We start from the raw sequence: 55,710 nt of genomic DNA on the forward strand, positions 1-55,710 counted from the left end.
CCCCCGCCGGCGGGGGTGCACCCCACCCGGCTGACCGGGGCGGACTCCGCCCTGCCCGACTCACGGTCGGCGTGATCTCGGCGGGTCGCGTCGGTACCGCTCTCGGGGTGGCGCTCGAACGTGCCGAGCATGTCGTCGTCGCGTGCAGCGCCGTGTCGAAGGAGTCACGCGGGCGCGTCGCACGCTGGCTGCCGGACACCGCTGTGCTGCCTGTCGACCAGGTCGCCGGTCGGGCTGAGCTGCTGGTGCTGGCTGTTCCCGACGCCGAGTTGCCCGCTTTGGTGGCCGGGCTGGCCGCCACCGGCGCAGTCCGTCCGAACACGATCGTGGCGCACACCTCCGGGGCCAACGGCATCGCGGTCCTGGCGCCGCTGTCCGAGCAGGGGTGCATCACGCTGGCCATCCACCCCGCGATGACGTTCGCCGGCACCGACGAAGACGTCGACCGGCTACGGGGGACCTGCTTCGGGGTCACCGCGGCCGACGAGATCGGCTATGCCATCGCCCAGTCGCTGGTGCTGGAGGTCGGTGGGGAGCCGTTCCGGGTCCGGGAGGACGCCCGCACCCTGTACCACGCCGCGCTGGCCCACTCGAGCAACCACGTGGTGACGGTGCTGCTGGACGCGGTGGAGGCGTTACGCGCCGCGCTGTCGGGGCAGGAGCTGCTCGGGCAGGACGCCGTCGGCGACGCTCCCGGCGGACTCACCGAGCGGATCATCGCCCCGCTGGCCCGCGCCTCTCTGGAGAACGCGCTGCAGCGGGGGCAGGCCGCGCTCACCGGGCCCGTCGCGCGGGGTGACGCCGGCGCGGTCGCCGGCCATCTGCGGGCGTTGGCCGAGGTGGATCCCGATCTGGCCGAGGCCTATCGCACGAACTCGTTGCGGACGGCTCAGCGCGCACACGCCCCGGAGGACGTCTTCGAGGCCCTGGCGGAAGCAGGACAGCGATGAACATCGGTAGGACCCCGAAATTCGCTGCGGGGGAGCTCAACGTCTACGCACGTCCCCGCGATGTCGCAGGCGTCACGAAGGCTCTGCGCGCCACCGGGCGCCGTATCGTGCTGGTGCCCACGATGGGTGCCCTGCACGACGGGCATCTGACGCTGATCCGCGCCGCCCGCCGGGTGCCGGGTGCCGTCGTCGTGGTGTCGATCTTCGTCAACCCGTTGCAGTTCGGGGCGGGCGAGGACCTCGATGCTTACCCGCGCACGCTCGACGACGACCTCGACGCGCTGCGGGCCGAGGGCGTGGAGATCGCGTTCACCCCGACTGCCGACGACATGTATCCGCACGGCACCCGCACCACCGTGGTGCCCGGACCGTTGGGTGCCGAGTTGGAGGGCGCTTCGCGGCCAACGCATTTCGCCGGGGTATTGACCGTCGTGCTGAAGCTGTTCAACACGGTGCGACCCGACCGCGCCTACTTCGGCGAGAAGGACTACCAGCAGCTGACGCTGATCAGGCAGATGGTCGCCGACCTCGACCTGGGTGTCGAGGTTCAGGGCGTGCCGATCGTGCGTGAGTCCGACGGGCTGGCGATGTCCTCGCGCAACCGCTACCTCGACCCGGTGCAGCGCGAGCAGGCGGGCGCGCTGTCGGCGGCTCTGCTGGCCGGCATGTATTCGGCGGCGCAGGGGGTCTCCGCTGCGCTCGACGCGGCGCGCGGGGTCCTCGACGAGGTGCCCGCGCTGGAGGTGGACTACCTCGAGCTCCGCGATCCGGCGCTGGGTGCCGCACCCGCCGAGGGGCCGGCGCGGCTGCTGGTGGCGGCCCGGCTCGGACACACCCGCCTGATCGACAACATCGCCGTCGATGTCGGGGCCAGCGCCGGCATCGACGGTCATCCGCGGACCGCATCCGGTGACAGTCACGAACTGCCTTGGAGGAATTGATGTTACGGACCATGCTGAAATCCAAGATCCACCGCGCCACGGTGACCCAGGCCGACTTGCACTACGTCGGCTCGGTCACCGTCGACGCCGATCTGATGGAGGCGGCGGATCTGCTCGAGGGGGAGCAGGTGACGATCGTCGACATCGACAACGGTGCCCGCCTGATCACCTACGTGATCACCGGCGAACGGGGCAGCGGAGTGATCGGCATCAACGGCGCTGCCGCCCATCTGGTGCATCCGGGAGACCTGGTGATCCTGATCGCGTACGGCACCATGGAGGACGCCGAGGCGCGCACGTACCAGCCGAAGGTGGTGTTCGTCGACGCGGACAACCGGCAGATCGACCTGGGCTCCGATCCGGCGCACGTCCCCGCGGACGCCTCCGAGCTGATTTCGCCGAGGTGACGTAGGTGCTCCTCATGATCGATGTCCGCAACACCCACACCGTGGTCGGGTTGATCTCCGGGTCGGGTGAGCACGCCAAAGTCGTGCAGCACTGGCGCATCCGCACCGAAGCGGAGGTGACCGCCGACGAGCTGGCGCTCACCCTCGACGGGCTCATCGGAGACGATGCCGAGCGGTTGACGGGTGCGGCCGGGCTGTCCACCGTCCCGTCGGTGCTGCACGAGGTGCGTGTGATGCTCGACCAGTACTGGCCGTCGGTCCCGCACGTGCTGATCGAACCCGGTGTGCGCACGGGGATTCCGCTACTGGTCGACAATCCCAAAGAGGTCGGTGCCGACCGCATCGTCAATTGCCTTGCGGCCTATCAGAAGTTCGGCACCGCCTCGATCGTGGTGGACTTCGGCTCGTCGATCTGCGTGGACGTGGTCTCGGCCAAGGGTGAGTTCCTCGGCGGTGCCATCGCTCCGGGTATCCAGGTGTCCTCCGATGCCGCAGCGGCGCGTTCGGCGGCCCTGCGCCGCGTCGAGCTCACCCGGCCCCGTTCGGTGATCGGCAAGAACACCGTCGAGTGCATGCAGGCCGGTGCCGTGTTCGGCTTCGCCGCCCTGGTGGACGGATTGGTGAATCGAGTGCGTGAGGATGTCGACGGCTTCGGCGGCGACGACGTCGCGGTGGTGGCCACCGGGCACGGCGCCCCGTTGGTGCTGGCCGATCTGAACACCGTGCAGCACTACGACCAGCACCTGACTCTGGACGGTCTTCGGCTGGTGTTCGAACGCAACCGCGACAGCCAGCGGGGCAAATTGCGGCAGGCACGCTGACCGCACGCCTTCAACGGCCTGTCAGAAAAACGTGTGGACCAGGTCGGTCACCCGGTCGTCGTCGTCGAGGACCGGGATCACCCGCCACTTGTCGAACACCGTGCACGGGTGCGAGATGCCGAAGCGCAGCCAGGCACCCACCTCAGGAGCATCCTCGGGCCGGACCGTGAGATAGGCGTGTTGGTCGTTGAGGCGGTCGACGGTGGCGCCGGCGAGGTCCAGCGGCACCGGGAGACCTGAATCGAACGCGACGTCGCGGCGTCCCATCGTCAGCACCGCCGACTCGGGCTCCGGTCGCGACATCACCTGCGCATGCATCTCCAGGGCCGGCCGCAGCCCGGCGCCGCCGTCTCGGGTCAGGGGTGACGTGCGCGCGTACAGGCCGTGGTCGTGGGTGAGATAACACCCGCTGCGCAGCACGGTGCGCAGTGCCGAGCCCGCCGGCCAGTCGGTCAGTGCGGCGGCGACGGCGTCGAAGTACGTACTCCCGCCGGCGCTGACCAGGGTGGTGTCGGTCTCGAAGAGCGGCGTCAGACGCAGCGCCGCCGCGCGCAGCGCCCCGAGATGGTCCTGCACCGCGGCCAGAGCCCGGTCCGTCAACTCGTGTCCGAGCGCCGCCTCGTACCCGGCGACACCCACCAGCCGGAGCCTGGGCGACGCGACGACCGCGCGGGCCACCTCGTCGACGCTGCGCGGGTCCCGGCAACCGGTGCGTCCCCCGGGCAGGCCCAGCTCGACGCAGACGTCCAGGGGGCGGGTCGCCCCGCGCAGCGCCGCGGTCATCAGCTCCACCCCGCGCACGGAGTCCACCCAGCAGGTGAACTCCAGGTGGGGGTCGGCATCCAGTTGGGCGGCGGTCCACCGCAGCGCGGCGGCGTCGACGAGCTCGTTGGCCAGTATCAACCGCTGCACGCCGAAGGCCCGGTAGACCGCGGCCTGACCGGCGGTGGCCACCGTCACCGCGTATGCCCCCGCGTCCAGTTGTCGCGCCGCCAGTTGGGGAGACATGTGGGTCTTGCCGTGGGGAGCCAGCTCGACACCGTGCTGGCGGCACCACGTCGCCATCGTGGACAGGTTGTGGGTCAACGCCGCGTCGCGCAGCACGCAGACGGGCCCGAACGGGTCCGCCTCGAACAACACCGGAGCCGACGTGATGACCTCCGCGCCGGTGCGGCCCCACCACGCCGGGGGGATTCCCTTGTGTGACCAGTCCAGTGTGCGCTCGGACACGCTGCGCACCGCAGCATGGTCGATCGGCGGGTGGGCGGGCACAGTCATCTGTTCATTTAAGCTGGCACGTCGTGACTGACGTTTCTCGCGACCCCGACGCCGACGCAATCCCCGAGCAGTTCCGGATTCGTCAGGACAAGCGCGAACGGCTGCTCGCCGAGGGGCACGATCCCTATCCCGCCGAGGTGGCCCGTACCCACACCCTGGCCGAGCTGCGCGCGGCCTATCCGGACCTGCCCACCGACTCCACTACGGGCGAACAGGTCGGCGTCGCCGGCCGGGTGATCTTCGCCCGCAACTCCGGGAAGCTGTGCTTCGCGACCTTGCAAGAGGGTGACGGAACGCAGCTGCAGGCCATGATCAGCCTCGACCAGGTCGGGCAGGAGGCGCTCGATGCCTGGAAGACCGAGGTCGACCTGGGTGACATCGTGTTCGTCCACGGCGAGGTGATCAGCTCCCGCCGCGGGGAACTGTCTGTGCTGGCCGATTCCTGGCAAATGGCATCCAAGGCCCTTCGGCCCCTACCGGTCGCGCACAAGGAGATGAGCGAGGAGGCCCGCGTCCGCCAGCGCTACGTCGACCTGATCGTGCGCCCGGAGGCCCGCACGATCGCCCGGCAGCGTGTTGCGGTGGTGCGGGCAGTGCGCTCGGCGCTGGAGCGCAGGGGTTTCCTGGAGGTGGAGACGCCGATGCTGCAGACGCTGGCCGGCGGCGCGGCCGCGCGGCCCTTCGTCACGCACTCCAATTCCCTCGACGCCGATCTGTACCTGCGCATCGCCCCGGAACTCTTTCTGAAGCGGTGTGTCGTCGGTGGGTTCGACCGGGTTTTCGAGTTGAACCGGGTGTTCCGCAATGAAGGTGCAGATTCGACACATTCACCGGAATTCGCGATGTTGGAGACATATCAGGCCTACGGCACCTACGACGATTCCGCCGTCATCACTCGTGAACTAATTCAAGAGGTCGCCGACGAGGCGATCGGAACCCGGCAGGTCTCTTTGCCCGACGGCAGCGTCTACGATCTCGACGGGGAATGGGATTGCATTCAAATGTATCCGTCTTTGTCCGAGGCGCTCGGCGAGGAGATCACGCCGGAGACATCCGCGGAGCGTCTATGGCAGATTGCTGTTGCGCTAGAAGTCGAGATTCCTCGCGATCGTGGCTTTGGTCACGGAAAATTGGTGGAGGAACTCTGGGAATTCAAGGTCGGTGAGACGTTGTGGGCGCCGACTTTTGTCCGGGACTTCCCGGTGGAAACCACGCCGTTGACAAGGGAGCATCGCAGCATCCCGGGCGTGACGGAGAAATGGGATCTCTACGTCCGTCACATCGAGCTCGCCACGGGCTATTCCGAGTTGATCGATCCGGTTGTCCAGCGGGAACGGTTCGAGGCGCAGGCCCGCGCCGCGGCAGCCGGCGACGACGAGGCAATGGCGTTGGACGAGGATTTCCTGGCTGCGCTCGAGTATGCGATGCCCCCGACAACCGGAACGGGAATGGGTATCGATCGGTTGTTGATGGCGCTGACAGGACTGTCGATTAGGGAGACCGTTTTGTTCCCGATTGTTCGCCGTCACGGCAACTGAACCGGCTCGATTCATGCGTTGTTGAATGAATTGTTCTTTTGTGGCACATTGGTGCCCGAGGGGCGGGTCTTATTCATAGCACGCAGAAGGAAGCACCAGTAATGGCCAAAAAAGTCACTGTCACGTTGGTCGATGATTTCGACGGCGAGGGTGCCGCAGACGAGACGGTGGAATTCGGACTCGACGGCGTCAGCTATGAGATCGACCTCTCCGCCAAGAACGCCGCGAAGCTGCGCAATGAGCTCAAGCCGTGGCTGGAGGCCGGCCGCCGCGTCGGCGGTCGCCGCCGCGGGCGTGCCGTCGGCACCGGCCGTGGCCGCGCCGCGATCGACCGCGAACAGAGTGCGGCGATTCGCGAGTGGGCCCGCCGCAACGGCCACAACGTCTCCACCCGTGGGCGGATCCCCGCCGACGTGATCGACGCTTTCCACGCGGCAACGTAGGCCAAGGTTGCCGGGCACTGCTGGGTGCCCACTCCGTTCGCTGCGGGCGAACCCGCCGTCGCCGGGCGTCGGAAACGAATCGCTGTCCTGCCGCGTTGGTCCTACCAGCGCCGGATAGTCAACAGATGCCGAGCCGGGTCGGGTCCAGTCAGGGGCCGACAGGCGGGGCAGTCCGCGTCGCCGCCCATTAGAGTGGACGGCAGGTGCACAGTGCTCCTCGAGTTCGCCGGATGAGCTCGGCGGGATTGCGGCGCACCTACCTATGCGATGGAGAGCAGGTAACCACGGATGTTCGAAAGATTCACCGACCGTGCGCGTCGGGTTGTCGTCCTGGCTCAGGAAGAAGCCCGGATGCTCAACCACAACTACATCGGCACCGAGCACATCCTGCTGGGACTCATCCACGAGGGTGAGGGCGTGGCCGCCAAGTCACTCGAATCGCTGGGCATCTCGCTGGAGGGTGTGCGCAGCCAGGTCGAGGAGATCATCGGTCAGGGCCAGCAGGCGCCGTCCGGTCACATTCCGTTCACCCCGCGCGCCAAGAAGGTGCTGGAGCTGAGCCTGCGCGAGGCGCTGCAGCTCGGCCATAACTACATCGGCACCGAGCACATCCTGCTGGGCCTGATCCGCGAGGGCGAAGGCGTGGCCGCGCAGGTGCTGGTCAAGCTCGGCGCCGAGCTGACCCGGGTCCGTCAGCAGGTCATCCAGCTGCTGTCCGGCTACCAGGGCAAGGAGACCGCCGAGGCCGGCACGGGCGGCCGTGGCGGCGAGACCGGCAACCCGTCCACCTCACTGGTGCTCGACCAGTTCGGCCGCAACCTGACCGCCGCCGCCATGGAGGGCAAGCTCGACCCGGTCATCGGCCGGGAGAAGGAAATCGAGCGGGTCATGCAGGTGCTGAGCCGGCGCACCAAGAACAACCCGGTGTTGATCGGCGAGCCCGGTGTCGGCAAGACCGCCGTCGTCGAGGGCCTGGCGCAGGCCATCGTGCACGGCGAGGTCCCGGAGACGCTGAAGGACAAGCAGCTCTACACCCTCGACCTGGGTTCGCTGGTGGCTGGCAGCCGCTACCGCGGTGACTTCGAGGAACGCCTGAAGAAGGTGCTCAAGGAGATCAACACCCGCGGCGACATCATCTTGTTCATCGACGAGCTGCACACGCTGGTCGGTGCGGGCGCCGCCGAAGGTGCCATCGACGCGGCGAGCATCCTCAAGCCCAAGCTGGCCCGCGGCGAGCTGCAGACGATCGGTGCCACCACGCTCGACGAGTACCGCAAGTACATCGAGAAGGATGCCGCCCTGGAGCGCCGCTTCCAGCCGGTGCAGGTCGGCGAGCCGACGGTTGAGCACACCATCGAGATCCTCAAGGGGCTGCGCGACCGCTACGAGGCGCACCACCGCGTCTCGATCACCGACGGTGCCATGGTGGCGGCCGCGACGTTGGCCGACCGCTACATCAACGACCGCTTCCTGCCGGACAAGGCGATCGACCTGATCGACGAGGCCGGCGCGCGGATGCGCATCCGCCGGATGACGGCGCCGCCAGACCTGCGCGAGTTCGACGAGAAGATCGCCGACGCGCGCCGGGAGAAGGAGTCCGCGATCGACGCGCAGGACTTCGAGAAGGCGGCGAGCCTGCGCGACCGCGAGAAGCAGTTGGTCGCGCAGCGTGCCGAGCGGGAGAAGCAGTGGCGCTCCGGTGATCTCGACGTCGTCGCCGAGGTCGACGACGAGCAGATCGCTGAGGTGCTGGGCAACTGGACCGGTATCCCGGTGTTCAAGCTCACCGAGGAGGAGACCACCCGTCTGCTCCGCATGGAGGACGAGCTGCACAAGCGGATCATCGGCCAGGAGGACGCCGTCCGGGCGGTTTCGAAGGCCATCCGGCGCACCCGCGCCGGCCTGAAGGATCCGAAGCGTCCCTCGGGCTCGTTCATCTTCGCCGGTCCGTCCGGTGTCGGTAAGACCGAGCTGTCCAAGGCGCTGGCGAACTTCCTGTTCGGCGACGACGACGCGCTCATCCAGATCGACATGGGCGAGTTCCACGATCGCTTCACCGCGTCGCGGCTGTTCGGTGCGCCTCCCGGGTACGTCGGCTACGAAGAGGGCGGGCAGCTCACCGAGAAGGTGCGCCGCAAGCCGTTCTCCGTGGTGCTCTTCGACGAGATCGAGAAGGCCCACCAGGAGATCTACAACAGCCTCCTGCAGGTGCTCGAGGACGGTCGCCTGACCGACGGTCAGGGCCGCACGGTGGACTTCAAGAACACCGTGTTGATCTTCACCTCGAACCTGGGCACGTCCGACATCTCCAAGGCGGTCGGGCTGGGCTTCTCGCAGGGTGGCGGTGAGAACAACTACGAGCGGATGAAGCAGAAGGTCAACGACGAGCTCAAGAAGCACTTCCGTCCGGAGTTCCTCAACCGTATCGACGACATCATCGTCTTCCACCAGCTGACTCAGGACGAGATCATCAAGATGGTCGACCTGATGATCGGCCGGGTCGCCAACCAGCTCAAGGGCAAGGACATGGCGATCGAGCTGACCGACAAGGCCAAGGCCTTGCTGGCCAAGCGGGGCTTCGACCCGGTGCTGGGTGCACGTCCGCTGCGGCGCACCATCCAGCGTGAGATCGAGGACCAGTTGTCGGAGAAGATCCTGTTCGAGGAGGTCGGTCCGGGTCAGCTCGTCACGGTCGATGTCGAAGGCTGGGACGGCGAAGGTGCCGGCGAGGACGCCAAGTTCACGTTCGCCGGTAGCCGCAAGCCGGTCGGTGACTCCGAGCCGGACCTGGCTCAGGCCGGGGCGGCGGGCGCGCCGAGCGCAGCCGAGTAATTCGCACTGACCAGGGAGGCGGTCACCCCTGGCGGGGTGACCGCCTTCGTGCTTGCCGGGGTCGCCGTTCCTCGGATCTGTTCAGATGTCGCTGGGCCGCAGCACGGTTCGGTTCAGGCGCCGTGACACCGCGGCACCCCACGGCGTGGCCAGCCGAGCGTCGGCGAGTAGAGCGTCGTCGCACAGCAGCTCGTGGGTCGGGCCGCGGCGCACGGTGTGCTCGCTGAGGATGAGGGTGTCCTGCGACCATGTCCAGGCGACGTCGACGTCATGGGTGGCCAGCACCACGGCGGTCCCCGCGCGTGACAGTGCGGTGAGCGTGTCCAGCAGGTCGTGCACCGCTTTCGGGTCCAGGCCGGCGGTGGCCTCGTCCAGGAGCAGGACGCGGGGCCGCATGGCGACCGCGCCGGCGATGGCCACGCGCTTGCGCTGCCCGAAGGACAGGTGGTTGGGGGTCCGGTCGGCGAGATCGCCGATGTCCAGCGCATCCATCGCCTCGTCGACGCGGGCCATCACCTCAGCGCGCGCCAGGCCAAGGTTCACCGGGCCGAATGACACGTCGGCACGCACGGTGGCGGCCACGATCTGATCGTCCGGCTCCTGCAGCACCATCTGGACCCGGGTGCGCAGCCGGGTGCGGTCGGCCCGCGAGGTGCGCAGCGGGGCACCTTCGAGCCGCACCGTCCCGCCCGACGGCGTCGTGAGTCCCACGAGGATCCGGAGCAGCGTGGTCTTGCCCGAGCCGTTGGCGCCCAGCAGCGCGACCCGCTGACCGGGCTGCAGCGACAGGCTCACGCCGTCGAGGACCCTCGGGCCGCGGGGGTAGGCGAACGCGACGTCCCGCAATCCGAGAACCTCGTCACCCGCCATTCCATGCCCTCCAGGTCAGTGTCGAGGTGCCTGCGATCACGATCAGCACGGTGATGCTGGCCGCGATCCGTGCCGGGCGGACCGGCCGGTCCGCGGTGAGCACCGCGGTCATCCCCGGTTCGGCACGCAGTGACATCGCCTCGGACATAGCCCGGCCTCGTTCGGTCGCCCGGACGAAGATGAGGGCCGACTGGGCGCCGATCACCGTGATGGCATCCCGCGGTCTCTGTAGTCCCAGTCGCAGCGCCACCGATTCCCGGGCCGCACGCGCCGAGCTGATCAGGATACCGACGAGCCGGTACGTCAGATCGGCGACGTGGCACAGCGGGGCCGGCACGCCGGCTCTGCGCGCCAGGTCGAGCAGATCGGCCATCAGGGTGGTCACCGCCAGCCCGATGGTCGCCGACGAGGCCGCGATCGCGCGCAGTGACGTGTCGACCGCGAGGTCGAGTCCTCCGGGCTCGAGATGCGGCCCCCCGCGCAGGCCCACCGCGATCGGCACCGACCCGAGCGCGATGAACACGGCCGGGCCGATCAGCGCGAGGACGAACAGGCGGGGACGAACCCGGGCGAGCACCAGCGTTGCCACGGCGACCGCCAGAAGTACCAGCGGGGCGGCCGTGCGCGGTGGCAGCACCATCGCGCAAACCAGCAACCCGCCGTACAGCACGAGCTTCTCCGCGGCCGGGTGGCTCGACCACCGGTTATGGGCCGCACTGAGGTCCAGGGGATTCATCGCGGCGACTCAGGCGCCGCCGGGCGCTCCTCGGTCAGCCGGGGGCAGCGCCTCCGTGCGCCCCCGGTGCCGGCCCGCGTACCACCCGACCGCACCTCCGAGAACGATGCCTCCGAGCCCGGCCTGCAGCGCGAACAACCCCGACTCGACCTCGCCGGGAAGCTCACCGACCAGGGCGTCGTACCACGGCTCGTAGCTCTCGTCGATACCGGCGATGACCTCTTCGGCCTGGCCGTCGGCGCCGCCGAACTCGGCTTCGGCGTCCTGCGAGTAGCCGTAGAGCAGGGAGCCGACGGCGATTGCGGCCGCGACGGCGAGTAGCACGATGGCCAGCACCCAGACCGAGCGGGAACTGGATTTGACGGTGGGTGAGCTCATCGCTGGACCTCCTCGCGCTCGCTGCTGCGGGGCTCCTCGCCGGCACCGGCCGGGACTTCCTTGTTCTTGAGGAACCCGAGGTTGAGCAGCTCGGACGAGGCGACCTGCATGAGCACGCGGACCACGACGACGGTGATGAGACCCTCGACGATCGCCAGCGGGACCTGGGTGATCGCGAAGACTCCCATGAACTCCACGAAGCTCTCCCCGAAGCCGCCCTCGGCGGACGGGAATGCCAGCGCCAGCTGGAAACTGGTGACGATGTAGGTGAAGAGGTCCGCGACGAAGGCCAGTGCGAATACCGCCGGCAGCAGTCCGACCCCGGCCTTGCGCAGTGCGAAGAACACCGCGAAGCCCGCCCAGGGGCCGGCGATCGCCATGGAGAACGCGTTGGCGCCCAGGGTGGTGATGCCACCGTGCGCGAGCAGCAGAGCCTGGAACAACAGCACGATGGTGCCCAGGAACGCCATCACCGGCGGCCGGAATATGGCAGTGCCGAGCCCGGTACCGGTGGGGTGTGAACTCGAACCCGTCACCGACGGGAGCTTGATGGCCGACATGACGAACGAGAACGCCCCGACCGCGGCCAGCAGCGGACCCGCCGACGGTTGTCGCTTGACGGTGGCGACGACCTGCATGGCGCCGTGGACGACGAAGGGAGCCGCCGCGATGGTCCAGGCCACCGCGTGGGCCGGGGGGAGAAACCCCTCTGCGATATGCATTTTTGTGGGATGTGCCTTTCCGCCCAGCACCTCGTGGGCATCGATATCGGTGCTGTGGTCGGTCTCCTGGCTCACGGGTCCGTCGGATCTCCCGGGGGAGAGCCGAAACGCCGGAGTCCGCCTTCCCACCCGCGCGACGCGCGAGCAGTGGCATGCATGACGCCGACTTCCCGTTCACAGTGGCGAGGGCCGCCCCGGTCTTGCACCGGGTTCCCGTACACCGCAGCAGACGGAGCATAACCTCCACGCGGTCGGCGTGGTCGCTCCGGCGGGTTAGGTTTCGATCAGGCCGAACATCTGCTCGGCGATCGACAGCAGCCACGCGGCCGCGGTCTGGCTGCGGTATTCGGGCCAGTTCGACTGCAGGCTGACCACCCAGCCCTGACCGGTGTGATCGACGGCGTACCAGCTGAACGTCAGGTCACCGGGTAGGTTGCCGGCCTTCGCGCCGATGTAGGGCCATTTCGTGCGATCGAGGTCGATGCCTGGCACGAACGACAGGATGTCCTTGACGGGGGCCGCAGCTCCCACAGCGGCGCTCTGCAGCGCGGCGTGCAACCGGCAGATGTCGGCGGCGCTGGCGTACCACTCGGCGCCGATGGCCGAGGCGGGGGTGTGGGTGCGTTCGGGGTCGGGCTGGTACGGGCGCGTGTTGGTCTGCTGCAGCAGCTGCGCGCGTCCCTGCGGTGACGCCTTCTTCCACTCGTCGCGCAGGTCGGGCTCGCCCCAGCCGACCGAGAACATCTCGTGCATGGTCGGGAACGGCGTCATGCTGGTGGGGTCGTGGTGCCCGGCGGCGACCAGTGCGCGCTCGATGGCGCCCGGCCCGAGCCGGCCGATCAACAGATCGGTGGCCATGTTGTCGCTCGCCGAGATCATCTGCTGCGCCGCCTCGCGCACGCTCACTTCAGTTCCCGGCGGCGCCTTGTCGAAGCCCGAGGAGCCGACCGCCTTCGCTTCTTTGGTGATGGTCAGCTGATCCGACCAGGCCAGCGTGCCGGCTTTCACCGCGTCGGCGACCGCGAGCAGCACGTACAGCTTGAAGATCGATGCCAGCGGCAGCGACATGTCGGTGTTGGTGCCCGCCACCTTGGCGCAGCGCCCGTCGTCGACCCGGGCGACCTGATACGAGTACCGCGCTCCAGAGCTGCTCAGCTCGGCGTCGACGTCGGCCCAGTCGTCGATCTGCGGCCGGACCAGGGTGACGTTGAAGCGGTCGACCATCCCGGCGTCATCGGTGCGCAGGGTGATCGTCTGACCGACCCCGTAGGACGTGACGACGTCGAGGGTCGCGTTGCCGGCGCCGATGTCGACGTCGGTGACGGTGAACGGTCGGTCCCACCACATCCTGTCGAGCGTGACGCCGACGTGTTCGACGATGTCCGGAGCGGCCAGCGTGCGGATGCCGACCTCGCCGATCGGCCAGTCGCTGTTGAGCATGTCCATGGTCTGCTTGGCACGCAGACCCTGCGGAGTGTTGATCTGGATGGGTGCGCCGTAGCTGCCGTCGGCAGGAGCCGGTCGGGGGCCGGCGCACGCGCAGGCCAGGGCGGCGACGAGGGCGAGCGCGACCGTCAGCCTCGCCCGGCGCCGGACCCCGGCCGCGTCACGCCGAGGTGTCAGTCCCTGCAACGTCGAGCACAACCTCGAACTCCAGCAGCGATGCACCTTTGGCGACGGGATTGGCCCGCTCGCCGGCGTGCGCTTCGATGGCCGGCCCGGTCGCCCAGGCCTGGAAAGCTTCCTCGGACTCCCACTGGGTGACGACGAAGTAGCGGTCTTCGCCCTTGATGGGGCGCAGCAGCTGGAAACCCAGGAAGCCGGGCTGATTGTCGACGGCGTGGGCGCGGTGGGCGAACCGCTTCTCCAGCTCCGGGCCGGCGTCGGGCGGGACCTCGATTGCGTTGATCTTCACCACGGGGGTCTGGCTTGCCATGGCCATCAGGCTACCGCGTGGGGTCGGCATGATGAGCCCATGGATTCCCCACCGGATGCCTCTGCGGGCACGCTGCTGACGTCACGGGCCGGGCAGGGCCGGCCGCTGGTCCTGGTGCACGGACTGATGGGGCGGGGCAGCACCTGGTCGCGTCAGGTTCCGTGGCTGGCCCGCCACGGCGAGGTGTTCACCTACGACGCGCTCTGGCACCGCGGCCGCGGCATCGACGACCCGCACCCCATCTCGACGGAGCGTTTCGTCGCCGATCTGTCGGACGCCGTCGACGCGCTGGGACGTCCGGCGATCCTGATCGGGCATTCGATGGGTGCGCTGCATTCATGGTGTCTGGCAGCGCAGCGCCCGGAGTTGGTGGATGCCGTGGTGGTCGAGGACATGGCGCCCGACTTCCGGGGCCGCACCACCGGGCCGTGGGAACCGTGGCTGCACGCGCTGCCCGTGGAGTTCACCGCCGCTGAGCAGGTGTTCCACGAGTTCGGGCCGGTGGCCGGGCAGTACTTCCTGGAAGCGTTCGACCGCACCCCGACCGGCTGGCGGCTGCACGGGGAGACGCGGCGCTGGATCGAGATCGCCGCCGAGTGGGGAACGCGGGACTACTGGGATCAGTGGCGTGCGGTGGCGGTGCCGACGCTGCTGCTGGAGGCCGGCAACTCCGTCGCCCCGGCCGGGCAGATGCGCAGGATGGCCGATACGGGGCCTCGGACCACGTATGTGCACCTGCCCGGCGCGGGTCATCTCGTCCACGACGAGGCGCCGGGGAAATATCGGGATGCGGTCGAGACGTTTCTAACGTCGTTCACCCAGGACGCGTGAGCTCGGCCAGTGCGGGTGCTGCTCGAAGCGGGTGCGGATGGCGTCGGCGTCGTGCCGGATTCGGTAGGTGTCCGGATCGTCGTCGCCGAACAATCGGCCGCCCATCGGTGCCGCCATCCGGAACTGGTCGAGGTGCAGCCGGCGTGAGCCCGACCGGCGCGCCACCCGGACGAGCAGCGCGGCCGCGGTGAACGCGACGGTGAGGATCAGGAAGGTCACAGCGGTGTTCATGGCAGTAATCCTGCGCTTGTATAAAATGGCGCCACCAGCGGCAGAACAGACACCCTTCGCTAAGATGCTGCCATGGCGATAAGGAGCGTGTCGGCCCTCGTGCTGGAGGGGCTGGCGGTCTTCGAGTTCGGCGTCATCTGCGAGGTGTTCGGCATCGATCGCTCGGCCGACGGCGTCCCCAATTTCGACTTCAAGGTGTGCGGACCCGAACCGGGCAAGCCGCTGCGGACCTCGGTCGGCGCGTCCCTCATTCCCGACCACGGTCTCGACGACCTGGTCGGCGCCGATCTCGTCGCCATCCCGGCGATCGGATCGGCCGAATACCTGCCCGAGGCGTTGGACGCCGTGCGGCGGGCGGCCGCCTCCGGGTCGACGATCCTGACGGTGTGTTCGGGTGCGTTCGTCGCCGGCGCGGCCGGGCTGCTCGACGGACGTCCGTGCACCACCCACTGGATGCACGCCGACCAGCTCCAGGCCATGTATCCGACCGCCAAGGTGGACCGCAACGTGCTCTTCGTCGACGACGGTGACCTGATCACCAGCGCCGGCACCGCCGCCGGCATCGACGCCTGCCTGCATCTGGTGCGCCGCGAGATGGGCAGTGAGATCACCAACACGATCGCGCGGCGCATGGTGGTGCCACCGCAGCGCGACGGCGGCCAGCGGCAGTACATCGACCAGCCCATTCCGGTCCGCTGCTCCGAACGGTTCGCGCCCCACCTGGACTGGATCTTGGCGAACCTGGACAAGCCGCACACCGTGACGTCGCTGGCCCGCCGGGCTCACATGTCGGGGCGGACGTTCGCGCGTCGGTTCGTCGAAGAGACCGGCCGCACCCCGATGCAGTGGGTGACCGATCAGCGGGTGCTGTTCGCCCGGCGGTTACTCGAAGAGACGACGCTGGACATCGACCGGATCGCCGACCAGTCCGGATTCGGCAACGCGACACTGCTGCGCCATCATTTCCGCCGGGTGATCGGCGTGACGCCGTCGGACTACCGCCGCCGATTCGCGTGTGGCGCCGGCCGCGGTGTCGAAGACATCGGTGTCGAAGAAAGCGCCGTCACTGCCTGATAGCCGGCTCGCCGGCGTGCCTGATTGCCGGCTCGCCGGCGTGCCTGACGGCCGGCTCCCCGGGCGTGCCTGATGGACCGCCCGCCCGGCCCGGTCACCGGCCGCCACCGATTGCACAGTGGCGGCCGGGAGACTCGATGGATCACAACGGGATGAAGCCGTTCACCCCGCCGCCGGGAGTGAGAACCGAATACCCCTGCGGCAGAACATTGTTCAGGTAAGGCGCGAGCGGCGCCAACGACGTCGTGGTGAACGCGCCGATCGTCGCATAGATCATTCCGTTGGGCGCGATATTGAGAATCCCCTCGGTCCCTTCGGTGGTGTCGGCGAGCACGCGCTGCGCGATTCCGGTGACGGGATCGAAGGCCACCAGGGACGCCTTCACCGGGACGAAGACCGTCTGGTTCTGGCCGATGGGCGCCAGCGAAACGTTGTAGCCCACGATGACGTCCTGGACGACGAAGCCCTTGACGACCGTGGGGTTTCCGGCACCGATGGCCACCGGCGCCCCCCACATGGGGCTCACCGGCAGGGTGGCCAGGAGCGTCCCGACGTCGGCGTTCCAGCGCAGGTTGCCGTCGCCGTCGAACGAGGTCATGACGTTGTTGCGGGTCAGGACGTAGACGTTGCCGCGGGCATCGGCCGCGACCGAGGCCGCCTCGGCGTTGGACTGCGTCTTCCAGACGACTTCACCGTTGCTTGTCTTGAACGCGTACAGGAAGCCGTCGTTGTCGCTGGCGTAGATCAGCCTGCCGTCGTTGGAGATGGTCGGGCTCGACCCGCTGCCCGGCCCCATCTGAGTCGCCCATGCCAACATGATCTTGCCCTCGCCGTACGGAGTGGGCGGAACATACTCGAACGCGTAGAGCGCGCCCAGGCCCTCGACTGCGTCGGTGGCTGCGACGATCACCCGGCCGTTGCGTGCCTGCACCGCAGGGGTATTCGCACTGCGGACAATTCCGCCGTAAGCGACCTGCCAGATCGGGTCGATGATCGCCGGATCCATGAAGCCGCCCGCCCACAGCGTCGGCGGCGGGTTGGTCGAGGTGCGCTCGGCCAGGGGGCCGGGGATCTGGTAGATCGGGGCGGTGTAGGCGCCGGTCTCACCGTCGACGACGACCACCTGTCCGAACAGCGTCACTCCCAGGATCGAACCATCGTTGGTCAGCGTGGCCGTGATGAACGAGTTGATGTTTCGTGAGCCCGGTGTGAAGGGATTCTCTGCGGGCGGCGACGGCAACACGGTCACCCAACGCACGTCTCCGTCCTGGGTATAGGACCACAGTTGGTCGCCGTCGCTGACGAAGATGTTGCCGTTGCGATCGATGATCGGACTCGACAACACCGCGGCAGAGTCGACGCTCTCCATGCCGCTCCATGCCGCCGACTCCCAGACGATATTGCCCTCGGGGTCGATGACGTGAAGGTTCGCCGCGCCCGCCGCCAGGCCGGTGGTCACGACGATGTTGCCGTTGGGCAGGATCGTCGGTGCTGCGAGGATGCCGGCACCCAGCAGCGCCTCCCATCGGCTGTAGTCCTCGGCCGGAGTCACGCCGAGTTGTTCCTTGCGGTTGGCTGGATCACCGTGCAGAGTCACCCAGCCCGTGTCGGCATAAGGCAGCGCCGGCAGTAAGCCGATGTCGGTCAGGACGCCGCGCGTCACCGACGAGACCGCGAAGACGGTTGACCGGATCGGGTCGAAGAGGGTCTGCAGCGGAGTTTCGACGATCATTCGCAGCACGTTTTTGACCGCTGAATAGGTATGGGGCGCAAGGCTGAACAGAAAGTCGTCGATCGCGGTGAGCACGGGGAAGTTCCACGCGGGTGCGACATCGGTCTCGACGGTCGATGACAATGCGGGCTCCCCCGCGGAAACGTCCGTTGCGTCAGCAGGTTCTGAAACTGACTCCTGCTGTCCGAGTTCGCGCCGGGAGTAGGCGGCCATCGCCCAGGAGGCCGGAGACTGTAGCGGCGGGGTCGACGGTGCGTCCGTGGGCGACCCCGGGGTCACCTCGACCTCCACCTCGACCGCCGGGTCGGCCCCGGGCGCTGCCGAACCGTCCTCGACGTTCTCCTCGGCCGGGGAGGCATCATCTGCGACCGGAAGGTCGATCGTCTCCTCGCCGACCGCGTCGTCGACGTCCTCCTCGATGACCTCGTCGACAGTTTCGGCTTCGTCCTGCGCGGCTTCGCTCTCGAGTTCGGCTTCGAGTTCGGCGTCGGCTTCGAGTTCGGCGTCTGCCTCGGCCTCGTCTGCCTCGGTGTCTGCGTCCGAGTCGCCCGCCTGGGTGCTGTCCTGGGAGGAGTCGCCGTCACTGTCGGCTGAGGAGTTATCCGACGGGTCGGTGGATGTAGACGAGTCTGCTGAACTCGAGGCGCTCGGGGCAGAGGTCTCGGAGTCGGCATACGCGACACCCGGCACGGCCAGGGCGGCGCCGACGCCGAGGAACAAGGCGAGTGCGCCGATCCGGCCGACGAACGCCGACGGTCGGGCGCGGCCTGCCGATCCGGGTTCGCCTTCGCGGTCGGCTGTGACCAGTCTTGCTGCCATCGATGCTCCTCATCTGCACTTACGCACTGTCATTACAGTCTGTAAAGACAAGCGGAATGTAGCAAGGGTCACACTTCTGCACAAGAGAAATCGACATCACATTGACGTTCGCGTAAGGCGGCGGCCGCCGCCCGCGGTCAACTGCCGTCAGGCCGCGAGGTCAACCCGTAAAGCAGCACGTCGCAGAGCTTCTCGGCATACGTGTCGAGGTCGTCGACATCTCGAATGCACAGCGCATGGATCGCTGCGCCGGCAATGATGTCCAGCACGACATCGGCGTCGACGTCGCGAAAGATCTCAGGATTGCGGGACAAGAGTTCTGACAACCCGGCCGCGACAGTGGAGGAGTGCCGTTCCTGCAGCTTGCCGCGCAGTTCCTCGTCGGTCCGCATGTCGGACATCAAGCCGGGCAGTGCCTCCCGCGCCGGCGCGAGCGCCATGTGCCCGAGCACGCCCCGTAAGGCGCCGGCGATGACCTTGATCGGATTGCGGGATGTCGTCTGCACCTGCTCGGCGTCGTCTGGGTATACGGCGTCGTAGACAAGGTGCGCCTTGGACGGCCACCGACGATAGATCGTCGGACGGGCGACCCCTGCGGCCTCGGCAATGCCGTCGATCGACGTGCCTCGATAGCCGCGCTCGCTGAGCAGCCGTCGAGTCGCCTCGAACACCGCCGTGTCGATCTTCGGATCGCGATAGGGCCCCAGTCGGTGTTTGGCGTCAGAGCGCGCCATCAAACCTCCCCGGGTATCGATTGCACTACCAGTGTGTCACGGCAAGGGGTCGCCCTCGCCACACAGCGCGAAGCGCCCGTCGGCAGTCTGCTCGACCAGTCCGTCTACCAGCAGCGAGTCCAGCGCACGGTCCCGCTGGGCCGGGTCGGTGGTCCAGGCGACGTCCAGATCCGCGCGACTGACCGGGGAGCTGCTGGCGCGCAGAACGTCGAGCAACCGGCCCCGGACCTGACGGTCGGTACCGGCGTACTTCTGCACGCGGCGCGGCGCCGCGGTGCCCGCCGGGAAGCCCAGCGCACGCCACGCGCAGTGACTCAACGGACACACGCCGCAGCGCGGTGCCCTGGCGGTGCACACCGTGGCACCCAACTCCATGACGGCGACCGAGAAGACCGGCGCGCGTTCATCATCGGGCAGCAGTGCGCCGACATCCTCGAGGTCGCGCCGCGACGGTGAGCCGGCATCGGGCAGGCCGTGCACGGCCCGGGCCACGACCCGGCGCACGTTGGTGTCGACGACGGGCACCCGCTGGCGGTAGGCGAAACAGGCCACCGCCCGCGCCGTGTACGTCCCGATCCCCGGCAGCGTCAGCAACGTCTCGACGTCGTCGGGAACCACGTCGTCATAGCGGGTGGCGATCACTTCGGCGCACTCGTGCAGACGTTTGGCCCGGCGCGGATAGCCGAGCTTGCCCCACGCCCGCACCACCGCGGCGGCCCCGGCGTCCGCAGTCGCCGAGGGGGTCGGCCAGCGGGCCACCCAGTCGCGCCAGATGGGGTCCACCCGCGCCACCGGGGTCTGCTGCAACATGAACTCGCTGACCAGGATCTGCCAGGCCGAAACGCCCGGTCGACGCCACGGCAGATCCCGCTGGGCGACGGAATACCACCCGAGCAACTCCTCCGGATCGATCATCGATACCCGCTGAGGCAGAATGTCGGCCATGCCCAACACGAATCCGTTGACCGCCTGGAAAGCACTCAAGGAGGGTAACGAGCGCTTCGTCGCAGGCAAGCCGATGCACCCCAGCCAGAGCATCGAGCATCGGGCCAGCTTGGCAGCGGCCCAGAAGCCGACCGCCGTCGTGTTCGGCTGCGCCGACAGCCGGGTGGCCGCCGAGATCATCTTCGACCAGGGACTGGGCGACATGTTCGTGGTCCGCACCGCCGGTCACGTGATCGACAGCGCCGTCCTCGGCTCGATCGAGTACGCCGTCCTGGTCCTGAACGTGCCGCTGATCGTGGTACTCGGCCACGACAGCTGCGGCGCCGTGGGAGCCACGCTGGCCGCACTGGACGAAGGGGCGGTTCCGCCGGGATATGTCCGTGACGTCGTCGAACGGGTGACGCCGTCCATCCTGCTCGGCCGTCGCGACGGTCTGGAGCGCGTCGACGAGTTCGAGGCCCGCCACGTCACCGAGACCGGCAAGCAACTGCTGAGCCGCTCGACCGCGATCGCCGAGGCGGTGCGGGAAGGACGGTTGGCCATCGCCGGTCTGACCTATCAGCTGGCCGACGGCAAGGTCGTGCTGCGCGACCATATAGGCGATATCGGCGAGAGCTGAGCTAGGTCCTCTGCTCTTCGCGCGAGCGCTCATCGCCGACACGCCGGGCAACGTCGAACAAAGGCACGTGACGTGCCCTTACCGTGATCTCGTGCTGGATCTAGAACCGCATGGCCCGCTGCCGCAGCAGATCTATTGGCGACGCCGCATGCTGGCGCTCGGTGTCGCGGTGGTGGTCATCGGCATCATCGCCGTGATCGTCATGGTCGTCGTGATGAACAGCACCAGCTCCGAGCAGCCCGCCGCCAACGAAACGGCGGACCAGAACGCCCAGGCCGCCCCGCCGACGCCGCTGCCCGGTGAGAACCCTGAGGTCAAGACCCCGATCCAGCCGCCGGCGCAGCAGGCGCCACCGCCGACCGCCACGCCGACGGCCGCGGTCGTCCCGCCCCCGATCCTGCAGGAGGGCGACGACTGCCCCGACTCCACGCTCGCGGTGAAGGGCATCACCAACGAACCGCAGTACGTCGTCGGTGACCAACCCAAGTTCACGATGGTCGTCACCAACATCGGCCTGGTCGCCTGCCAGCGTGACGTCGGCGCCGCGGTGCTGGCCGCCTACGTGTACACCCTGGAGAACCAGCGGTTGTGGTCCAACCTCGACTGCGCGCCGTCGAACGAGACGCTGATCAAGACGTTCCAGCCGGGCGAGCAGGTGACCACCGAGGTGACCTGGACCGGGATGGGTTCGGCGCCCAACTGCCCGTTGCCCCGTCAGCCGATCGGCCCGGGGATGTACAACCTGGTGGTGCAGCTGGGCAATCTGCGCTCGGCGCCCGTGCCGTTCATCCTCGCCGATCCGGCTGCCGCGCCGCCGCCTGCCGACGCGAACGGTGCACCGCACCTGCCGCAGCCCGGCCCGGTCGGCTGAGCGTCGCCGAGCCGGCCACGCTGACCAGCCGTCAGGCCAGCCGGTCCGCGATGGTCGACTCGGCCAGCTGCGACAGTCCTTCGCGGATGTGGCGGGCCCACATCGACCCGATGCCCTCGACCGACTGAAGGTCGCTGGCGGTGGCGGCCAGCAGGCCCTGCAGCGAACCGAACGAGCGGACCAGCAGATCGACGTGGGCGAACTGCAGACGCGAGATTCCCGACATGGCGCGGTAACCACGTGAACTCATCGCCGAATCCTGCGCTTCGGCCGTCGATGGGTATCCGAAAACCCTTGCCAGGGTGGTGAAGTCGAGCAACTCGTTGTCCGACAGCGAGTCGAGCTCTTCGAGGGTGGCGCTGACCTGGGCGGCCGAGGGCGGCTCAGGATTGGCGTGATAGTCGCGCACGATCAGCTCGCGATCGGTCTCGTTGTCGCCGACCAGCTCGTCGAGCTGCAGTTTGAGCTGGCGCCCGTCGGTGCCGAGTTCGACGACGTGGGCATCGATCTCCAGGCTGATCCGGCGCACCATCTCCAGTCGCTGCACCACGGTCATCACGTCGCGCAGCGTCACGAAGTCCTCGATCTCGGCGGTCGAGAGTTGCCTGCTGACTTCGTCGAGCCGGGTCTTGTACCGCTCGAGGGTGGCGATGGTCTGGTTGGCCCGGGACAGGATGGTGGCCGACTCGGGCACCACATGCCGGCCGCCGGCGACGTAGACGGTGACGATGCTCATCGAGTGGCTCACCGAGATCACCGGATACCCGGTCTGGATGGCGGTGCGCTCGGCGGAGCGGTGCCGGGTGCCGGATTCCTCGGTCGGGATGGACGGATCCGGCACGAGTTGGACGTTGGCCCGCAGGATTCTGCTGCCATCGCTGGACAGCACGACAGCGCCGTCCATCTTCGACAGCTCCCGCAACCGGGTGGGGGCGTAGCGCACGTCCAGCTGGAATCCGCCGTCGCAGATGGCTTCGACGCTGTCGTCGTAGCCGATCACGATCAGGGCCCCGGTCTGCCCCCGTAGGATGCGTTCCAGGCCGTCGCGCAGCGGCGTACCGGGCGCCAGCCGTGCGATGGTCTCCCGCAGCGTCGGTCTGGCCAGCGGCACGACCGTGCGGCCCGTCCGTCCCGACCCCGAAGTCGCGGGCTTCACGGCCATCTCATCTCCACGGGTCAAAGCGCTAGGTGGGGCCATTCTGGCTGATCCGTGTCAAGACCTGCAACGCCGAGACGATGTCGTCGGCGGGCAGGGTGCGCAATCCGGCCGGCGCCGAGGCCGTCCCGGCCGGCACGACCGCGCACGTGAAGCCCAACCGCGCAGCCTCGGCCAGCCGCCGGTCCATGCCGGTGACCCGCCGCAGATCCCCGGCCAGTCCCACCTCTCCGATGGCCACCGCGGTGGCGGGCATCGGCAGGTCCACCGCCGCCGAGGCGATCGCCAGCGCCACCGCCAGATCCGAGGACGAGTCCGTCAACCGCATGCCGCCCACCGTCGACAGGTAGATGTCGTTGGCGCCCACAGGCAGCCGGGCACGCTTCTCGAGCACGGCGGTGATCATCGCGGCGCGGGCGGAGTCGATGCCGCTGACGGCGCGGCGCGGACTGCCGCTGGCCGGGGCGCCGATCAGTGCCTGCACCTCGCCGATCATCGGACGCTTGCCGTCGAGGGTCACGGTGACGGCCGTACCGGGAACCGCCTTGGGGCGCTGGTCCAGGAACAACCCGGACGGGTCGGCGACACACTCGATCCCGTTGTCGTGCATGAGGAAACAGCCGACTTCGTCGGCGGCGCCGAACCGGTTCTTGATGCCGCGCACCATCCGCAGCGCGGACGCCCGGTCACCCTCGAAGTGCAAGACGACATCGACGAGGTGCTCCAGCGAGCGCGGTCCTGCGATCGCGCCGTCCTTGGTGACGTGGCCGACCAGCAGCATCGCGACCCCGGTGGTTTTCGCCGTCATGGTCAGGGCCGTCGTCACAGCGCGGACCTGGGTGACCCCACCGGTGACGCCGTCGGCTTCGGTACTCGACAAGGTCTGCACCGAATCCACCACGACCAGGCTGGGCCGCACGGCGTCGATGTGTCCCAGCGCCGTCGCCAGATCGGATTCCGCCGCGAGGTAGACCGCGTCGTGCGTGCAGCCGGTGCGTTCGGCGCGTAGGCGGATCTGACCGGCCGACTCCTCCCCGGACAGGTACAGCGCCCGTCGCCCGGACTCCGCCCAGCGGTGGGCCACCTCGAGCAGCAGCGTGGATTTCCCGACCCCGGGATCACCGGCCAGCAGCGTCACCGATCCCGGGACCAACCCGCCACCGAGCACCCGGTCCAACTCGGTGACGCCGGTGTGGAAGTGCCGGGTGGTGCCCGGGTCGATGGAGCTGATCGGCACCGCGGGCGTGGCGGGCGCTACCGCCAGCCGCGATCCGGACGCCCCGACCGCGGCCAGGGTGACCTCCTCGACGGTGCCCCAGGTACCGCACTCGGGGCAGCGGCCCACCCACTTGGGCGTGACGTGGTGACATTCCGAGCAGCGGTGTTGCGCGCGCGTCTTCGATGTTGCCCTGGCCACGCCGTGACCGTAACGGTGGTGACCGACAGAACCTGCCCCATCGGCGCCGTGTCGCGACCCGGTGTCACACCGTGGGGTCGCCGCCGTCGAGTCGGTCAGTGACCGCCCGAATGCCCCGCGGACTCGCCGCCGGCCCCGGCGTCGTCGCGCCGTGGCTCCTCGCCCGCGGAGATCGGCACGGCGACGGTGGTCTGGCCGCCTTCTTTGAAGGTGAAGGTGAAGTCGTAGGTCAAGCCGTTGGTGATGGGCTGGCTCAGGTCGACGGTCGCTTCGGCGTCCACGGCGGGTTCGACGCTCTCCAGGGCTGCCAGCTCGCCGGTGTCCGGCGCGCCCACAATCAGCGCCCCGTTGACGGGAATGGCGGTGTCCCCGGTCAGCGACACCTCACCGATGTCGGAGGTGATCGACTCCAGTTCGTCGGCGACGTCCGGCGAGCCGTTCGCGGCGACGAAGATCAGCTCGACCTCGGTGCCGGGCTCGACATAGTCGGTGGTCTGCGGCGCGCGCAGGTGGATGTTACGCAGGTCGATCGTGCCGGCGCCGGCACTGGTGCCGTTCACGGCCGGTTCCTGCGTCGCGGTCTGGGCCACCTGGCCGGCACTGCATCCGACGAGCGCCACGGACGCGGCCAATCCACAGGATGCCAGCGCTGCGGTCATGATCGGGGTGCGCCGGTTCAAGGGTTTCACGGGGGCCTCCTGCTCGGCCGACGAGGCGGCGTGACCGGCCGCTGCGTCGGCGGTCACTGTGGATTCGACTATGCAGAGTAGTAGGTCGCCCATCTGTGCGGTAGCCGAGGTCCGAAGCGTCTGACGCCCTGCTGATCCCGAACGCCGACCGACCCGCATCCGGAGTCTCCCAGCGCTGCCAAATGGCCCCTCCCGGGCGTGCACCGGGACGTGGGAAAGCGCTCTGCACACCGCCTGGTGCAGGCGTCCACCTTGCACGGATCGGCCGCGCTGTCAACCCCCAGTGTTGGTCGACTGTGCCCCTGACCTGCATTGTTGATCCGCGCCCAATTCCGTCACGTGTTAACATCGAGGGGTGAAAGGGGCTCGAATCTGATGATTTTCAAGGTCGGAGACACCGTTGTCTATCCACACCACGGTGCTGCGTTGATCGAGGCGATCGAAACCCGGACCATCAAAGGCGAGCAGAAAGAATATCTCGTCCTGAAGGTCGCGCAGGGAGACCTGACCGTTCGGGTACCCGCAGACAACGCGGAGTACGTCGGTGTTCGCGATGTCGTCGGGCAGGAGGGCTTGGACAAGGTGTTCCAGGTCCTGCGCGCACCGCACACCGAGGAGCCCACGAACTGGTCGCGTCGGTACAAGGCCAATCTGGAGAAGCTTGCATCCGGTGACGTGAACAAGGTCGCCGAGGTCGTGCGCGACCTGTGGCGGCGAGACCAGGAACGTGGTCTGTCGGCGGGGGAGAAGCGCATGTTGGCCAAGGCCCGCCAGATCCTGGTCGGCGAATTGGCTCTTGCCGAGAACACCGACGACGCCAAGGCGTCGACCATTCTCGACGAGGTTCTGGCTGCCGCGTCCTAGTCGCTCGGCTCTGAAGCCTCGATGACGTTACGCGTCGGGCTCGGTACCGACGTCCATCCCATCGAACCCGGGCGTCCATGCTGGCTGCTGTGTCTGCTTTTCGACGACGCTGACGGCTGTTCCGGTCATTCCGACGGCGACGTCGCCGCACACGCATTGTGTGACGCGTTGCTGTCGGCGGCCGGCATGGGCGACATCGGTGAGGTGTTCGGCACCGGCCAACCCCAGTGGCAGGGCGTCAGCGGCGCCGAGATGCTACGACACGTGCACGCGCTGCTGATCGAAGCAGGATTGAGCGTCGGCAACGCGGCTGTTCAGGTCATCGGAAACCGGCCGAAGGTCGGTCCGCGCCGGGCCGAGGCTCAGCAGATGCTCTCCGAGCTACTCGGGGCGCCGGTGTCGGTGTCGGCCACCACCACCGACGGCCTTGGGCTGACGGGCCGGGGCGAGGGTCTGGCGGCGATCGCCACCGCGCTCGTTACCGACGAGCGCTTGCGCGAGGAGCAGACCGATACCGACGAGCGCTTGCGCGAGGAGCAGACCGATACCGACGAGCGCTTGCGCGAGGAGCAGACCACTACCGGCGATGAGGGTCGGAGCGGAACCGGCCGGTAAGCTGGCCCGTCGTGACCGAACGCCCCGCAGCCGTGATGCGGCTGTATGACACCTTGTCTGGCGGTGTGCGCGATTTCGCGCCACTGCGGCCCGGCCACGTCTCGATCTATCTGTGCGGCGCCACGGTGCAGGGTCTGCCCCATATCGGGCACGTGCGCAGCGGTGTCGCCTTCGACGTCCTGCGCCGCTGGCTGACCGCCAAGGGCTTCGACGTGGCCTTCATTCGCAACGTCACCGACATCGACGACAAGATCCTCACCAAGGCCGCCGACGCCGGCCGCCCGTGGTGGGAGTGGGCCGCCACCTACGAGCGGGCGTTCTCGGCGGCGTACGACGCGCTGGGCGTGCTGCCGCCGTCGGCCGAGCCGCGCGCCACCGGGCACATCACGCAGATGGTGGAGTTGATCGAGCGGCTCATCGAGCGCGGGCACGCCTATGCCGGGGACGGTGACGTGTACTTCGACGTCGCGTCGCTGCCCGACTACGGCAAGCTCTCGGGCCACAAGGTCGAGGACGTCCATCAGGGCGAGGGTGTGGCCACCGGAAAGCGGGACCAGCGCGATTTCACGCTGTGGAAGGGCGCCAAGCCCGGTGAGCCGTCATGGCCGACGCCGTGGGGCCGGGGTAGGCCCGGGTGGCACACCGAGTGCGTCGCGATGTGCGAGGCGTATCTGGGTGAACAGTTCGACATCCATGCCGGCGGCATGGATCTGGTGTTCCCTCATCACGAGAACGAGATCGCTCAGGCCGAGGCAGCCGGTGACGGCTTCGCCCGATTCTGGCTGCACAACGGCTGGGTGACCATGGGCGGTGAGAAGATGAGCAAGTCGCTGGGCAACGTGCTGGCCATACCCGCGGTGCTGCAGCGGGTGCGCCCCGCCGAGCTGCGGTACTACCTGGGTAGCGCGCATTACCGCTCGATGCTGGAGTTCTCCGAGACCGCGCTCACCGATGCGGCCCGGGCTTACACCGGCATCGAGGATTTCCTGCACCGGGTCCGCACCCGGGTGGGTGCCGTGGTGCCCGGTGAGTGGACGGTGAAGTTCGCCGCGGCCCTCGACGATGACCTGGCGGTGCCTGCGGCGCTGGCCGAGGTGCACGCGGTGCGGGCCGACGGGAACCGGGCGCTGGAGAGCGGCGACCACGACACCGCGCTGAACCGGGCGATGTCGATCCGCGCCATGATGGGCATCCTCGGTGCCGACCCGCTCGACGAGCGGTGGGAGTCGCGGGATGAGACCTCCGCTGCGCTGGCGGCCGTCGACGTACTCGTGCACGCTGAGGTGAAGCGCCGCGAGGACGCCCGGGCGCGGCGCGACTGGGCCGAGGCCGACGCGATCCGCGACCGCCTCAAGCAGGCCGGAATCGAGGTCACCGACACCGCTGACGGGCCTCAGTGGTCACTCATCGACGGAACGGACAAGTAATGGCCGGCAACTCGCGGCGGCGGGGCGCAGTACGCAAGCCCGGCACCAAGAAGGGGCCGACGGTCGGCTCCGGCGGGGTCCGGCGGCGTGGGCTGGAAGGAAAGGGTGCCACCCCGCCCGCCCACCAGCGGCCCAACCATCCCGCAGCCAAACGTGCCGCCAAGACCGCCCGCCAGCAGCAGGGCAAGCCCCGGAACGCTTCGAAAGACTCGGGTGTGGAGATCGTGCTCGGGCGCAACCCCGTGGTCGAATGCCTGCGCGCCGGGGTGCCGGCCACGGCGCTGTACGTGGCGCTGGGCACGGACTCGGATGAACGTCTGACCGAGTCGGTGCAGACCGCCGCCGACACGGGCATCGCCATCCTCGAGGTGCCGCGCCACGACCTGGACCGCATCGCGGCCAACGGCATGCATCAGGGCATCGCGTTGCAGATTCCGCCCTATGACTACGCGCATCCCGACGATCTGCTGGCCGCGGCGAAGTCCGATGCGATGCCGCCGCTGCTGGTGGCGCTCGACAACATCTCCGACCCCCGGAATCTCGGTGCGATCGTGCGCTCGGTCGCCGCGTTCGGCGGCCACGGGGTGTTGATTCCGCAGCGGCGCTCCGCCTCGGTGACGGCAGTGGCGTGGCGCACCAGCGCGGGTGCGGCTGCGCGCGTGCCGGTGGCGCGTGCGCCGAACCTGACCCGCGCCCTCAAGAGCTGGGCGGACGCCGGGTTGCAGATCGTCGGCCTCGACGCCGGGGGGGACACCACGATCGACGAACTCGAGGCCGATGGCCCGACGGTGCTGGTGGTGGGGTCGGAGGGCAAGGGACTGTCCCGGCTGGTGCGGGAGAACTGCGATGCGGTGGTGTCGATCCCGATGGCGGGACCCACCGAGTCGCTCAACGCCGCGGTCGCGGCGGGTGTGGTGCTCGCCGACATCGCCCGGCAACGCCGGAGCTGACAGCGCAGGCTCAGCCCACCCTTGCCAGCGTGGTGGACTTGGGCTCGATCCCGATGCCGGGTGTGATCCGGCGCAGCCGCCGGATGGCCCACGGCGCCGCGAACGACACCGCCCAGCGTACGTTGCCGACGACTGTCGCGCTGCCGGACGGAGCGGCCAGAAACGACGTCGCAGGGCAGGTCAGCGGGTCGGCGTCCGGCAGGCAGTCGAAGACCCGCTCGGCCATGAACTCGTGGCCGAGTGCCGACAGGTGCACCCGGTCGTGGTCCCAGAGCCGGGGGTCGCGGAATTCGTCGAAGCGCCAGAAGTCGATGAGCCCCACGCCGAGGTCGTCGGCGATGCGGCGCAGCAGTTCGTTGTAGATCGCCGCCCGCCCGCGCAACCCGCGGAACATGGGCTTGGCCCCCAGGTCCGGCGCGGTGAAGGCGAGGACCGTGGCGCCGGTCTGCTGCAGGGACTTCAGGCCGTCGGCGTAGCGGGCCATCATGGCGTCCATGTCGACGCGCAGGGCCATCAGGTCGTTCATTCCGGCGTAGATGGTCACCAGGTCTGGTTCGGCGAGCATGGCGGCCTGCACCTGGGCGGTCAGGATGTCGTCCATGGTCCGGCCTCGCACGGCGAGGTTGGCGTAGCGGAATTCGGAATCGGCTCTCGCCAGTCGCGCGGCCAGCCGGTCGGCCCAGCCGCACACGCCGTTCGGGCTACCGGGGTGAGGATCGCCGATGCCTTCGGTGAAGGAATCACCCAGCGCGACGTATCTGCGGTAGGCCGCCACGTTCTTCATTGTCCCGGCTCAGGCGCGGTTGCGCCTGCCGCACCGCTGCTCTGGCAGGTGAAACGTTGAGGGTCAGATGTTGAACAGTTGTAGACCGGCCCACAGCGCTGCCACGCCGGCGACCAGTGTCAGCGGGACCGTGCACAGTCCAACGAGGCTGAATGCGACGGCGCCGGTGGGGACGTCCGATGTGCGCACCACGTTGCGCCACAGCAGGTTCGCCAGTGACCCGACATAGGTGAGGTTGGGTCCGACGTTGACGCCGATCAGCATGGCCAGTACGGCGGCCGGCCCCACCGCCGCCACCAGCGGCAGCAAGACCAACACCGCCGGCAGATTGTTCACGACGTTGGACAGGATCGCGGCCACCGCGGCGATCCAGAGCAGCGCGGGCAGCCCCGTCCCGTCGGGCAGGATCTGCTGCATCGCCGATTCCAGGCCGTTGCGCATCACGGCGTCGACGACCACGCCCAGGCACAGCACGAACACGAGAAAGGGCCCGTCGGCGGCGACGGTGATCCTGGTGACCGTTGTCCGCCCGGTGGCAAGACCGCGGATGCCGAGTACCAGTGCCCCGGCCAGCGCAGCCCACGCCGGGGACAACCCGGCCAGTGAGGTCAGCGCGAACCCGGCCAATGTCAGGGCCAGCACGACGAGGGTGAAGCGAGGCCAGGGGGCCGGAGTTGCGTCGGTCCGCGGGCGCGGCGCCACGGCCAGATCTTTGGCGAAAACCCCTCGCAATATCAGGAATTCAATCGCGACCACCGCCAGCCAGGGAAGTGCCATGACGGCGGTGAAGTGCAGGAACGACAGCCCGGCGGCACTGAATGCGAGAAGGTTGGTCAGGTTCGACACCGGAAGCAGCAGCGAGGCGCTGTTGGCCAGATGGGCGGTGGCGTAGGTGTGGGGCCGGGCGGGCACGCCGAGGGTGCGGGCGGTGGCCAGCACGACGGGGGTCAGCAGCACCACCGTGGCGTCCAGGCTGAGGATCGCCGTGACGGCCGCGGCGATGGCGAACACCGAAGCCAGCAAGCGTTTCTGGTTCCCCCGGGTGCTGCGCGCCATCGCCGATCCAGCCGCGCGGAACAGCCCGTCGTCGTCGCACAGGCGGGCCAGCACGAGCACCGCCGCGAGGAAGCCGACCACGGGAAGCAGGTCGGTCACCTCGGTGCGCGCACTCTCCCACGTGGTCGCCCCGACCGCGAGCAGCAGTGCAGCCGCCGGTAGCGCCACCACGATCTCGGGCCACCCGCGGGGGCGCCGCAACGCGAAGCCGAGTACGGCCGCGAGGGCGGCCACGGAGAGGATCAGCGCCATGGGTCGGCGCGGTGCCACAGCGTCGGCAGGTGCAGCGTCACCCCGTCGCGCTCGGCGAGCCCAGTCAGCACGGCCATCGTGGCGTCGAGATCGTCTGCGGCGAAAGGCAGTGCGCGCAAGGGCTTGTCGAGCGGGCGGAAGAAGTCATCCCAGTGGATCAGCACCACCCGGCGGGCGCCGACCGTGCGGACAGTCTGCGTCCAGTATTCGACGAGGTAATCAGCCGGTTGCAGGCCGAGCTGCCCGACGCCGAGATAGGCCACGTCCGCGCGGTACCCGGACAGCGCCCCCGGCAGGTATCCGGCGCTGCCGACGATCAGCAGTCGTCGGCCGGTCGGGCGGTGCGCGACGATGGTCGACCAGGCTTCGCCGCATCGGTAGGCCGACGCCCGCGCGGAGGGGGCGACGGGGGCGGAGATGGGACCCGGGAATCGATCCGGTGGGCAATGGTGCCCTTCGATCAGCGTGATGTCGTAGTGGCCCGCGGTGACGGGCTCACCGGGGGTGACGATGTCGGCCCGATGCAGACCGTGGCCGGCGGCGATCTGTGCGGCTGACGATCCGCCGATGATGCGGGCGCCGGTGAGATCGGCCACCGCCGCCGAGTCCATCGCGTGGTCGTAGTGGGTGTGCACCGGCGTCACGGCGGCCAGGCGCTGTACACCCAGCCGGTTCAGAGCCGATTCGATGCGCCGGCTGCTGGACCGCAACGGGCGGGTGGTGGCCACCGTGAGAAGGCCGGGCCGGCTGAAGAACCCGTCGGTGAGCACCGCGGAGACACCGTCGTCGATGAGCAGGGTCGTGACCCCGGCCCAGGTCACCGACAACTCGGCGTCCCCCGACGCCGCGGGGACGTCGCAGAAGCCGCGGTAAGCCGCCAGGTCGGGCCGGCCCAACTTCAGACGCATCACGCCACCTTAGGCGGGGTTGCGGTGGGGCGGCCGGAGCCGGTATTAATGGAAATGATTTTCAAATAGTTTGTGACCGTGGAGGCAGCTCATGAAGGCGGGAATTCACCCCGACTACCACCCCGTCGTGTTTCAGGACGCCAACACCGGCACGAAGTTCCTGACCAGGTCGACCTTGACCAGCGACAAGACCATCGAATGGGAGACCGCGGAGGGCGTGCGGGAGTATCCCCTGGTCGTCGTGGAGGTCTCGGCGGACTCGCACCCGTTCTGGACGGGAAGCCGTCGGATCGTCGACGCCGCAGGTCAGGTCGAGAAGTTCAACCGCCGCTACGGAAGTCGGCGCCCGGGCGCGCACGGGCAGTGACCGACCGGTGGGGCTGGCGACAGCACGCACGCTGCCGTGGTCTGCCCACCGACCTGTTCTACGCCTCCGAGCAGTGCCAGGGCAGTCTCCGGCGCGCACGTGAGGATGAGGTCAAGCGAATCTGCCACCGCTGCGCGGTACGCCCGCAGTGTTTGACCCACGCACTGGAACATCCTGAACGGCACGGTATCTGGGGTGCGACCACCCCGCGTGAACGCGCCGGGATGGGCCCGGTCGGCGATCGTCGTCCTGATGCTGCGGTCAGTGGCCTTCGTCGTCCTGATGCCGCTGGGTGACGTCGTCGGCGGCGTCGAAGTCGTCGCACGGATCCTCGTGCCAGTCGCCGAACGGATCGTCGTAGGTGGCCCAATCCCGTTCTCGCGCCATCTCGTCGTCGGTCAGCAGGGCCCCGGTGAGCGCGTTGGTGATCACGCCCGGGTCCGCGCCGCAGACGAGCGCGGTCAGGGAAATGTGGCGGTCACCGAACCGCTCGTCCCACCGCAGACCGGCCAGGGCCACCCGCTCGGGGTCGGCGTATCCGTCGGAATGCTCCGCTGAGCTCGCGAGCCATTCACCGGCATGGCCCACTTTCAGTCCCCCGCCGGCGGATTCGATCCACACCACGGCGTCGGGCTGGGTGGCCAGCCAGGCTCGCCCGCGTACCCGCACCACGCCGTCGAGCAGATCGTCGATCGCGATATGGAGCCGCATCGGGTGGAACGGTCGGTCAGCGCTGAACTCCACCAGCTCGACGTCGCCGTCGGCGCCCAGCGGCGGTTGCCCGGCGAGCAGCGCCTCGTGGGGGTTGTGCTCGCGGCCGCGCCGGGCGGTCCATTGCAGCGACGCCAGCGCCGGTTCCAGGAGTGCTGGACCCACGACGTGCTGCGATCGCGGTGCCAGCCGGCGCAGAACCGCCGACGTCCGGTCGTGTGTCGCGGACAGCACGAGTACATCGGCGAACTCGGCCTGGCCGACGACGACCTGGGCCACGGTCCGGTCGTCGTCGAGCACTTCGTCGTCCAGCGCCTGGGTCAGCCACGCGGCGGTGTGCATGGTGCTCACCACCGCTTCGATCCGGACGTCGCGGGCCGCCGGGCCGTCGGTGTATCCCGGTCCGACCCGGACGATGACGTTGTTGATGGCCCAGCAGACCGGCTCGGGCTCCAGCCAGGGCGCCAGGTGGATGACGATGCGCCTCACGTCGTCGCGCCGGTGCAGGCGGCGCAGCAGGATCAACAGGTCTTCTCGGATCGTGCAGTCGACGCAGCAGTTGGCCAGTTCCAGCGGCCATTCCGAGGTGTGCGGTCGCAGGTCGTCGCCGATGCGCACGCTGCGCACCACCACCTGGCCGTCGAAGCGGTGCCGGACCACGATCGTGCCCGGCGTCTGCGCCAGCGTCTCGCAGACGTCGTCGGTCATCTCCTGGCCGGCCACCACGATCACCGGTGTTCGCTTCATCGTCACCTCAACACCACCGCTTAACGAAAACCCTTTCCATCTAGATTGGGTGCGACGATACCTCGCCGGTCGGGCGGTGTCGAAAACGGCGTCCGAGGGGTCAGTAGCTGTACGGGTTCTCGGGCGGTTCGATCTCCTGCACGGCGGACACCTGCATCGTCGGGGTCGAGCGCATCGACGAGTCGCTCTGCCCGGGCGGCATCGTTCCTTCCACGCGCACCCAGGTCCCGTCGTCCAGCGCGGCCGCACGTGCGGCGGCCGGTCCGACGAGATCGAGTCGTGCCAGCTGGGCATCGGCAGCGCAGCACAGGATCACCACGCGGCCGAGCTGGACCTTGTCACCGTCCTTCATGGTGAAGCCCGTGACGGTGATGAGTCGCCCATCCAGGGTGTTCGCCGAGTCCTGGGCCACTCGGACCAGCACCTCGGGCAGGGCGAGCTCCGGTGCCCGTTGCGCGGGCAGCGCCGGGAACGGCCGCCGCAACACCTCGGTCGAGACCTCTCGCACGGCGGGCCGCGCGGTTTGTCGGCCGAGGGCCGGAGGCACGACGAAACCCAGCAACGCGACCGGCACGATCAGCAGCCACAGCACACCTGAGCGATGCCGGTGACCGTGCTCGGTCTCCTGTGGGCCGCTGCGGATGTCGCGGACGATCGACACCAGCGCCAGAACGATCAGAAGGACCGCCGAGGCCATCAGCCACGGCAGCAGCGAGGGTTTCACGTAACGGGTGAAGGTGCCGGTCGCCGAGATGATCAGCGTGCTGACCCCGACCAGCAGCAGCAGCGCGTTCTCGGTTTCGCGGCTCATCGGTTGCCCACCACCAGCAGGCCCACTCCCGTCGCCACCGCGACGGCGACGACGAACGTGACCGGCGCGAAGCGCACCGCGAAGGCACGACCGAACATGCCGACCTGCATGGCGAACAGCTTGATGTCGATCGCGGGGCCGACGACCAGGAACACCAGCCGCGGCACCAGCGGAAGCATCGACAGGCTGGCGGCGACGAACGCGTCGGCTTCCGAACACAGCGCGAGGATCACCGCCAGCAACGCCATCACCGCGATACCGAGAACTAGTTGTCCGGCCAGGTGGTCATACACCCATTCAGGCACCACGATGTGCAGCGCCGCCGCGGCCGCGGCGCCGATCACCAGGTAGGACGAGGCCTGCAGGAAGTCGTGTCGCGCCGCTTCGGTGAACACGGTCCAGCGAGATCCGTCGTGGCCGTGCAGGTGCGGCATGCGGCGGGTGATCCACCGCGGCTGGCCGAAGCGAGCCCAGAGCGCACCCATGATGAGCGCGGTCAACAGCGATGCGGCGCAGCGCGCGGCGACCATCCGGGGCTCTCCGGGGAACGCGACGGCCGTCGACACCAGCACCACGGGGTTGATGGCCGGCGCGGCGAGCATGAACGTCAGCGCGGCGGCCCCGACAGCACCTTCTCCGAACAGGCGGCGGGCGATGGGCACCGAACCGCACTCGCAGCCTGGCAGCGCCGCGCCGCCGACCCCGGCGGCCAGGATCGCCGCAGCGGGCCGCCGCGGTAACCAGCGGGCCAGCCGATCGGGGGTGACGAACGCGGCGACGGCACCGCTGACCAGGATGCCGAGCGCCAGGAACGGAATAGCCTGGACGAAGATCCCACAGAACACCGTTGCGGCCGTGGCGATGTCGGGTGTTCCGGCCACGACGCTGCGCAGGAACGAACCGGCGAGCGCCAGCCCCACGACCACGGCGACGAGCACGTGCATCGATCCCAGACGCGTCCGGCGAGGTTGCGCTTCAACCGCCACGGCGGCCATTGTGCCAGCAGGAACGAGCTGCGACGGTCACGTGGACACGGAGGCCGACAGCTCAGCGGCGGGCTGAGGCCGGCGTTCGCATGCCGTACAGGCCGACTACGGCGGCGATCAGACACGCGGCGGCGACGCTGCCGGCGGACCAGGGGAACACGGCAGAGAGCTCCCACCGGGTGGCGGCCCAGCCGGCGACGAGAGTGGGCACCGCCATGGCGGTGTAAGCCACCAGATAGAACGCCGACATCGTCTCGCCGCGACGGTGCGCGGGGACGACTTCGGACAGGTGCCGCAGCGATCCACCGAAGCCCAGACCGAAGGTCACCCCGAGCAATACGGCGGCGACGAACACCAGTGGCCACCGATGTGTCATCAACACCGGGATGGTGAGTATCAACGACAGCGCCATACCGACGTCACCGATGATCGCGGAGTACCTGGCAGGTAGCCGCGTCGCGGCGAGCTGGGCCATGGCGGCCGCGAAGGCGGTCGTTCCGACGACAGCGCCACCGAACACCAGGTTGTCGATGTGGGTCTGGCGCGCCGCCAGCGACGGGTACAGCGAAAGCAACACGCCCAGCACCGACCAGGAGGCCATCACGCCCAGCGCGGAGAACCAGAAGTCGCCGCGGATCTCGACGGGGACAGCGGGTTTGGCGATGCGGACCGGACCGGGATTGCGGGCGGTGTGGGGTTCGCGCAATGCCAGCAGCCCGATGCCGACGAGAAGACAGATCACCGCCACGACCGCGTACGGGGTCCGCAGTGGGTGAGGGGCGTATTGGGCCAGCAATGCCGAACCGATGATCGCGATAGTCATGCCGACGTTGAAGCTCACTCCGCTGAGTTGCCCGGACCGCACCCCGCGGTCGGGCCGCAGGTCCAGCAGCGCGGCCGCGCCGGCGACGACGATCGAGCCGACGGCCGCGCCGTGGATGGTGCGAGCCAACAGCAGAAGCGCCATGTTGTCGGCCACCAGGAAGATCCCGAGCCCGACCAGCAGAGCGAACAGCGCGGCCAGGAGTACCGGCTTGCGTCCGACCACGTCGGACACGCGGCCCGAGACGAGCACCGCGGCGAGCGCGGCGAGCGCGTAGACGGCGAAGACGACTGTCGTCGCCAACGGCGAGAGGTGCCAGGTGCTCTCGTAGATGCCGTACAGCGGCGCGGGGAGGCCGGATACGCCCAGCGCCACGCCGCTGACGACGAGCAGCAGTGGATAGGCCCATCGCTGCTGCTGGCCCGGACGATCCAACGCCACCATCGCGGATGCACTTCCCGTCGAGTAGGTTTGACAGATATCGAACCCCGCCGAGCGTACGCTGGGTTTGACCGATATCAAACCTCGTGTGGTGAAGGGCACTGTGGATGACAGACGACACAGGGGTCGCCGCCCAGGTCGGGACGGTGCAGCAGGTGCTGGCCGCGATCCACGATCCAGTGCGCCTGGAGATGGTCCGCCGTCTCTACAACGCGGGAAAACCACTGCAGTGCGGCGCACTCTACGACGGGATCAACAAATCCACGGCCACCCACCACTTCAAGATCTTGCGCGAAGCGGGGGTGACCGAACGGTTGGCCATCGACGGTCTGATTCATCAGCGACTGCGTCGTGCGGAGGTCGATGCGGCCATCCCAGGACTTCTCAACAGCATCGTGCAGGGCGTGAACGCCGAGTCGGCTAACTGAACGGCGCGAGTGTCACGCCCTCGTCGACGAGGCGGCGGCGCACCGCGGTCGCGATCTGTACGGCGCCGGGTGAATCGCCGTGTACGCACACCGATTCCACGGTGATGGGGATCGTCGATCCGTCGACCGCGTCGACGCGGCCGTGAGTCACCATCGAGATCACCCGCTCGGCGATCTCGTCGACATCCTCGAGCACGGCGTGGCGTTCGCGGCGTGACACGAGCTTGCCGTCCGGCCGGTAGGAGCGGTCGGCGAACGCCTCGGGGACGGCGCGCAGTCCGAATTCCTCCGCGGCGGCGAAGAACATCGATCCGGCGATGCCCAGTACGGGCAGCGACGGGTCGACCGCATGCACGGCCGCTGCGACGGCATGCGCCTGGCTACGGTTGGTGACTATCGAGTTGTACAGCGCACCATGTGGTTTGACATAGGAGACGGACGTGCCGGCCGCCGTGGCCAACGCCGCGATTGCGCCGATCTGGTAGATGACGTCAGCGGTCAGGTCGGCGGGTTCGACGTCGATGAATCGCCGTCCGAAACCGGCGAGGTCGCGGTAACTGACCTGGGCGCCGACGCGTACCCCCCGGTCCGCGGCCGCCCGGCACACCGTCAACAGGTTCGCCGGATCGCCGGCGTGGAAGCCGCACGCGACATTGGCCGAGGTGACGATGTCGAGCATGGCGTCGTCATCGCCGAGTGTCCAGACGCCGAAGCCCTCGCCGAGGTCGGCGTTGAGGTCCACCGAGCCTGCTGCCATCGCCCCAGCCTAGTGCGGTGCGTGCCCGGCGATGTCGATGCGGTGGTCGGCCGCCGCGGTGAGTGCGGTGTCGTGGGTGGCCGCGATGACGGTTGTGCCCATGTCGGCGAGGCGGCGTAGGTGGGCGATCACCAGCGCTCCCGAGGCGGCATCGAGGCCGGTGGTGGGTTCGTCGAGCAGCAGGAGAGGAGCTTCCTGTGCCAATGCTTGAGCAAGCAGGACGCGCTGGCGCTGGCCGCCGGAGAGCTCGCCCAGGGTGCGGTCCCGGAGGTCCGCGAGGCCGAGCTCGGTCATCCAGTGCTCGACGACCGCGTGGTCGGCCGCGCTGGGACGGCGTAGCAGTCCCAGCCGGCGCCAGCGGCCCATCATGACGGCTTCGGCAGCGGTGATCGGGAAGTTGTCGCCGGCCTGGCTGCGCTGCACGGCGTAGGCGATGTCGCGAACCCCGACATGGAGGTGGCCGCGGTTGGGACGAAGCACTCCCGCGATCAGATCCAGCAGGGTGGACTTGCCGCACCCGTTGGCGCCGACGACCGCGGTGAACGAGGTCGGTTCGATCTGCAGGTCGAGCCCGTCGAACACCGGGACGCGGCCATAGCTGAACGCCACGGCGGTCAGCTGGATCCGGGCGGTGCGGATGTCCGTCTTATTGAAAATGACTTTCATTACTGCTAGAAGTGTACGCCATGCAGTTGTTGACGGAGCCGTTCGAAGCGGACGTCGTCGTTCGGGCTCTCGTCGCCGGAGTGATCGCGGCGTGCCTGTGCGCCGTGGTGGGGTGCTGGGTCTTACTGCGCCACAGCGTTTTTCTCGGTGACGCGATGACACATGGCATGCTGCCCGGTGTCGCGGTCGCCGCGTTGCTGGGTGGCAGCTTGATGGCAGGTGGGCTGCTGGCCGCGTTGGCCATGTCGCTCGGTGTCGCCGCCATCGGTCGGTCGTCGAAACTCGCGTCGGACGCCAGTATCGGTCTCCTGCTGGTAGGCACGCTCGCGCTGGGCGTCATCATCGTCTCGCGATCGCAGAGTTTCGCCGTCGATCTCACCGGCTTTCTGTTCGGTGACGTGTTCGCAGTCGGCACGGTCGACCTCGTCGTCCTGGCGGTGGCGCTGGCGTCGACGTTCATCGCCGTCGTGATCGGGCACCGTGCGTTCGTGGCTGTCACATTCGATCCGCGCAAGGCGGCCACGCTCGGTTTGCGGCCGCAGCTGGCGATCCCGGCCCTGACGGTGTTGATGGCCGTCGCCATGGTGGCGTCCTTCCACGTGGTCGGCACCTTGTTGGTATTGGGTCTGCTGGTGGCGCCGCCGGCGACTGCGTTGGCGTGGGCGCGATCCATTCCGGCGGTCATGGTGCTCGCCGCGCTGATCGGCTCTGCCGCGGTGTATGTCGGACTGACCATCTCGTGGTACGCCGAGACGGCCGGTGGTGCCACGATCGCCGGGGTCGCTGTGCTGATGTTCTTCGCCTCGACGCTCCTGTCGCAGTTGCGGTCACACTGGCGGCGCGCGTCGGTAGCGGTGGCCGGGGCTTGTCTGGTCGCCGGCTGCTCGGGCAGCAGTCCAGCGCCGCAGGAACCGCCGGAAACGCCCGCCGGTGAGCACGACGAGGTCGTCGTGGAGGGTGCGCGGGAACTTGACGGCCCGCTGACGAAACTCGTCATCGTTGACCCGGCAAGTGGAGACACGGCGGTATACGACGCCGTCGACGAAACAGAGTCCATGATCGGCTCCTATGGCGCGGTCGCCGCGATCGCGGGTGACGGTCGTTACGCCTACCTGCAGACAGGACGGGGCGCGACCATCGTGGATGCCGGCGCATGGACCTTCGATCACGGTGATCACTACCACTACTTCGCGGCTGATCCGGTGATGGTCGGCTCAGTCGACATTCCGGTCTCTTCAGCGGCCGCGAGCAATTCGCTCGCCACTGTCGCGTCCGACGCAGGCGATGTCGCGGTTCTGGACTACGAGAAGCTCGGAGAACACGCCGTCGAGCCGGCAGGACTTTCCCTCGGTCGGGAGGTTACTGCGGCACTACCCTTCGGAAACCGCGTCGTCACCGTCTCGAGTACGGGTCGTATGCACGTTGTCGATGACGACGGCGCGACCGACCTGGCCGGCGAGTGCCCCAACCCCAGCTGGTCGAGGGCGTCGCGGCGCGCCGTGGTGTTCGGTTGCGAGACAGGCGCGGTGCGAGTCACCGGCGGAGACGAAGATTTGACGGTCACCGCCATGCCATTTCCGCCCGACGCTCCGACGCAGCACCCACAGCAGATGGACCACCGCGACCGCGCTGACGTGTTCGCCGGGCTGTCGGCGGGCACGGTCTGGGTTCTGGACAGCCGGCAGCGCAGATGGACCGCCATCGACGTGCCCGACGCGGTTGCCGCGAACACCGCAGGAGACGGCGCCGTGCTCGTACTGCACCGGGACGGGAGCCTGGGCTCCTTCGACGTCAACGAGCGCACCGAGACTGCGCGGGTGTCCCTGTTCCACGACGGTGTGCCGGATCAAGGCCCCCAACCGGTCATCGACATCGACTCCGATCGGGCCTATGTCAACAACGCAGCCGCGAGGGAAATCTACGAAATCGACTACGCCGACGGGATCAGGATCGCCCGCACGCTTCGCACCGAGGTCGTACCCGGCCTGATGGTGGAGGCTGGGCGGTGAGGCCGACGTGTTCGCACTGGAGCCTGGCGTGGCTCGTCGCTGCTCTCGTCGTGACCGTCTCTGCGTGCGGCGGTGGGGCGGACCCTGGACGCAGTGAGATCGTCGTCACCACCAATATCCTCGGTGACGTGGTGCGCCACGTGGTCGGTGACGCCGCTGAGGTCCGGGTCCTCATGAAGCCGAACGCTGACCCACACTCGTTCGGCATCTCCGCTCAGGAAGCTGCGGCGATGAACTCGGCGGGGCTGATCGTCTACAACGGCCTGGGGCTCGAGGAGAATGTGGAACGAAACGTCGAAAGTGCCGCGGAACAGGGCGTTCCGACCCTTGCGGTAGGCGAGGACATCGATCCGATCCGGTACTCCGAAGGCGATACCGCGGGTGCGCCCGACCCGCATTTCTGGACGGATCCGCAACGGATGATCACCGCTGTCGGTGTCATCGAGGATGCAATCGTCAATGAGGTCAACGGAATCGACACCGCCGCGATCGTGCGCAACGCTGAGGTCTACCGCCGGCAGCTGACAGAGCTCGACGCCTCGATGGCCGCCGACTTCGAGACCATCGCTGTCCAGCGCCGAAAGCTGGTCACCAATCACCACGTGCTCGGCTACCTCGCTCAGCGGTTCGGCTTCACGGTGATCGGTGCGATCGTGCCCAGCGGGACCACCCTGGCCGCTCCGAGTCCATCCGACCTCGAATCGCTCGTGGGTGCCATCGAAACCGCTCGAGTACCTGCGATCTTCATCGACTCATCGCAACCGGAGAAGCTGGCCCGGGTGCTGTCGGAGCAGGCCGACATCGCCGTCACGATCGTGCCGCTCTACAGCGAATCACTGAGTCCGCCAGGTACACCCGGCGCGACGTATGTCGACATGATGCGTTCCAACACCGACTCCATCGTCAAGGGGCTGCGATGACCGCAGCCCGATCAGCTCAGAAGGGAGCAGATATGTGCGACATGCGGTGGCTCTACCGCGCCGGCGCCGCCTCGTGTGCGGCAGCGACCCTGGTGGCGTGCTCGTCCGGAACCGACAGTGCCGAGAGCACCCAGAGTCCGGAGTCGGCGCCCGCCTCGGAGGCGCCTGCCGAACCGATCGCCGAGCCCGTCGTCGCCACTTACGATGGCGGTCTCTATGTCCTCGACGGCGAGACCCTCGAGTTCGCCCAGGACATCCCGCTCGACGGCTTCCTGCGGGTCAACCCCGCCGGCGACGAGGCGCACGTGCTCGTGACCACCGACGAGGGATTCCGGATTCTCGATGCGGCGGGAGGCCAACTGACCGACGACACCTTCGCCGCGTCGGATCCGGGACACGTGGTCGTGCACGGGGAGAACACCGTCCTGTTCGCCGACGGCTCGGGCGAGATCACCGCATTCGATCCGCACGCGCTCGAAGAGGGGGGCTTACCCGAGACCAGCACCTTCACCACGCCGGAGCCTCATCACGGGGTCGCAGTCATTCTCTCCGACGGCACGTTGGTGCATTCGCTGGGCGATTTGGACAACCGCATCGGCGCGGTGGCGATGCAGGGCGACCGCGAGATCGCCCGCAGCGAAGAATGCCCCGGTATCCACGGGGAGGCGGTAGCCGCCGACGAGGTCGTCGTGCTCGGTTGCGAGAACGGTGTGCTGACCTACGCCGACGGGTCGTTCACCAAGATTCCCAGCCCGACCCCGTACGGTAGGTCGGGAAACGTTCGCGGACATGATGATTCGCCGGTCGTGCTGGCCGACATGAAGGTCGACCCGGACGCCGAGATGGAGCGGCCGAACCAGTTCGCTCTGATCGACACCACCACAGACCAAATGCAGGTGGTCCAGCTCCCCGAGTCGGTCAGCTACTGGTTCCGTTCGCTGGGCCGGGGGCCCCGAGGCGAAGCACTGATCTTGGGCACCGACGGAAAACTGTACGTCTTCGATCAGGTGACCGGTGATCAGATCCAAGCGATCGACATCATGCAGGCGTGGTCCGAACCCGACGACTGGCAGGCCGGTGGGCCGGCGGTGTTCACCCGCGAGGATGCGGTCTACGTGTCCGACCCGGCGACTCGGCAGATCCATCTCGTCGACCTGCAATCGGGCGCTGTCACGGCATCGACGACGTTGGAGCAGGCCCCCAACGAGCTCAGTGGGGCCGTCGGACATCACCACCATTAGGCGAGTCGGTGCGACGATGGTGGCGTGACCCGAGCTGACATCCTCATCACGGCGTCAGAGCTGGCGCGCCACCTCGCCGTCGGCCGACCGGTGAACGTCCTCGACGTCCGTTGGGAACTGACACACCCCGATGGGCGCGAGGCGTTCTCCGCCGGTCACGTCCCCGGTGCCGTGTACGTCTCGCTCGAGGATGAGTTGACCGATCACGCTGTGACGGGTCGCGGGCGCCATCCGTTGCCGTCCGGGCAGGCCCTCGAGCAGTCCGCTCGCCGCTGGGGGATGCGCGCCGGCATACCCACCGTGGTCTACGACGATTGGAATCGCGCCGGTTCTGCCCGGGCGTGGTGGGTGCTGACCGCGGCGGGTGTCCAGGATGTCCGCATCCTCGATGGCGGGCTCTCCGCCTGGGTGGAGTTCGGCGGTGATCTCGAAACGGGCGTGGCCACCGTCAGTCCCGGTGACGTGACGGTCGCGCATCGCGACCTGTACCAAGGTGCGCTGCCGACGTTGACCGCCGACCAGACAGCGGAGTTCGGCGGCCTAGTGCTTGACGCGCGCGCTCCCGAGCGGTTTCGCGGCGAGCGCGAGCCGGTCGATCCCGTCGCCGGCCACATTCCCGGCGCTCGCAATGCCCCGAGCACGTCGGTGCTGTCGGTCGACGGAACAGTCCGCTCCGACGATGAGTTGCGTCAGTTCTTCGCCGAGCGTGGCGTCGACGGCGTAGGCGCGTACTGCGGTTCAGGTGTCACCGCCGCGGTGTTGATCGCGGCCCTGCAGATGGTGGGCACCGAGGCCCGGCTGTTTCCGGGGTCGTGGTCGCAGTGGTGTGCCGAACCGGACCGGCCGGTGGCCACGGGAGACTAGACCGTCTGTTCAGTCGGCCCGTGCGTTCGGCCGGCTCACTCAGTTCGGCCGGCTCACTCAGTTCGGCCGGCTCACTCAGTTCGGTCGGCTCACTCAGTTCGGTCGGCTCACTCAGTTCGATCGGCTCAGTCTGGCCATGTTCAGCTCGGCGCGCAGGTTCGTCGGGAGATCGCCCGGATCCCACTCGCCGGCGGCTATCCATTTGCACACCGCCTCGGCATCGACCTCGTCGCGCACCGGACCGATCCACTGCATGGATGACACGGGGGTCCGGTCCCTCGTGCAGGGCTGCAGCACCAGCATCACGTCCCGCCCCGAATTGCCCGGCTCTGCCGAGGTCTTCGCGCCGCAGGCGAAAGTGCCCAGCAAGCAATTGGTCACGACCAGCACGCCGTGCGGGCAGTTGCGTACCACCTGTCGCAGCTTCGGCATCACCATCGCGGTGACGTCGGTGCCGCAGGCCGTGCAGACGGCCACGGTGAAGGGGTTGCCGGTGTGTCGTTGCTTCGCGCTCAACGCTCGTCTCCTCGGTAGCCTCCGCGCAGCAGGGCCGTATTGGTAACGGTTTTCAACAATACCGGCTTCACGCTACAGTGCCCCATGGTCGTTGTCGAAAACTGTTTTCAATAACTTAGGAGGATGTCCGTGGGTCGAATGACCGGCAAGGTCGCTTTCGTCACCGGGGCTGGCCGCGGGCAGGGTCGCAGCCATGCTGTTCACTTGGCCGACGAGGGGGCCGATCTCATCATCGTCGACATCGGACAGAACATCGAGACGAATTCCTACCCCTTGGCCACGGCTGCCGATCTCGAGGAAACCGCCCGACTCGTCGAGAAGTCCGGCCGGCGGGTGATCACGGCCCAGGTCGACGTCCGGGACCGGGTGGGCCTGAAGAAGGTACTCGACGACGCGGTCGCCGATCTAGGCGGTTTGGACGTGGTGGTCGCCAACGCGGGTATCTGCCCGCTGGGCAACGACATTCCCGTCCAAGGCTTCAACGATGCGTTCGATGTCGATTTCGTCGGCGTGGTGAACTCGGTTCACGTCGCACTGCCGCATCTGAAATCGGGCAGTGCGATCGTCGTGACCGGGTCGGTGGCGGGACTGGTGCCGCAGACCGGCATCAACGGGCAGGGCGGCATGCAGGGAGCCGGCGGTGACGGATACGGACTGGCGAAGAAGATGATTCGCGACTACACCAAGTCCCTTGCGCTCACGATGGGGCCGCAACGGATCCGGATCAATGCGGTGCACCCCACCAACGTCGACACCGACATGCTGCACAACTCGGCGATGTACAAGACCTTCCGTCCGGATCTGTCGGAACCGACTCGCGAAGACGCCGAAGTCACGTTCCCGTTCATGCAGGCCATGCCCGTGCCCTACATCGAAGCCTCGGACATCTCCCATGCCGTGGTCTATCTCGCCTCCGACGAGTCCCGGTATGTGACCGGCCAGCAGTTGTTCGTCGATGCCGGAGCCTCGCTCAAGCTCGGCCTCTGACCGGGCTTCAACCGTTTGACCGCGGGCCCGCTGGGTAACCGCTGGCACCATGTGGTTCGACGACTGGTCCGACATCGTCCGGGTGCTCGTTGTGGGCACCGCCGCTTACGTCGGACTGGTTGCCGTGTTGCGGGTTTCGGGCAAGCGGACTCTGGCCAAGCTCAACGCCTTCGACCTGGTGGTCACCGTGGCGTTCGGTTCGACGCTGGCCACCATTCTGCTCAGCTCCGACGTGTCCTACGCCGAAGGTGTCACGGCTCTGGTTCTGCTGGCGGTTCTGCAGTTCGTCGCGGCGATGATCTCGTCGCGTCTACGCTTGGGCAGGGCCGTGATCACCGCACGTCCGACTCTGCTGCTGCGGGACGGGGCCGTCCTCGACGAGGCCCTGCTCGAACAGCGCATCAGCGCCGACGAGATCCGCCAGGTGGTGCGGGCCAGCGGCGCCGGCAGTTTGGCCGCCATCGCGGCCGTGGTGCTGGAGACGGACGGCACCCTGAGCGTGATCAGCGCCGACCGCCTCGGTGACGGCTCTGCCCTCGGCGGCCTGTCAATGTGAGTGGCTGTGCGTCACACCCCAAGCAGGCAACGGATCGTCGAACCTGAGCCAGGCGTCTTCACCCGCTGACAGCTCCAGGTCCGTCAGCAGCGCACCGGAGAGCAACTCCTGCACCCGCTCCCGGTCCAGCTTGACCCCGATGAACACGATCTCCTGCCCCGGCGCGATATCGGTGCTCGACCAGTACTTGGGCGGGTTCGATCACCAGATTCGGCCCGGCCTGTGACCAGATGGCCGCGATGGCCGGCCTGCTGGCGATCCAGCAGAACCCCTTGCTGCGCAGGATGCGGGTCATCTGGCCCAGCGCTCGGGCCAGGCGGTTCGGGTGGAACGGCCGGTCCGCCCGGAAGGTCATGGAGCTGATGCCGTACTCCTCGGTCTCCGGGGTGTGGCCATCGGCGATCTCCTCGTCCCAGCCCGGCGCCTCGGCGGCCAGGATCGGGTCGAACAGACCGGTGTCGAGCACCTTGGAGAGATCGACGACGCCGTGGTCGGTGTGGATCAGTTTCGCGGTGGGATTCAGCCGTCGTACCAGCGTTTCCACCGTGGCCAGCGTGGCCGGGGTGACCAGGTCGGTCTTGTTCAGCAGAATCACGTCCGCGAACTCCACCTGGTCGACCAGGAGGTCTGAGATGCTGCGGGCGTCACCTTCCCCGGCGCTCATCTGTCGGTCGGCCAGCGCCTCTCCCCGGGCGAGCTCGGTCAGAAATGTCGAGGCGTCGACGACGGTGACCAGCGTGTCGAGCCGGGCCAGCTGTCCGAGGCTGAAACCGTCCTCGAACTCCCAGCTGAAGGTGGCGGCCACCGGCATCGGCTCGGAGATCCCGGTCGACTCGATGACGAGCTGGTCGAATCGATTCTGGCGGGCGAGCGCGCCGACTGCTTCGACCAGGTCCTCGCGCAGCGTGCAGCAGATGCATCCGTTGGTGAGTTCGACCAGCTTCTCCTCGGTGCGGTCGAGGTGGCCCTGACCGGCCACCAGGGCGGCGTCGATGTTGACCTCACTCATGTCGTTGACGATGACGGCCACCCGGCGGCCTTCGCGGTTGGCCAGGATGTGGTTGAGCAGGGTCGTCTTACCGGCGCCCAGGAATCCGGAGAGCACAGTGACGGGCAGTTTCGGGGACGCGTCGGAAGCCATGTATTAATGATAATCATTTTCATTTAATGCGCACCAGTTGACCGGCCGTGTGCGCTTCCAATTGGCAACGGTTATCGTTGCCGGGTGAACGCAGTTCGATCCTCGACAATGCGCGTGCTGACAGCCTCCTTCGCGCTCGCCCTCCCTCTTGCCTTGTCGTCCTGCGGCAGCGATGAGGACTCCAGCAGCTCGGCCGGCACCCCGCCCCCCTCGGAGGGCGGATGCCCGACGGCACCGGTCGACGTCGTCGTCAGCGTCGATCAATGGGGAGACATCGTTTCCCAGGTCGGCGGCGCCTGTGCCGACGTCACCACGGTTCTGGCGAGTTCCTCGGTGGACCCACACGACTACGAGCCCACCCCCGCCGACGCCGCGTTGTTCGACGGCGCGCGGCTCGTCGTCCTCAACGGCGGCCACTATGACGAGTGGGCGGCGAAGCTGGCGGCCTCGTCGGCCCCGGATGCCCCGGTGATCAACGCCGTCGAACTGAGTGGACATGAGGGCGAAGAAGGGCACAGCCCGGAGGGCGAAGAAGGGCGCAGCCCGGAGGGCGAAGAAGGGCACAGTCACGAGGGGGAAGAGGGGCACAGTCACGAGGGGGAGGCCGGCCACGACCATGCCGGTGAGGGCAACCCTCATGTCTGGTACAACCCGGCGGTCGTGAACGAGGTGGCCGAAGCGGTGACCGCCCAGCTCAAGGATCTGGCGCCCGACGCCGCCGATTACCTCGATGAGCGGCACTCCGAGTTCAACAACGTGATGAAGCCCTACAACGACGCCATCGCCACGATCAGGTCCGGCGCCCAGGGCAAGACCTACGCCGCCACCGAGAGCGTGTTCGACGACATGGCTTCGGCGCTGGGGATGCAGAACCGCACGCCGGAGGGTTACCAGGCCGCGTCGGCGAACGAGGCCGAGCCGTCTCCGGCCGATCTGGACGCCTTCCTGCGTCTGCTCGGTGACCGCGGGGTGGACGTGCTGATCTACAACACTCAGACCGAGGGGTCCGTGCCCGAGCAGATCCGGGCGGCAGCCGAGCAGGCCGGAGTCCCCGTGGTCGAGGTCACCGAGACGGTGCCGCCGAACACCGAGTCGTTCCAGACCTGGCAGGTGGGACAGCTCGACGCACTGGCCGAGGCCCTCGGTGTCCGAGCATGAGTCGGCAGCCGTGCCGGCGCTGGCGTTCGACGACGTCAGCGTTGTCCGGGGCGGGCGCACGATCTGGTCGGATTCGACGCTGCGGGTCGAGGCCGGTCAGTTCGTCGCCGTCATCGGCTCCAATGGTTCCGGGAAGACCACGCTGCTCAAGGTGATCCTCGGGTTGCTTCCCGTCGCGCACGGAACGGTGCAGGTGTACGGCTCCCGTCCGGGTGCGCGTAACGACGAGATCGGCTATGTACCTCAGCACTACGACGTCAACGCGACCGAGGCGATCCGGGCCAGGGACGCCGTGTTGCTGGGGCTCACGGGACGGCGGTGGGGCTTCGCGCGGCCCCGCGCAGAGGATCGCCGTCGCGTCGAGGAGGCCCTGAATTGGGTCGAGGCCACCGACTTCGCCGACCGGCGGCTTTCGGAGTTGTCCGGCGGACAGCGTCAACGCATCGCGCTCGCCAGCGCGCTGGTGGCTCAGCCGCGAATGCTCATTCTCGATGAACCGCTGGCTTCGCTCGACATTCGTACCCAGCACGAGATCGTCGAGCTGCTCGCCAGGCTCAAGCGTGAGCTGGCGGTGACGATTCTGGTGGTCGCCCACGATCTCAATCCCCTGCTGGCGGTGCTCGACAGTGCGATCTACCTGCTCGACGGCCACGCCCATCACGCGGCGATCGATCAGGTGGTGGATTCCGATCTGCTCACCCACATGTACGGCACGCGGATCAAGGTTGCGCATACCCTGCAGGGGCAGCTCTACATGCGGAGCGACTGATGACTTTGCGGAGCAACCGATGACTTTGCGGAGCAACCGATGACCCAGTCCCTCGTGGCGATGGGCTACCAGGACAACTGGGTGCAGATCCTGGGCTCGTCGTTCATGCGCAACGCCTGGCTCGGCGGAACGATCGTCGCGCTCGCCGCGGGTCTGATGGGCTACTTCATCGTGGTGCGCAACTCCTCATTCGCCGCGCACGCGCTGGCCCACATCGGGCTGCCCGGTGCTACCGGCGCGGTGCTGCTCGGGCTGCCGGCGGCGCTCGGGTTGGGGGTGTTCTGCGTCGGGGGTGCCCTGGCGATCGGGGCGCTTGGCAAACGCGCCTCCGATCGTGACGTCGCGACCGGTACCGTGCTGGCCTTCGCCACCGGGCTGGGTCTGTTCTTCAACTCGCTGGCCACCCGCAATTCGTCCACCCTGACCAACGTGCTGTTCGGGAACCTGCTGGCGATCACCAACGAGCAGCTGGTGGGGTTCCTGACGCTGCTGCTGGTGCTGGCGGCCTGCATGGCGTTCATCTACCGGCCGCTGCTGTTCACCTCGGTCAACAGCCAGGTGGCCGAGGCCAAGGGGGTTCCGGTCCGCCGGCTGTCGGTGGTGTTCATGGTGCTGCTCGCGTTCACGGTGACCATGGCGGTGCAGGCGGTGGGCACGCTGCTGCTGTTCGCGCTCGTCGTCACTCCCGCGGCGACGGCTCTGATCTTCACCGCGCGCCCCGTGTACGCCATGGCAGTATCGGCGGGCATCGGGGTGTTCTCCGTCTGGGCGGGTCTCGCGCTGTCCGCGATGTTCAATCTGCCGCCCAGCTTTCTGGTGGTCACCATCGCCTGTGGCATCTGGCTGGTGGTGTGGCTGGGCGCTCGCGTGCCGCGCCCGAAGCGGACTTCCGCAGCGCAACCCGGTGTGTCCACTAATCTCGGGGAGCATGTCCAGGAGTCCAGCGCCGAGGCGCCGAGCGACCCTGGCCTCACTCGCCGCTGAGCTCAAGGTCTCGCGGACCACTGTCTCCAACGCCTACAACCGGCCCGACCAACTGTCGGCCGAACTGCGCGAACGTGTGCTGTCCACCGCCAAGGCGCTCGGCTATCCCGGTCCGGACCCGGTGGCGCGCTCGTTGCGTACCCGCAAGGCCGGCGCGGTGGGGTTGGTCATCACCGAGCCGTTGAACTATTCGTTCCGGGATCCGGCCGCGCTCGACTTCGTCGCCGGGTTGGCCGAGTCGTGCGAAGCGGTGGGGCAGGGACTGCTGTTGGTGGCGGTCGGGCCCGACCGCAGTGTCTCCGACGGCTCGGCCGCGGTGTTGGCCGCCGGTGTCGACGGTTTCGTCGTCTACTCAGCCTCCGATGACGACCCCTACCTGCCGGCGATCCTGGAGCGTCATCTGCCGGTGGTGGTGGTCGACCAGCCCCGCGACGTGCCCGGGGTGTCGCGGGTGTGCATCGATGACCGGGCAGCGATGCGCCGGCTCACCGAGCACGTGCTCGAGCTCGGTCACCGCGAGATCGGGCTGTTGACGATGCGGCTCGGCCGCGAGTGGCCGGACGCCGGCCCGGCCCCCGCGATCGCTGATCCGCAGCGGGTTCGTAGCCCGCACTTCCATGTCCAGAGCGAGCGCATCCGGGGCGTGCGTGACGCAATGACTGCGGCGGGGCTGGATCCGGCGTCGCTGACCGTCGTCGAAAGCTATGAACACCTGCCCTCGTCCGGAGGTGCCGGCGCCGACGCCGCGCTGGCGGCCAATCCGCGCATCACCGCGCTGATGTGTACCGCCGACGTGCTGGCGCTGTCGGCGATGGATCACCTGCGGGCCCGCGGGGTCTACGTGCCGGGCTCGATGACGGTGACGGGTTTCGACGGTGTGCCGGAGGCGCTGCAGCGAGGCCTGACGACGGTCGTGCAACCCAGTGTCGAAAAGGGCCGCCGGGCAGGGGAACTGCTGCACGACCCGCCCCGGTCGGGACTGCCGGTGATCGAGGTCCTCGACACCGAGGTGATGCGGGGACGGACCTCCGGTCCGCCGGCCTAGCCGGTCAGTCGGCGCGCCCTGATGATGTCGTCGTGGGTGTGCTGTCCCTCGAGTCCGGCGGGTACGTCCCGTGGGTGCCGGCGGTCGACGCTGACTTCCCAGCCGTCTGAGAGCAATTCGACGATGTCGTCGTGCCCGAGGTAATCCGCGGGGTCGAAGCCGTTGGACTTGGCTTTCTCGACGTCGACGTCGGCGTGGTGCACCACGAGCAGTGTGCCACCCGGTGCCACCGCCGCCAGCAGTGCGCGTTCGGCGTCGTGTCGCGGCGAATGACGCAGCGCCGGATAGTGGGCGGTGACGAGGTCGAAACCGTTGGACGGCAACGGCATGTCCTCGAGGCGGCCGCAGCGCCACGTGATCTGGACGCCGGCCTCACGGCTTCGCTGGGTGGCGCGGTCCAGGGCGACCTGGGAGACGTCGAGCGCGGTCACCCGCCATCCGCGGGTCGCCAGCCAGACGGCATCGGCGCCCAGACCGCAACCGATCTCGAGTGCGGTGCCCGGGGCGAGTTCGCCGATCTCGCGGATCAACGCCGCGCTCGGCGCCATGTCGGGGAGTTGGTCGGCGAGCGAGCTGTAGCGCTCGTCCCATTCCTCGGCGGTCGCTGTGGGGGAGGGGGATTCAGGCATGTCACCACTGTGCGTCAGGTGAACGCTGCCGGCAAAGGTTATTGCCGATCAGGCAAAGCGCATACCGCTACGCGCGTCCAGCAGATACTGCAGTGCCACCGCGACGTCGTCCGGCGAGTCGACCCGGTAGCCCGCCCCGGTGTCCCCGGGCCCGACCTTGACGCCGATGTCGCCGTCGGTGAGCCGCCGGAACGCCTTCTCGTCGGTGACGTCGTCGCCGAAGAACACCACGGTCGACGCGGCGTGCTGGTCCCGCAGGATGTCGATCGCCTCGCCCTTGTCGGTGGAGATCACGGCGAACTCGAGGACGGCCTTGCCGGTGGTGGCATGGGCGTCCCACTCGGCGGCGGCCTCCCAGGCCGCGGCCAGCGCGGCCTCCCCGTCGCTCGGCGAAGCGTTGCGCACGTGCAACGCCACACTGGCGGGCTTCGTCTCCACGGTGACCCCGGCCCGGCCGGACGCGATCTCCTCCAGCGTCTCGGTGATGTTGCGCAACAGCTCCCGATCGATGTCGTGCGAGAACCCGTGGTCGAACTCCGCGCCGTGGGATCCCACCAGATGCACCGCGTCCGGCATCGACGACAACGCCCGCAGGTCACGCAACGCGCGACCGGAGATCAGCGCGACGGCGGTGGACGGCAGCTCCGCAAGGCCGACAAGGGCGCGTCCGGCCTCGGGCAGCGGGCGGGCATCGGACGGGTTGCTGACGATCGGCGACAGGGTGCCGTCGAAGTCGGAGGTGACCAGAAGCCGGGGCAGTTTCGCGGCGGCGTCGAGCGCGCTGGACAGATCGGCAGGCAGGTCGCTCACGCCTTCAGATCTTAGGCTGGTCGCCGTCCCCGATGAGCAGTCGCACGGCCAGATCCAGGCGTTTGGCGACGTCGGTGGCCGATGCCCGTCGGGTCAGCCAGGCCAGCAGATTGGACAGCCACACATCGGAGATCACCCGTGCGATGTGGTACTGGTCCTCGGTCGGTTCGCCCTCGCTCATCGCGCGCGCGAACATCGAGTCCATCAGCTTGCCGACGTGGTCGACCTCACCGGCTGCCGAGGCGTCGGCGAACACGAAGGCCCGAGTCATCGCCTCGGTGAGCAGCGGGTTGCGCTGCATTGCGCGGTTGAGCTTGCCGACCATGATGTTGAGGCGCTGGTACGGGGTGGCGCCGGCGGCGAGCACCGCCCGGTCGGTCTTGGCGTCGATGCGCTCGAACTCCCGCCCGAGCGCCGAGACCAGCAGATGCACCTTGGACGGGAAGTACCGGTACAGGGTGCCGACCGCGACATCGGCGCGTTCGGCCACCGCCCGCATCTGAACGGCCTCGTAACCGCCCTTCGAGGCGATCGCCAGCGTGGCGTCCAGGATGCGCTTGCGTCGCTCGCGCTGGGCCTCGGAGCCGAGTTCGGATTCAGCCAGAACCGCCACGTTCATCACCTGGCGGGGGCGGGTGTCAGCACCAGCGCCCGATGCGGCGCGGGCCGGCGTGCCCGACAATTCTGACGTCCCTGACATGCGACGTGCGGCTCCTTCGTGATGCGTACCGCTGGAAACGATACGCATGCCGATCCCCGATTGCTCACCTCCGTGCCGTGACGACACCGACGTGCCCTGCTGTGATGGCGGTCGACTTGACGGTCCAACGCTGGCAATATTAGAACACGTTCTAGTGGGAAGCACGGTCTTCTCGCCCAAACGCTAGGAGTCACGGTGTCGGCTAGGTCCACGAACTCGTCTGCCACCCTCACCGACGAGCAGTCCGCCGCGCGTGAACTGGTTCGGAGCTGGGCGGCCGGATCCCGCGCGGTCGAGGCCGCGCGCGACGTCGAGCAGGGTGATCCCGAGGCGTGGCGCTCGGCTTACGACGGTCTGGCTCAACTAGGCACATTCGGTGTGGCACTGCCCGAGGAGCACGGCGGGGCCGACGGAACCGTGGGCGACCTCTGCGCAATGCTCGACGAGGCGGCTGCCGCGATGGTCCCCGGCCCGGTGGCCTCCACCGCAGTGGCCACCCTGGTGTTGTCGGATTCACACGCCGAACTGCTGGAATCGTTGGCCTCCGGGGAGCGCACCGCGGGTGTGGCCCTGGCCTCCGACCTCACCTACTCCGACGGACGAGTGTCGGGTACGGCCGAGTACGTCCTGGGCGGGTCTGCCGGTGGTGTGCTGCTGCTGGCGGCCGGGGACACCTGGGTGCTGGTCGACGCCGCCGCCGACGGCGTCACCGTGGAACCGCTGGCCGCCACCGACTTCTCCCGGCCGCTGGCGCGGGTGGTGACCGACGGCGCCGCCGCTGAGGAGCTCGCTGTGCCCGCGCAGCGGATCGTCGACCTGATCGTCACGGTGCTCTCCGCCGAGGCCGCCGGTCTGGCCCGGTGGTGCCTGCAGACCGCCACCGAGTACGCCAAGGTCCGTGAGCAGTTCGGCAAGCCGATCGGCAGCTTCCAGGCCATCAAGCACATGTGCGCCGAGATGCTCCTGCGCTCCGAGCAGGCCTCGGTCGCCGCCGCGGACGCGGCCCGGGCCGCGTCGGAATCGGCGGGGCAGTCCGAGGATGCGCAGTTGTCGCTGGCCGCCGCACTGGCAGCGTCGGTAGGTATCGAGGCCGCGAAAGCCAACGCCAAGGACTGCATCCAGGTTCTGGGTGGTATCGGCATCACCTGGGAGCACGACGCGCATCTGTACCTGCGGCGCGCCTACGCCATCGCGCAGTTCCTCGGCGGGCGGTCGCGCTGGCTGCGGCGGGTCGTTGCGCTGACCCAGCAGGGTGTTCGTCGCGACCTGCACATCGATCTCGACTCGGTGGCCGATCTGCGGCCCGAGATCTCCGCCGCGGTCGCCGACGTCGCAGCGAAGCCCGCCGAGCAGCGTCAGGTGGCGCTGGCCGAGGCCGGCTTGCTCGCACCGCACTGGCCCCGGCCCTACGGTCGGGCCGCCGGGCCCGCCGAGCAGTTGCTGATCGACCAGGAGCTGGCGGCGGCTGAAGTGGTGCGTCCGGACCTGGTGATCGGGTGGTGGGCGGTCCCGACGATTCTCGAGCATGGCAGCCAGGAGCAGATCGAGAAGTTCGTCCCGGCGACGTTGCGCGGTGACCTGCGCTGGTGCCAGCTGTTCAGCGAGCCCGGGGCGGGCTCGGACCTGGCCGCGCTGCGCACCAAGGCCGTGCGCGCGGACGGCGGGTCCGCGGGCGGTGCAACGGGGTCCGGCTGGAAGCTGACCGGGCAGAAGGTGTGGACGTCGTCGGCGCAGCAGGCGCACTGGGGGGTGTGCCTGGCCCGAACCGACCCGGATGCACCGAAGCACAAGGGCATCACCTACTTCCTGATCGACATGACGTCACCGGGGATCGTCGTGCGACCGCTACGGGAGATCACCGGCGACGAACTGTTCAACGAGGTCTTCCTGGACGACGTGTTCGTCCCCGACGAGATGGTCGTCGGGCAGGTCAACGACGGGTGGCGGCTGGCGCGTACCACGCTGGCCAACGAGCGGGTCGCCATGGCTCAAGGCACCGCACTGGGCAACCCGATGGAGGAGCTGCTGCGCTCGGTGGCCGAACTCGATGCTGCGCAACAGGATCGGCTCGGCGAGCTGATCGTGACCGCCCAGGTCGGATCGTTGCTCGACCAGCGCATCGCCCAGTTGGCCGTGGTCGGCGAGGACCCCGGTCCGCAGGCCAGCGCCCGCAAGCTCATCGGTGTGCGTTACCGCCAGGGGCTCGCCGAGTTCCGGATGGATCTGGCCGAGGGCGCGGGCATCGTGGACAGCACGCAGGTGCACGACTTCCTCAACACCCGCTGCCTGACCATCGCCGGCGGCACCGAGCAGATCCTGCTGACCATGGCCGGCGAGCGGTTGCTGGGCCTGCCGCGCTGAGGCGTGCGCGGGCGCGCCATCTGAAGGCGTGCGCGGGCGCACCATCCGAAGGCGTGCGCGGGCGCACTAACCAAATGTGGTCTGTGCGCAGGCGGTCGGAGTGGTGAGGTTGACACCGCTGTAGACGACCTGGATCTGCGAACAGGCGATGAAGTCCGACCCCGTCGCGGGCAGTCCGGTGCTCCACTGGGTGGGCGCGGTGTCACCGTCGGACTTGAACCGTTCGATGGGGCCGCCGCCGAAGTAGGTGATGGAGATCTGCACGTCGTTGATCGCCTTGTACATCTTCGACAACACGTTGTTGTGGTTGGCGCCCTTGAGTTCCCGGGGTGTCCCGGACGGGGCGCTGTACCACGCCTCCTGCCACACGTCGCGATCCGAACTGCGGATGGTGATGGTCTGACGGGCCCAGGTGTCACCCGGGAAGCCGGTGGGGCCGGTCGGCGTCATCAGGTTC

Annotated in this window: 56 protein-coding genes, 2 pseudogenes and 1 riboswitch (1 of these 59 only partly in view); of the genes and pseudogenes, 29 read left to right on the plus strand and 29 right to left on the minus strand. The window is 68.3% G+C overall.

The features are described from left to right. Positions 1–71 precede the first annotated feature (71 nt). Genes J3476_RS03125 through J3476_RS03140 form a run of 4 tightly spaced genes read left to right on the plus strand, consistent with a single transcriptional unit; the run spans position 72 to position 3,119 of the window. The gene (locus J3476_RS03125) at positions 72–950 is read left to right on the plus strand and encodes a Rossmann-like and DUF2520 domain-containing protein (protein ID WP_207065226.1); all 879 of its coding nucleotides are present in this window, start codon (positions 72–74) and stop codon (positions 948–950) included. Next, on the plus strand, positions 947–1,891 hold the full coding sequence (gene panC, locus J3476_RS03130; protein WP_207065093.1) for a pantoate--beta-alanine ligase: 945 nt from the start codon (positions 947–949) through the stop codon (positions 1,889–1,891). The genes J3476_RS03125 and panC overlap by 4 nt, the downstream gene beginning before the upstream one ends. Beyond that, the gene (panD, locus tag J3476_RS03135) at positions 1,891–2,298 is read left to right on the plus strand and encodes an aspartate 1-decarboxylase (RefSeq protein ID WP_207065094.1); all 408 of its coding nucleotides are present in this window, start codon (positions 1,891–1,893) and stop codon (positions 2,296–2,298) included. Before panC ends, panD begins: the two co-directional genes overlap by 1 nt. Positions 2,299–2,303: 5 nt before the next feature. Then, a complete protein-coding gene (locus J3476_RS03140) occupies positions 2,304–3,119 on the plus strand; it encodes a type III pantothenate kinase (protein WP_207065095.1) in 816 nt (271 codons plus the stop codon). Between the two features lie 21 nt (positions 3,120–3,140). On the opposite strand, the gene J3476_RS03145 is transcribed toward J3476_RS03140, so the two are convergent. Continuing rightward, the gene (locus J3476_RS03145) at positions 3,141–4,397 is read right to left on the minus strand and encodes an alanine racemase (protein WP_207065096.1); all 1,257 of its coding nucleotides are present in this window, start codon (positions 4,395–4,397) and stop codon (positions 3,141–3,143) included. Positions 4,398–4,420: 23 nt separating this feature from the next. On the opposite strand from J3476_RS03145, the gene lysS reads away from it, so the two are divergent. The 3 genes from lysS (at position 4,421) to clpC1 (ending at position 9,210) form a co-directional block, all read left to right on the plus strand. Next, positions 4,421–5,935 carry a lysine--tRNA ligase gene (gene lysS / locus J3476_RS03150; protein ID WP_207065227.1) on the plus strand — a complete coding sequence of 505 codons (1,515 nt, stop codon included), beginning with the start codon at positions 4,421–4,423 and terminating at the stop codon, positions 5,933–5,935. A gap of 101 nt (positions 5,936–6,036) precedes the next feature. Beyond that, positions 6,037–6,378: a histone-like nucleoid-structuring protein Lsr2 gene (gene lsr2 / locus J3476_RS03155; RefSeq protein WP_207065097.1), complete on the plus strand. Its 342-nt coding sequence runs from the start codon at positions 6,037–6,039 to the stop codon at positions 6,376–6,378. Between the two features lie 288 nt (positions 6,379–6,666). Beyond that, positions 6,667–9,210: an ATP-dependent Clp protease ATP-binding subunit gene (clpC1, locus tag J3476_RS03160; protein ID WP_207065098.1), complete on the plus strand. Its 2,544-nt coding sequence runs from the start codon at positions 6,667–6,669 to the stop codon at positions 9,208–9,210. A gap of 81 nt (positions 9,211–9,291) precedes the next feature. Here the strand turns inward: clpC1 and J3476_RS03165 are convergent, their stop codons facing one another. The 6 genes from J3476_RS03165 to mhuD form a co-directional block, all read right to left on the minus strand. Continuing rightward, positions 9,292–10,080 carry an energy-coupling factor ABC transporter ATP-binding protein gene (locus tag J3476_RS03165; protein WP_207065099.1) on the minus strand — a complete coding sequence of 263 codons (789 nt, stop codon included), beginning with the start codon at positions 10,078–10,080 and terminating at the stop codon, positions 9,292–9,294. Beyond that, on the minus strand, positions 10,070–10,816 hold the full coding sequence (locus J3476_RS03170; RefSeq protein ID WP_207065100.1) for an energy-coupling factor transporter transmembrane protein EcfT: 747 nt from the start codon (positions 10,814–10,816) through the stop codon (positions 10,070–10,072). The genes J3476_RS03165 and J3476_RS03170 overlap by 11 nt, the downstream gene beginning before the upstream one ends. A gap of 9 nt (positions 10,817–10,825) precedes the next feature. Continuing rightward, positions 10,826–11,194 carry an energy-coupling factor ABC transporter substrate-binding protein gene (locus tag J3476_RS03175; RefSeq protein ID WP_207065101.1) on the minus strand — a complete coding sequence of 123 codons (369 nt, stop codon included), beginning with the start codon at positions 11,192–11,194 and terminating at the stop codon, positions 10,826–10,828. Next, the gene (locus tag J3476_RS03180; RefSeq protein WP_207065228.1) at positions 11,191–11,916 is read right to left on the minus strand and encodes an energy-coupling factor ABC transporter permease; all 726 of its coding nucleotides are present in this window, start codon (positions 11,914–11,916) and stop codon (positions 11,191–11,193) included. The genes J3476_RS03175 and J3476_RS03180 overlap by 4 nt, the downstream gene beginning before the upstream one ends. 38 nt (positions 11,917–11,954) lie before the next feature. Next, positions 11,955–12,156, minus strand: a riboswitch (cobalamin riboswitch). Between the two features lie 33 nt (positions 12,157–12,189). Continuing rightward, the gene (locus tag J3476_RS03185; RefSeq protein WP_207065102.1) at positions 12,190–13,548 is read right to left on the minus strand and encodes a serine hydrolase; all 1,359 of its coding nucleotides are present in this window, start codon (positions 13,546–13,548) and stop codon (positions 12,190–12,192) included. Beyond that, the gene (gene mhuD / locus J3476_RS03190) at positions 13,523–13,852 is read right to left on the minus strand and encodes a mycobilin-forming heme oxygenase MhuD (RefSeq protein WP_152518934.1); all 330 of its coding nucleotides are present in this window, start codon (positions 13,850–13,852) and stop codon (positions 13,523–13,525) included. Before mhuD ends, J3476_RS03185 begins: the two co-directional genes overlap by 26 nt. Before the next feature lie 39 nt (positions 13,853–13,891). Between mhuD and J3476_RS03195 the strand changes: the two genes are divergently transcribed. After that, positions 13,892–14,683, plus strand: a complete 792-nt coding sequence (locus J3476_RS03195; RefSeq protein WP_207065103.1) for an alpha/beta fold hydrolase — start codon at positions 13,892–13,894, stop codon at positions 14,681–14,683. Here J3476_RS03195 and J3476_RS03200 read toward each other — a convergent pair. Beyond that, positions 14,657–14,914, minus strand: coding sequence for a hypothetical protein (locus tag J3476_RS03200; protein ID WP_207065104.1), 258 nt, complete (start codon positions 14,912–14,914; stop codon positions 14,657–14,659). The genes J3476_RS03195 and J3476_RS03200 overlap by 27 nt on opposite strands. Before the next feature lie 72 nt (positions 14,915–14,986). Between J3476_RS03200 and J3476_RS03205 the strand changes: the two genes are divergently transcribed. Further along, on the plus strand, positions 14,987–15,988 hold the full coding sequence (locus tag J3476_RS03205) for a helix-turn-helix domain-containing protein (RefSeq protein ID WP_207065105.1): 1,002 nt from the start codon (positions 14,987–14,989) through the stop codon (positions 15,986–15,988). A gap of 142 nt (positions 15,989–16,130) precedes the next feature. On the opposite strand, the gene J3476_RS03210 is transcribed toward J3476_RS03205, so the two are convergent. The 3 genes from J3476_RS03210 to J3476_RS03220 form a co-directional block, all read right to left on the minus strand. Next, positions 16,131–18,539 (minus strand): PQQ-binding-like beta-propeller repeat protein, encoded by a 2,409-nt coding sequence (locus J3476_RS03210; protein WP_207065106.1) that lies wholly within the window; start codon positions 18,537–18,539, stop codon positions 16,131–16,133. A gap of 137 nt (positions 18,540–18,676) precedes the next feature. Then, entirely contained in the window at positions 18,677–19,273 is a 597-nt protein-coding gene (locus J3476_RS03215) for a TetR/AcrR family transcriptional regulator (protein WP_207065107.1), read from the minus strand. Between the two features lie 36 nt (positions 19,274–19,309). After that, complete coding sequence (locus J3476_RS03220) at positions 19,310–20,188, minus strand: A/G-specific adenine glycosylase (RefSeq protein ID WP_207065229.1); 879 nt, start codon at positions 20,186–20,188, stop codon at positions 19,310–19,312. 28 nt (positions 20,189–20,216) lie between these two features. Between J3476_RS03220 and J3476_RS03225 the strand changes: the two genes are divergently transcribed. Both J3476_RS03225 and J3476_RS03230 read left to right on the plus strand, forming a co-directional pair. Further along, positions 20,217–20,837 (plus strand): carbonic anhydrase, encoded by a 621-nt coding sequence (locus J3476_RS03225; protein ID WP_163679548.1) that lies wholly within the window; start codon positions 20,217–20,219, stop codon positions 20,835–20,837. 91 nt (positions 20,838–20,928) lie between these two features. After that, a complete protein-coding gene (locus tag J3476_RS03230; RefSeq protein WP_207065108.1) occupies positions 20,929–21,708 on the plus strand; it encodes a hypothetical protein in 780 nt (259 codons plus the stop codon). A 31-nt stretch (positions 21,709–21,739) separates the two neighbouring features. On the opposite strand, the gene disA is transcribed toward J3476_RS03230, so the two are convergent. The 3 genes from disA to J3476_RS03245 form a co-directional block, all read right to left on the minus strand. After that, positions 21,740–22,870 carry a DNA integrity scanning diadenylate cyclase DisA gene (gene disA, locus J3476_RS03235; RefSeq protein ID WP_207065109.1) on the minus strand — a complete coding sequence of 377 codons (1,131 nt, stop codon included), beginning with the start codon at positions 22,868–22,870 and terminating at the stop codon, positions 21,740–21,742. 22 nt (positions 22,871–22,892) lie between these two features. Then, entirely contained in the window at positions 22,893–24,281 is a 1,389-nt protein-coding gene (gene radA, locus J3476_RS03240) for a DNA repair protein RadA (RefSeq protein ID WP_207065110.1), read from the minus strand. A 95-nt stretch (positions 24,282–24,376) separates the two neighbouring features. Then, positions 24,377–24,940, minus strand: a complete 564-nt coding sequence (locus tag J3476_RS03245) for a hypothetical protein (protein ID WP_207065230.1) — start codon at positions 24,938–24,940, stop codon at positions 24,377–24,379. A 405-nt stretch (positions 24,941–25,345) separates the two neighbouring features. Between J3476_RS03245 and carD the strand changes: the two genes are divergently transcribed. The 4 genes and pseudogenes from carD to rlmB all read left to right on the plus strand — a co-directional run bounded on the left by carD (position 25,346) and on the right by rlmB (position 28,826). Then, positions 25,346–25,834: an RNA polymerase-binding transcription factor CarD gene (carD, locus tag J3476_RS03250; protein WP_011892341.1), complete on the plus strand. Its 489-nt coding sequence runs from the start codon at positions 25,346–25,348 to the stop codon at positions 25,832–25,834. A 21-nt stretch (positions 25,835–25,855) separates the two neighbouring features. After that, positions 25,856–26,326: pseudogene (gene ispF, locus J3476_RS03255) on the plus strand (2-C-methyl-D-erythritol 2,4-cyclodiphosphate synthase); the annotation flags it as partial. Between the two features lie 158 nt (positions 26,327–26,484). Then, entirely contained in the window at positions 26,485–27,876 is a 1,392-nt protein-coding gene (gene cysS, locus J3476_RS03260) for a cysteine--tRNA ligase (RefSeq protein ID WP_221354986.1), read from the plus strand. Then, positions 27,876–28,826 (plus strand): 23S rRNA (guanosine(2251)-2'-O)-methyltransferase RlmB, encoded by a 951-nt coding sequence (rlmB, locus tag J3476_RS03265; RefSeq protein WP_207065113.1) that lies wholly within the window; start codon positions 27,876–27,878, stop codon positions 28,824–28,826. The genes cysS and rlmB overlap by 1 nt, the downstream gene beginning before the upstream one ends. Positions 28,827–28,836: 10 nt before the next feature. Here the strand turns inward: rlmB and J3476_RS03270 are convergent, their stop codons facing one another. The 3 genes from J3476_RS03270 to J3476_RS03280 all read right to left on the minus strand — a co-directional run bounded on the left by J3476_RS03270 (position 28,837) and on the right by J3476_RS03280 (position 31,826). Continuing rightward, entirely contained in the window at positions 28,837–29,610 is a 774-nt protein-coding gene (locus tag J3476_RS03270) for an SGNH/GDSL hydrolase family protein (protein ID WP_207065114.1), read from the minus strand. Between the two features lie 63 nt (positions 29,611–29,673). After that, positions 29,674–30,918 carry an SLC13 family permease gene (locus tag J3476_RS03275; protein ID WP_207065115.1) on the minus strand — a complete coding sequence of 415 codons (1,245 nt, stop codon included), beginning with the start codon at positions 30,916–30,918 and terminating at the stop codon, positions 29,674–29,676. Further along, a complete protein-coding gene (locus J3476_RS03280) occupies positions 30,909–31,826 on the minus strand; it encodes an MBL fold metallo-hydrolase (protein WP_207065116.1) in 918 nt (305 codons plus the stop codon). The genes J3476_RS03275 and J3476_RS03280 overlap by 10 nt, the downstream gene beginning before the upstream one ends. Positions 31,827–31,917: 91 nt before the next feature. On the opposite strand from J3476_RS03280, the gene J3476_RS03285 reads away from it, so the two are divergent. Continuing rightward, positions 31,918–32,193 (plus strand): type B 50S ribosomal protein L31, encoded by a 276-nt coding sequence (locus J3476_RS03285; protein ID WP_207065117.1) that lies wholly within the window; start codon positions 31,918–31,920, stop codon positions 32,191–32,193. Further along, complete coding sequence (locus J3476_RS03290; protein WP_207065118.1) at positions 32,190–32,489, plus strand: WhiB family transcriptional regulator; 300 nt, start codon at positions 32,190–32,192, stop codon at positions 32,487–32,489. The genes J3476_RS03285 and J3476_RS03290 overlap by 4 nt, the downstream gene beginning before the upstream one ends. Here J3476_RS03290 and mrf read toward each other — a convergent pair. The 4 genes from mrf to J3476_RS03310 form a co-directional block, all read right to left on the minus strand. Beyond that, positions 32,455–33,651 (minus strand): ribosome hibernation factor-recruiting GTPase MRF, encoded by a 1,197-nt coding sequence (gene mrf / locus J3476_RS03295; protein ID WP_207065231.1) that lies wholly within the window; start codon positions 33,649–33,651, stop codon positions 32,455–32,457. The genes J3476_RS03290 and mrf overlap by 35 nt on opposite strands. A gap of 100 nt (positions 33,652–33,751) precedes the next feature. Further along, positions 33,752–34,462: a TIGR03943 family protein gene (locus J3476_RS03300; protein WP_207065119.1), complete on the minus strand. Its 711-nt coding sequence runs from the start codon at positions 34,460–34,462 to the stop codon at positions 33,752–33,754. Continuing rightward, entirely contained in the window at positions 34,459–35,457 is a 999-nt protein-coding gene (locus tag J3476_RS03305) for a permease (protein WP_207065120.1), read from the minus strand. The genes J3476_RS03300 and J3476_RS03305 overlap by 4 nt, the downstream gene beginning before the upstream one ends. Before the next feature lie 52 nt (positions 35,458–35,509). Further along, positions 35,510–36,715 (minus strand): MFS transporter, encoded by a 1,206-nt coding sequence (locus J3476_RS03310; protein WP_207065121.1) that lies wholly within the window; start codon positions 36,713–36,715, stop codon positions 35,510–35,512. Between the two features lie 104 nt (positions 36,716–36,819). Here J3476_RS03310 and J3476_RS03315 point away from each other — a divergent pair, with 104 nt between their 5' ends. Next, complete coding sequence (locus J3476_RS03315; protein WP_207065122.1) at positions 36,820–37,140, plus strand: helix-turn-helix transcriptional regulator; 321 nt, start codon at positions 36,820–36,822, stop codon at positions 37,138–37,140. Here J3476_RS03315 and J3476_RS03320 read toward each other — a convergent pair. Both J3476_RS03320 and aztA read right to left on the minus strand, forming a co-directional pair. Then, the gene (locus J3476_RS03320) at positions 37,133–37,897 is read right to left on the minus strand and encodes a LamB/YcsF family protein (RefSeq protein WP_207065123.1); all 765 of its coding nucleotides are present in this window, start codon (positions 37,895–37,897) and stop codon (positions 37,133–37,135) included. The genes J3476_RS03315 and J3476_RS03320 overlap by 8 nt on opposite strands. A gap of 9 nt (positions 37,898–37,906) precedes the next feature. Then, positions 37,907–38,563 carry a zinc ABC transporter ATP-binding protein AztA gene (aztA, locus tag J3476_RS03325; protein ID WP_207065124.1) on the minus strand — a complete coding sequence of 219 codons (657 nt, stop codon included), beginning with the start codon at positions 38,561–38,563 and terminating at the stop codon, positions 37,907–37,909. A 20-nt stretch (positions 38,564–38,583) separates the two neighbouring features. Between aztA and aztB the strand changes: the two genes are divergently transcribed. The 4 genes from aztB to J3476_RS03345 are packed head-to-tail and all read left to right on the plus strand — an operon-like array spanning position 38,584 to position 43,597. Next, positions 38,584–40,572, plus strand: a complete 1,989-nt coding sequence (gene aztB / locus J3476_RS03330; protein WP_207065125.1) for a zinc ABC transporter permease AztB — start codon at positions 38,584–38,586, stop codon at positions 40,570–40,572. Between the two features lie 50 nt (positions 40,573–40,622). Continuing rightward, on the plus strand, positions 40,623–41,492 hold the full coding sequence (gene aztC / locus J3476_RS03335) for a zinc ABC transporter substrate-binding protein AztC (protein WP_286182556.1): 870 nt from the start codon (positions 40,623–40,625) through the stop codon (positions 41,490–41,492). Between the two features lie 32 nt (positions 41,493–41,524). After that, entirely contained in the window at positions 41,525–42,733 is a 1,209-nt protein-coding gene (gene aztD / locus J3476_RS03340; RefSeq protein ID WP_207065126.1) for a zinc metallochaperone AztD, read from the plus strand. A 24-nt stretch (positions 42,734–42,757) separates the two neighbouring features. Further along, positions 42,758–43,597, plus strand: a complete 840-nt coding sequence (locus J3476_RS03345; RefSeq protein ID WP_207065127.1) for a sulfurtransferase — start codon at positions 42,758–42,760, stop codon at positions 43,595–43,597. Positions 43,598–43,708: 111 nt separating this feature from the next. Here J3476_RS03345 and J3476_RS03350 read toward each other — a convergent pair whose 3' ends face one another. After that, a complete protein-coding gene (locus J3476_RS03350; protein WP_207065128.1) occupies positions 43,709–44,074 on the minus strand; it encodes a hypothetical protein in 366 nt (121 codons plus the stop codon). A 168-nt stretch (positions 44,075–44,242) separates the two neighbouring features. Between J3476_RS03350 and J3476_RS03355 the strand changes: the two genes are divergently transcribed. Both J3476_RS03355 and J3476_RS03360 read left to right on the plus strand, forming a co-directional pair. Next, positions 44,243–45,100 carry a mycofactocin-coupled SDR family oxidoreductase gene (locus tag J3476_RS03355; protein WP_207065233.1) on the plus strand — a complete coding sequence of 286 codons (858 nt, stop codon included), beginning with the start codon at positions 44,243–44,245 and terminating at the stop codon, positions 45,098–45,100. Positions 45,101–45,149: 49 nt separating this feature from the next. After that, the gene (locus tag J3476_RS03360; protein WP_207065129.1) at positions 45,150–45,656 is read left to right on the plus strand and encodes a DUF421 domain-containing protein; all 507 of its coding nucleotides are present in this window, start codon (positions 45,150–45,152) and stop codon (positions 45,654–45,656) included. Here the strand turns inward: J3476_RS03360 and J3476_RS03365 are convergent. Further along, a pseudogene (locus tag J3476_RS03365) lies at positions 45,648–46,797 on the minus strand (GTP-binding protein). The gene J3476_RS03360 and the pseudogene J3476_RS03365 overlap by 9 nt on opposite strands. Positions 46,798–46,905: 108 nt before the next feature. Between J3476_RS03365 and J3476_RS03370 the strand changes: the two are divergent. The 4 genes from J3476_RS03370 to J3476_RS03385 are packed head-to-tail and all read left to right on the plus strand — an operon-like array spanning position 46,906 to position 50,753. Beyond that, a complete protein-coding gene (locus tag J3476_RS03370) occupies positions 46,906–47,955 on the plus strand; it encodes a metal ABC transporter solute-binding protein, Zn/Mn family (RefSeq protein ID WP_207065130.1) in 1,050 nt (349 codons plus the stop codon). Beyond that, positions 47,942–48,724, plus strand: a complete 783-nt coding sequence (locus J3476_RS03375) for a metal ABC transporter ATP-binding protein (protein ID WP_207065131.1) — start codon at positions 47,942–47,944, stop codon at positions 48,722–48,724. The genes J3476_RS03370 and J3476_RS03375 overlap by 14 nt, the downstream gene beginning before the upstream one ends. Positions 48,725–48,763: 39 nt before the next feature. Further along, positions 48,764–49,708 carry a metal ABC transporter permease gene (locus tag J3476_RS03380; protein ID WP_207065132.1) on the plus strand — a complete coding sequence of 315 codons (945 nt, stop codon included), beginning with the start codon at positions 48,764–48,766 and terminating at the stop codon, positions 49,706–49,708. Next, positions 49,653–50,753, plus strand: a complete 1,101-nt coding sequence (locus J3476_RS03385) for a LacI family DNA-binding transcriptional regulator (RefSeq protein WP_207065133.1) — start codon at positions 49,653–49,655, stop codon at positions 50,751–50,753. Before J3476_RS03380 ends, J3476_RS03385 begins: the two co-directional genes overlap by 56 nt. Here the strand turns inward: J3476_RS03385 and J3476_RS03390 are convergent. The 3 genes from J3476_RS03390 to kstR are packed head-to-tail and all read right to left on the minus strand — an operon-like array spanning position 50,750 to position 52,805. Next, a complete protein-coding gene (locus J3476_RS03390; RefSeq protein WP_207065134.1) occupies positions 50,750–51,382 on the minus strand; it encodes a class I SAM-dependent methyltransferase in 633 nt (210 codons plus the stop codon). The two genes, J3476_RS03385 and J3476_RS03390, sit on opposite strands and share 4 nt — an antisense overlap. A gap of 48 nt (positions 51,383–51,430) precedes the next feature. After that, positions 51,431–52,192, minus strand: a complete 762-nt coding sequence (otsB, locus tag J3476_RS03395) for a trehalose-phosphatase (protein ID WP_207065135.1) — start codon at positions 52,190–52,192, stop codon at positions 51,431–51,433. A 4-nt stretch (positions 52,193–52,196) separates the two neighbouring features. Next, a complete protein-coding gene (kstR, locus tag J3476_RS03400) occupies positions 52,197–52,805 on the minus strand; it encodes a cholesterol catabolism transcriptional regulator KstR (protein WP_173012260.1) in 609 nt (202 codons plus the stop codon). A 282-nt stretch (positions 52,806–53,087) separates the two neighbouring features. On the opposite strand from kstR, the gene J3476_RS03405 reads away from it, so the two are divergent. Further along, the gene (locus J3476_RS03405) at positions 53,088–55,253 is read left to right on the plus strand and encodes an acyl-CoA dehydrogenase (RefSeq protein WP_207065136.1); all 2,166 of its coding nucleotides are present in this window, start codon (positions 53,088–53,090) and stop codon (positions 55,251–55,253) included. A 66-nt stretch (positions 55,254–55,319) separates the two neighbouring features. Here the strand turns inward: J3476_RS03405 and J3476_RS03410 are convergent, their stop codons facing one another. After that, on the minus strand, positions 55,320–55,710 hold the 3' portion of the coding sequence (locus J3476_RS03410) for a hypothetical protein (protein ID WP_207065137.1). Its footprint extends 191 nt past the window's final position; 391 of the gene's 582 nt are visible here — the last part of the coding sequence; its start codon lies off the right edge, out of view; the stop codon is at positions 55,320–55,322.

Source organism: Mycobacterium sp. PO1 (genome assembly GCF_017312405.1).
Classification (GTDB): Bacteria; Actinomycetota; Actinomycetes; order Mycobacteriales; family Mycobacteriaceae; genus Mycobacterium.

Coding starts and splice junctions, on each gene's coding strand:
- J3476_RS03370 (WP_207065130.1), top strand. CDS start 46,906: ATGCGCGTGCTGACAGCCTCCTTCGCGCTCGCCCTCCCTCTTGCCTTG.
- J3476_RS03220 (WP_207065229.1), bottom strand. CDS start 20,188: ATGATCGATCCGGAGGAGTTGCTCGGGTGGTATTCCGTCGCCCAGCGG.
- J3476_RS03210 (WP_207065106.1), bottom strand. CDS start 18,539: ATGGCAGCAAGACTGGTCACAGCCGACCGCGAAGGCGAACCCGGATCG.
- J3476_RS03195 (WP_207065103.1), top strand. CDS start 13,892: ATGGATTCCCCACCGGATGCCTCTGCGGGCACGCTGCTGACGTCACGG.
- J3476_RS03310 (WP_207065121.1), bottom strand. CDS start 36,715: ATGGTGGCGTTGGATCGTCCGGGCCAGCAGCAGCGATGGGCCTATCCA.
- aztB (WP_207065125.1), top strand. CDS start 38,584: ATGCAGTTGTTGACGGAGCCGTTCGAAGCGGACGTCGTCGTTCGGGCT.
- J3476_RS03145 (WP_207065096.1), bottom strand. CDS start 4,397: ATGACTGTGCCCGCCCACCCGCCGATCGACCATGCTGCGGTGCGCAGC.
- rlmB (WP_207065113.1), top strand. CDS start 27,876: ATGGCCGGCAACTCGCGGCGGCGGGGCGCAGTACGCAAGCCCGGCACC.
- panD (WP_207065094.1), top strand. CDS start 1,891: ATGTTACGGACCATGCTGAAATCCAAGATCCACCGCGCCACGGTGACC.
- J3476_RS03315 (WP_207065122.1), top strand. CDS start 36,820: ATGACAGACGACACAGGGGTCGCCGCCCAGGTCGGGACGGTGCAGCAG.
- aztA (WP_207065124.1), bottom strand. CDS start 38,563: ATGAAAGTCATTTTCAATAAGACGGACATCCGCACCGCCCGGATCCAG.
- J3476_RS03175 (WP_207065101.1), bottom strand. CDS start 11,194: ATGAGCTCACCCACCGTCAAATCCAGTTCCCGCTCGGTCTGGGTGCTG.
- J3476_RS03215 (WP_207065107.1), bottom strand. CDS start 19,273: ATGGCGCGCTCTGACGCCAAACACCGACTGGGGCCCTATCGCGATCCG.
- panC (WP_207065093.1), top strand. CDS start 947: ATGAACATCGGTAGGACCCCGAAATTCGCTGCGGGGGAGCTCAACGTC.
- J3476_RS03360 (WP_207065129.1), top strand. CDS start 45,150: ATGTGGTTCGACGACTGGTCCGACATCGTCCGGGTGCTCGTTGTGGGC.
- J3476_RS03275 (WP_207065115.1), bottom strand. CDS start 30,918: ATGGCGCTGATCCTCTCCGTGGCCGCCCTCGCGGCCGTACTCGGCTTC.
- J3476_RS03200 (WP_207065104.1), bottom strand. CDS start 14,914: ATGAACACCGCTGTGACCTTCCTGATCCTCACCGTCGCGTTCACCGCG.
- disA (WP_207065109.1), bottom strand. CDS start 22,870: ATGGCCGTGAAGCCCGCGACTTCGGGGTCGGGACGGACGGGCCGCACG.
- J3476_RS03320 (WP_207065123.1), bottom strand. CDS start 37,897: ATGGCAGCAGGCTCGGTGGACCTCAACGCCGACCTCGGCGAGGGCTTC.
- J3476_RS03270 (WP_207065114.1), bottom strand. CDS start 29,610: ATGAAGAACGTGGCGGCCTACCGCAGATACGTCGCGCTGGGTGATTCC.
- J3476_RS03390 (WP_207065134.1), bottom strand. CDS start 51,382: ATGCCTGAATCCCCCTCCCCCACAGCGACCGCCGAGGAATGGGACGAG.
- J3476_RS03280 (WP_207065116.1), bottom strand. CDS start 31,826: ATGCGTCTGAAGTTGGGCCGGCCCGACCTGGCGGCTTACCGCGGCTTC.
- clpC1 (WP_207065098.1), top strand. CDS start 6,667: ATGTTCGAAAGATTCACCGACCGTGCGCGTCGGGTTGTCGTCCTGGCT.
- J3476_RS03300 (WP_207065119.1), bottom strand. CDS start 34,462: ATGAGCCGCGAAACCGAGAACGCGCTGCTGCTGCTGGTCGGGGTCAGC.
- carD (WP_011892341.1), top strand. CDS start 25,346: ATGATTTTCAAGGTCGGAGACACCGTTGTCTATCCACACCACGGTGCT.
- J3476_RS03385 (WP_207065133.1), top strand. CDS start 49,653: ATGTCCAGGAGTCCAGCGCCGAGGCGCCGAGCGACCCTGGCCTCACTC.
- J3476_RS03170 (WP_207065100.1), bottom strand. CDS start 10,816: ATGAATCCCCTGGACCTCAGTGCGGCCCATAACCGGTGGTCGAGCCAC.
- cysS (WP_221354986.1), top strand. CDS start 26,485: ATGCGGCTGTATGACACCTTGTCTGGCGGTGTGCGCGATTTCGCGCCA.
- J3476_RS03225 (WP_163679548.1), top strand. CDS start 20,217: ATGCCCAACACGAATCCGTTGACCGCCTGGAAAGCACTCAAGGAGGGT.
- aztD (WP_207065126.1), top strand. CDS start 41,525: ATGTGCGACATGCGGTGGCTCTACCGCGCCGGCGCCGCCTCGTGTGCG.
- J3476_RS03180 (WP_207065228.1), bottom strand. CDS start 11,916: ATGCATATCGCAGAGGGGTTTCTCCCCCCGGCCCACGCGGTGGCCTGG.
- lsr2 (WP_207065097.1), top strand. CDS start 6,037: ATGGCCAAAAAAGTCACTGTCACGTTGGTCGATGATTTCGACGGCGAG.
- J3476_RS03165 (WP_207065099.1), bottom strand. CDS start 10,080: ATGGCGGGTGACGAGGTTCTCGGATTGCGGGACGTCGCGTTCGCCTAC.
- J3476_RS03285 (WP_207065117.1), top strand. CDS start 31,918: ATGAAGGCGGGAATTCACCCCGACTACCACCCCGTCGTGTTTCAGGAC.
- J3476_RS03245 (WP_207065230.1), bottom strand. CDS start 24,940: ATGACCGCAGCGCTGGCATCCTGTGGATTGGCCGCGTCCGTGGCGCTC.
- J3476_RS03380 (WP_207065132.1), top strand. CDS start 48,764: ATGACCCAGTCCCTCGTGGCGATGGGCTACCAGGACAACTGGGTGCAG.
- mhuD (WP_152518934.1), bottom strand. CDS start 13,852: ATGGCAAGCCAGACCCCCGTGGTGAAGATCAACGCAATCGAGGTCCCG.
- mrf (WP_207065231.1), bottom strand. CDS start 33,651: ATGAAGCGAACACCGGTGATCGTGGTGGCCGGCCAGGAGATGACCGAC.
- J3476_RS03305 (WP_207065120.1), bottom strand. CDS start 35,457: ATGGCCGCCGTGGCGGTTGAAGCGCAACCTCGCCGGACGCGTCTGGGA.
- J3476_RS03205 (WP_207065105.1), top strand. CDS start 14,987: ATGGCGATAAGGAGCGTGTCGGCCCTCGTGCTGGAGGGGCTGGCGGTC.